This window comes from Natrarchaeobius versutus, assembly GCF_041205745.1.
Taxonomy (GTDB): domain Archaea; phylum Halobacteriota; class Halobacteria; order Halobacteriales; family Natrialbaceae; genus Natrarchaeobius; species Natrarchaeobius versutus.
Map to the genome: position 1 here is coordinate 1 of NZ_JBGFCC010000007.1, position 57,671 is coordinate 57,671.

The 57,671-nt window shown below is 63.1% G+C and carries 45 protein-coding genes (1 of these 45 running past the window's edge); 16 read left to right on the forward strand and 29 right to left on the reverse strand.

The genetic code is table 11. From position 1 onward, the window contains the following. The 3 genes from AB7C87_RS15575 to AB7C87_RS15585 all read right to left on the reverse strand — a co-directional run. Positions 1-1,575, reverse strand: a 1,575-nt coding sequence (locus tag AB7C87_RS15575) for an ABC transporter substrate-binding protein (RefSeq protein WP_369730409.1), incomplete at its 3' end; no start/stop codon positions are given. Between the two features lie 104 nt (positions 1,576-1,679). Next, a complete protein-coding gene (locus tag AB7C87_RS15580) occupies positions 1,680-2,612 on the reverse strand; it encodes a hypothetical protein (protein WP_369730410.1) in 933 nt (310 codons plus the stop codon). A gap of 173 nt (positions 2,613-2,785) precedes the next feature. Beyond that, positions 2,786-3,046 (reverse strand): hypothetical protein, encoded by a 261-nt coding sequence (locus AB7C87_RS15585; protein WP_369730411.1) that lies wholly within the window; start codon positions 3,044-3,046, stop codon positions 2,786-2,788. 146 nt (positions 3,047-3,192) lie between these two features. Here AB7C87_RS15585 and AB7C87_RS15590 point away from each other — a divergent pair, with 146 nt between their 5' ends. Then, entirely contained in the window at positions 3,193-4,293 is a 1,101-nt protein-coding gene (locus tag AB7C87_RS15590) for a Gfo/Idh/MocA family protein (RefSeq protein ID WP_369730412.1), read from the forward strand. A gap of 184 nt (positions 4,294-4,477) precedes the next feature. On the opposite strand, the gene AB7C87_RS15595 is transcribed toward AB7C87_RS15590, so the two are convergent. Together AB7C87_RS15595 and AB7C87_RS15600 are read right to left on the reverse strand one after the other, a co-directional pair. After that, the gene (locus AB7C87_RS15595) at positions 4,478-5,218 is read right to left on the reverse strand and encodes a sugar phosphate isomerase/epimerase family protein (RefSeq protein ID WP_369730413.1); all 741 of its coding nucleotides are present in this window, start codon (positions 5,216-5,218) and stop codon (positions 4,478-4,480) included. Positions 5,219-5,418: 200 nt separating this feature from the next. Further along, entirely contained in the window at positions 5,419-6,300 is an 882-nt protein-coding gene (locus AB7C87_RS15600; RefSeq protein ID WP_369730414.1) for an NAD-dependent epimerase/dehydratase family protein, read from the reverse strand. Between the two features lie 111 nt (positions 6,301-6,411). On the opposite strand from AB7C87_RS15600, the gene AB7C87_RS15605 reads away from it, so the two are divergent. Then, the gene (locus AB7C87_RS15605) at positions 6,412-7,359 is read left to right on the forward strand and encodes a mannonate dehydratase (RefSeq protein ID WP_369730415.1); all 948 of its coding nucleotides are present in this window, start codon (positions 6,412-6,414) and stop codon (positions 7,357-7,359) included. Between the two features lie 524 nt (positions 7,360-7,883). Here AB7C87_RS15605 and AB7C87_RS15610 read toward each other — a convergent pair. From AB7C87_RS15610 to AB7C87_RS15630, 5 genes are all read right to left on the reverse strand, one after another. Continuing rightward, positions 7,884-10,457, reverse strand: coding sequence for a beta-mannosidase (locus tag AB7C87_RS15610; protein WP_369730416.1), 2,574 nt, complete (start codon positions 10,455-10,457; stop codon positions 7,884-7,886). A gap of 523 nt (positions 10,458-10,980) precedes the next feature. Further along, positions 10,981-11,778, reverse strand: a complete 798-nt coding sequence (locus tag AB7C87_RS15615) for an IclR family transcriptional regulator (RefSeq protein ID WP_369730417.1) — start codon at positions 11,776-11,778, stop codon at positions 10,981-10,983. 57 nt (positions 11,779-11,835) lie between these two features. Then, positions 11,836-12,918 carry a Gfo/Idh/MocA family protein gene (locus AB7C87_RS15620; RefSeq protein WP_369730418.1) on the reverse strand — a complete coding sequence of 361 codons (1,083 nt, stop codon included), beginning with the start codon at positions 12,916-12,918 and terminating at the stop codon, positions 11,836-11,838. A gap of 706 nt (positions 12,919-13,624) precedes the next feature. After that, positions 13,625-14,704, reverse strand: coding sequence for a TrmB family transcriptional regulator (locus tag AB7C87_RS15625; protein ID WP_369730419.1), 1,080 nt, complete (start codon positions 14,702-14,704; stop codon positions 13,625-13,627). A gap of 53 nt (positions 14,705-14,757) precedes the next feature. After that, on the reverse strand, positions 14,758-16,980 hold the full coding sequence (locus tag AB7C87_RS15630) for a glycoside hydrolase family 3 N-terminal domain-containing protein (RefSeq protein ID WP_369730420.1): 2,223 nt from the start codon (positions 16,978-16,980) through the stop codon (positions 14,758-14,760). Between the two features lie 279 nt (positions 16,981-17,259). Here AB7C87_RS15630 and AB7C87_RS15635 point away from each other — a divergent pair, with 279 nt between their 5' ends. The 4 genes from AB7C87_RS15635 (at position 17,260) to AB7C87_RS15650 (ending at position 21,730) form a co-directional block, all read left to right on the forward strand. Continuing rightward, positions 17,260-18,588 carry an extracellular solute-binding protein gene (locus AB7C87_RS15635; protein WP_369730421.1) on the forward strand — a complete coding sequence of 443 codons (1,329 nt, stop codon included), beginning with the start codon at positions 17,260-17,262 and terminating at the stop codon, positions 18,586-18,588. 149 nt (positions 18,589-18,737) lie between these two features. Next, positions 18,738-19,595 carry a carbohydrate ABC transporter permease gene (locus AB7C87_RS15640; protein ID WP_369730422.1) on the forward strand — a complete coding sequence of 286 codons (858 nt, stop codon included), beginning with the start codon at positions 18,738-18,740 and terminating at the stop codon, positions 19,593-19,595. Next, positions 19,595-20,434 carry a carbohydrate ABC transporter permease gene (locus AB7C87_RS15645; protein WP_369730423.1) on the forward strand — a complete coding sequence of 280 codons (840 nt, stop codon included), beginning with the start codon at positions 19,595-19,597 and terminating at the stop codon, positions 20,432-20,434. Before AB7C87_RS15640 ends, AB7C87_RS15645 begins: the two co-directional genes overlap by 1 nt. Positions 20,435-20,578: 144 nt before the next feature. Then, positions 20,579-21,730: an ABC transporter ATP-binding protein gene (locus AB7C87_RS15650; protein ID WP_369730424.1), complete on the forward strand. Its 1,152-nt coding sequence runs from the start codon at positions 20,579-20,581 to the stop codon at positions 21,728-21,730. A 39-nt stretch (positions 21,731-21,769) separates the two neighbouring features. On the opposite strand, the gene AB7C87_RS15655 is transcribed toward AB7C87_RS15650, so the two are convergent. Next, positions 21,770-22,426 carry a ThuA domain-containing protein gene (locus AB7C87_RS15655; protein ID WP_369730425.1) on the reverse strand — a complete coding sequence of 219 codons (657 nt, stop codon included), beginning with the start codon at positions 22,424-22,426 and terminating at the stop codon, positions 21,770-21,772. Between the two features lie 405 nt (positions 22,427-22,831). On the opposite strand from AB7C87_RS15655, the gene pdhA reads away from it, so the two are divergent. Both pdhA and AB7C87_RS15665 read left to right on the forward strand, forming a co-directional pair. Then, positions 22,832-23,959 carry a pyruvate dehydrogenase (acetyl-transferring) E1 component subunit alpha gene (pdhA, locus tag AB7C87_RS15660; protein WP_369730426.1) on the forward strand — a complete coding sequence of 376 codons (1,128 nt, stop codon included), beginning with the start codon at positions 22,832-22,834 and terminating at the stop codon, positions 23,957-23,959. Positions 23,960-24,075: 116 nt separating this feature from the next. Then, entirely contained in the window at positions 24,076-24,564 is a 489-nt protein-coding gene (locus AB7C87_RS15665) for a hypothetical protein (protein WP_369730427.1), read from the forward strand. A gap of 6 nt (positions 24,565-24,570) precedes the next feature. On the opposite strand, the gene AB7C87_RS15670 is transcribed toward AB7C87_RS15665, so the two are convergent. The 16 genes from AB7C87_RS15670 to hutU all read right to left on the reverse strand — a co-directional run bounded on the left by AB7C87_RS15670 (position 24,571) and on the right by hutU (position 43,955). After that, complete coding sequence (locus AB7C87_RS15670) at positions 24,571-25,392, reverse strand: fumarylacetoacetate hydrolase family protein (RefSeq protein ID WP_369730428.1); 822 nt, start codon at positions 25,390-25,392, stop codon at positions 24,571-24,573. A gap of 28 nt (positions 25,393-25,420) precedes the next feature. After that, entirely contained in the window at positions 25,421-26,209 is a 789-nt protein-coding gene (locus tag AB7C87_RS15675; protein ID WP_369730429.1) for an SDR family oxidoreductase, read from the reverse strand. Positions 26,210-26,337: 128 nt separating this feature from the next. Next, positions 26,338-26,919, reverse strand: coding sequence for a hypothetical protein (locus tag AB7C87_RS15680; protein WP_369730430.1), 582 nt, complete (start codon positions 26,917-26,919; stop codon positions 26,338-26,340). A 109-nt stretch (positions 26,920-27,028) separates the two neighbouring features. Further along, positions 27,029-28,729 carry an acyl-CoA mutase large subunit family protein gene (locus AB7C87_RS15685; RefSeq protein WP_369730431.1) on the reverse strand — a complete coding sequence of 567 codons (1,701 nt, stop codon included), beginning with the start codon at positions 28,727-28,729 and terminating at the stop codon, positions 27,029-27,031. Between the two features lie 174 nt (positions 28,730-28,903). Further along, positions 28,904-30,028 (reverse strand): acyl-CoA dehydrogenase family protein, encoded by a 1,125-nt coding sequence (locus AB7C87_RS15690; protein ID WP_369730432.1) that lies wholly within the window; start codon positions 30,026-30,028, stop codon positions 28,904-28,906. A gap of 106 nt (positions 30,029-30,134) precedes the next feature. Beyond that, complete coding sequence (locus AB7C87_RS15695; RefSeq protein ID WP_369730433.1) at positions 30,135-30,740, reverse strand: hypothetical protein; 606 nt, start codon at positions 30,738-30,740, stop codon at positions 30,135-30,137. Further along, on the reverse strand, positions 30,737-31,405 hold the full coding sequence (locus AB7C87_RS15700) for a phosphate starvation-inducible protein PhoH (RefSeq protein ID WP_369730434.1): 669 nt from the start codon (positions 31,403-31,405) through the stop codon (positions 30,737-30,739). Before AB7C87_RS15700 ends, AB7C87_RS15695 begins: the two co-directional genes overlap by 4 nt. Beyond that, on the reverse strand, positions 31,402-34,023 hold the full coding sequence (locus AB7C87_RS15705) for an ABC transporter ATP-binding protein/permease (protein ID WP_369730435.1): 2,622 nt from the start codon (positions 34,021-34,023) through the stop codon (positions 31,402-31,404). Before AB7C87_RS15705 ends, AB7C87_RS15700 begins: the two co-directional genes overlap by 4 nt. A 57-nt stretch (positions 34,024-34,080) precedes the next feature. Then, positions 34,081-35,082, reverse strand: a complete 1,002-nt coding sequence (locus tag AB7C87_RS15710; protein WP_369730436.1) for an ABC transporter permease — start codon at positions 35,080-35,082, stop codon at positions 34,081-34,083. A gap of 6 nt (positions 35,083-35,088) precedes the next feature. Continuing rightward, positions 35,089-36,738 (reverse strand): ABC transporter substrate-binding protein, encoded by a 1,650-nt coding sequence (locus tag AB7C87_RS15715; RefSeq protein ID WP_369730437.1) that lies wholly within the window; start codon positions 36,736-36,738, stop codon positions 35,089-35,091. A 103-nt stretch (positions 36,739-36,841) separates the two neighbouring features. After that, positions 36,842-37,393, reverse strand: a complete 552-nt coding sequence (locus AB7C87_RS15720) for a DUF8593 domain-containing protein (protein WP_369730438.1) — start codon at positions 37,391-37,393, stop codon at positions 36,842-36,844. A 113-nt stretch (positions 37,394-37,506) separates the two neighbouring features. Next, positions 37,507-38,550 (reverse strand): sensor histidine kinase, encoded by a 1,044-nt coding sequence (locus AB7C87_RS15725; protein ID WP_369730439.1) that lies wholly within the window; start codon positions 38,548-38,550, stop codon positions 37,507-37,509. Positions 38,551-38,658: 108 nt separating this feature from the next. Then, positions 38,659-39,786 carry a M24 family metallopeptidase gene (locus AB7C87_RS15730; RefSeq protein ID WP_369730440.1) on the reverse strand — a complete coding sequence of 376 codons (1,128 nt, stop codon included), beginning with the start codon at positions 39,784-39,786 and terminating at the stop codon, positions 38,659-38,661. Between the two features lie 47 nt (positions 39,787-39,833). Then, positions 39,834-41,204, reverse strand: a complete 1,371-nt coding sequence (hutI, locus tag AB7C87_RS15735) for an imidazolonepropionase (protein ID WP_369730441.1) — start codon at positions 41,202-41,204, stop codon at positions 39,834-39,836. Then, positions 41,197-42,174: a formimidoylglutamase gene (gene hutG, locus AB7C87_RS15740; protein ID WP_369730442.1), complete on the reverse strand. Its 978-nt coding sequence runs from the start codon at positions 42,172-42,174 to the stop codon at positions 41,197-41,199. Before hutG ends, hutI begins: the two co-directional genes overlap by 8 nt. Then, complete coding sequence (gene hutU / locus AB7C87_RS15745) at positions 42,171-43,955, reverse strand: urocanate hydratase (RefSeq protein WP_369730443.1); 1,785 nt, start codon at positions 43,953-43,955, stop codon at positions 42,171-42,173. Before hutU ends, hutG begins: the two co-directional genes overlap by 4 nt. Positions 43,956-44,040: 85 nt before the next feature. Here hutU and AB7C87_RS15750 point away from each other — a divergent pair, with 85 nt between their 5' ends. The 3 genes from AB7C87_RS15750 (at position 44,041) to rdfA (ending at position 48,472) form a co-directional block, all read left to right on the forward strand. After that, on the forward strand, positions 44,041-44,694 hold the full coding sequence (locus AB7C87_RS15750) for a helix-turn-helix domain-containing protein (RefSeq protein WP_369730444.1): 654 nt from the start codon (positions 44,041-44,043) through the stop codon (positions 44,692-44,694). A gap of 452 nt (positions 44,695-45,146) precedes the next feature. Then, positions 45,147-47,414 (forward strand): NADP-dependent malic enzyme, encoded by a 2,268-nt coding sequence (locus tag AB7C87_RS15755; protein WP_369730445.1) that lies wholly within the window; start codon positions 45,147-45,149, stop codon positions 47,412-47,414. Between the two features lie 437 nt (positions 47,415-47,851). Further along, entirely contained in the window at positions 47,852-48,472 is a 621-nt protein-coding gene (gene rdfA, locus AB7C87_RS15760; RefSeq protein WP_369730717.1) for a rod-determining factor RdfA, read from the forward strand. A 390-nt stretch (positions 48,473-48,862) separates the two neighbouring features. Here rdfA and AB7C87_RS15765 read toward each other — a convergent pair whose 3' ends face one another. Next, complete coding sequence (locus AB7C87_RS15765; protein ID WP_369730446.1) at positions 48,863-50,089, reverse strand: HD domain-containing protein; 1,227 nt, start codon at positions 50,087-50,089, stop codon at positions 48,863-48,865. A gap of 284 nt (positions 50,090-50,373) precedes the next feature. Then, positions 50,374-51,132, reverse strand: a complete 759-nt coding sequence (locus tag AB7C87_RS15770; protein ID WP_369730447.1) for a creatininase family protein — start codon at positions 51,130-51,132, stop codon at positions 50,374-50,376. A gap of 189 nt (positions 51,133-51,321) precedes the next feature. Between AB7C87_RS15770 and AB7C87_RS15775 the strand changes: the two genes are divergently transcribed. The 5 genes from AB7C87_RS15775 to AB7C87_RS15795 all read left to right on the forward strand — a co-directional run. Next, complete coding sequence (locus AB7C87_RS15775; RefSeq protein ID WP_369730448.1) at positions 51,322-51,570, forward strand: hypothetical protein; 249 nt, start codon at positions 51,322-51,324, stop codon at positions 51,568-51,570. Positions 51,571-52,005: 435 nt separating this feature from the next. Next, positions 52,006-52,950, forward strand: coding sequence for a nickel ABC transporter permease (gene nikB / locus AB7C87_RS15780; RefSeq protein WP_369730449.1), 945 nt, complete (start codon positions 52,006-52,008; stop codon positions 52,948-52,950). 80 nt (positions 52,951-53,030) lie between these two features. Continuing rightward, positions 53,031-53,876 (forward strand): nickel transporter permease, encoded by an 846-nt coding sequence (nikC, locus tag AB7C87_RS15785; protein ID WP_369730718.1) that lies wholly within the window; start codon positions 53,031-53,033, stop codon positions 53,874-53,876. Between the two features lie 2 nt (positions 53,877-53,878). After that, entirely contained in the window at positions 53,879-56,134 is a 2,256-nt protein-coding gene (locus AB7C87_RS15790) for a dipeptide ABC transporter ATP-binding protein (RefSeq protein WP_369730450.1), read from the forward strand. After that, positions 56,131-57,671, forward strand: the 5' portion of a protein-coding gene (locus AB7C87_RS15795) for an ABC transporter substrate-binding protein (RefSeq protein ID WP_369730451.1). 49 nt of this gene lie beyond the right edge of the window; 1,541 of the gene's 1,590 nt are visible here — the first part of the coding sequence; its start codon is at positions 56,131-56,133; the stop codon falls past the right edge of the window. The genes AB7C87_RS15790 and AB7C87_RS15795 overlap by 4 nt, the downstream gene beginning before the upstream one ends.

The window sequence follows — 57,671 nt, forward strand, 5'->3', positions numbered from 1 at the left end:
ATCGTCGTTGGTGTTTGCGATCGTCGACAGTTCCTCGCGCGGGTTGACGCTGATCTCGCCGCCGTTGCCGTCCGGAACCGTGGTCGCCTCGTCCTCGGGGAAGCCAAAGAAGTTCGGCGATCCGTGATCTCGGTTCTCGAATTTCCAGTTGAACGAGAAGTATGGGTGGTTCATCGCGGCGTTTCCACCCTCCGTGTGTCCGTACGCGCCGACGGTGAAATCACCCGACGCGAGGTTGTCCTGCCAGACACCCTGGTCCTGGGAGTCGAGTTCGGCCACGAAACCGGCCTGGGAGAGTTGGTCGACGATCGTACTGGTCGGCGTCACCCAGTCGCTCCAGCCCGCGGGGACGATGATATCGACCTCGAGTTCGGATCCGTCGCGCTCCCAGTTGTCGTCGTCGTTTCGCTCGAAGCCAGCCTCCTGGAGCAGTTCCTCGGACCGGGAGACGTCCTGTTCGTAGCTCCTGTAGTCGTCGGTGTCGAGCCACTCCCCGGTCGATGGAACGGTGAGCCCACTCTGGATGGGGAACTCCATCTTCGAGTCCGCACCGATCGCCAAAATCGCCGCCTCCGTGTCGATCGCGTACGCAAACGCCTGCCGGACCTCGCGCTCGCCAAAGTGTTCGTGATCGTAGTTGAACACCATCCCCAGTCCGAAGCCGCCGGGAATCTGAATCTGTTCGAGGGTATCCGGGAACTGGTTGAGCGCGCCGGGGCCAGCGAACAGGCTGTGGATGCCGTCGAGTTCCCCGGCCGCGAACGACTGGTGGAACGCTTCGTTGCCCGAGCGGTACCCCACCTGGTAGCCGTTCCAGTTGACGTTGTCGGCGGTCGGGCTCTCCTCTCTGAAGTCGAACGTCGCCTGTTGTTCGCCTAAATCGGCGAGGTCGACGAACCCGGACGGGGTCGGCTCCTCGACTTCGTGACCGAACAGGTCGTCCGTGACGTCTTCACCGTCCAGGTACGCCTCGTGAATCTCGCCCCAGTCGGCCGGCGGATGGTCGAGGTCGCGATCGAGGACGACGTGCTCGATGATGTCCTGGTTCGTCCCTTCGGGATACGTGATCTCGAGCGTGTAGTCGTCGACCACGTCGACCTCGTCGACGAAGTCGTACAACGCGTCGTCCATCGCTTCACCGAGCTCGAGTTGCATCAGGAAGTCGTCGGCGGTGATGTCGTCACCGTTACCCCACGTGAACTCGTCGCTGATGTGAAGCGTCATCGTGGTGTCGGTCACGTCCCAGTCCTCCACGGCGTATGGGTAGTACTCGCCCTGGTCGATGATGTAGTTCGTCCACTGCGCGAAGAGCGCAAACGAAATATGGGAGAACCCTCCCCACTGATGCGGATTGAACTGGAAGTCGCCGACCTGATGTTCGCCGTCGGCCGTCTGGAAGTACGCATCGGCGTGATCCGGGACTTCGTCGCCAGGATCGGTCGCACCGTTGCCACCGTTCCCGCCGTTCCCACCGTTGCCGGCATCGTCGGAACAACCTGCGAGCGCTGTTGCACCTGCTGCCCCCGTGACAGCGAGAATCTCTCGTCGAGACACTATCGTGTCATAATCTGCCATACAACTTCCTATGAACAGTCGGAGAACATAAATCCCACTGATGTCGCCTCATATTTATCAGGATGTTCCGAGTGATTCCTCGCTGAGAACAGATCCCGGTGTAATTAGCTGTTTTCGTCGAGCCAGTCCGCCGTGTCCGCCGCGAGATCCGCGACGTCGTCGTTTTCGTCCGCCGTTGCGACCTCCCGAAGCGGGTCGATCGCGGCCGTCGCCTCCGCATACCCCAGTGCGCGTATCGCCCGCGCCCGAACGAACGCGACGTCGTCGAGCAAGGCGAGCAGTGGATCGATCGCGTCCTCGACTGCATCGGGATCGTCTTCGCCAACGTGGCGAACCATCTCGACCCCCGCGCCTCGGACGGCCGCCTCGTCAGCCGAGAGCGTCTCGAGAACGCGATCGAGGCGCGACGCAATTTGGTCCGGGTCGACGCGGGCGACCTCGACGAGGACGTTCGCGGCGACCTCACGGGTTGCGTTCGAACGGGTCCGCGCCCGTTTCCACTCGCCCGAGCGACCTGCAAGCGTCGAGAGCGTCCGCTGTTTTTCCTCGGACGAGAGCTCCTCCGACGTCGCGACCGACCGCGGATCTTCCTCGAACGTCGGGCCATCGAGCAGGACCTCGAGGAGATGGTCGGTGTGGTCGACGAACGCGGTGGCGTGATCCGCGGTCAGCGGCGCGAGCGCGCCGGCGGCGCGGAATCGAAACAGCGGCGGTTCCTCCCCGAGAATCCCGACGAGCGCCGGAACGGCAGGAACGACTGCTTCGGGTCGATTTCTCGAGAGTGAGGTTAGTGCCAGCGCCGCCGTGGTTCGGACCGAGAGGACGTCGTCGTCGAGGAGTTCGACGACGCGGTCCGTGTACTCGAGAACGCGATCGGGCTCTTCTTTCGCGATTACGGAGATCGCCTGCAGTGCAGTCGTCCGCCCGCTCGCCCCCTCGGCCTCGAGCAGTTCCTCGGCGACCTCGAGGTCGATGGCGTCCGGATCGTTCTGTACTGCATCCAGAAGTTCCCTCATGTTCCCGCTCTGTTCGGTCATGGTTCGTCGTTTCCGCGTCGGATAAATAAGTATACTGTTCGCTCGAGTGTGCTGTGGCACAACGTGACCGCCGCCGGTCGACCGATGGACTCGTCAATTGCGAGAACGCCGATTCGTCCGGACTCCCGTGGGTCTTTCGTGAGGCAACCACAGACGGGGTGCAATTGTACCGATCAGTCGCTAGGGTCGTCCGTATCGAACTCGTTCGTCATAGTTCCACATCGCCAGACGCAGTAGCCGATCGGAACGATCGTCGAAGCGAGAATCGTCATCGTCACGATCGAAATCACGTAGGCGTCCGTCTGCTGATCACCCATCGCCATCGCCATCATCGTCAACACCAACAACACCGTTGCGAACAGCAAAAGGAGGTGAAGAAGCGATCGGTACTCACAGAGCACGTCCCAGAATCGCTCCTTTGGCGACATACTCATCGGATCGCCGACCCCCGTCGCGTCCTCGTCGTCTCGACCATATTCGTTCTGGGTGGCTATACTCGCATAAAGGTTTGTAGAGAAGGGGTGATCGAAGGCCAACCGAAAGCACTATTTCCGGGGTTGGGAAACGATATCGAAGACGAATGAGTGACTATACGGTAGCTATCATCGGTACGGGACCCGACCCGTCGAATCCAACGGTCGACGGCTTCGCGATGGGGTATCGCCACGCGGAGGCGTACCGAAATCACGATCAGTGTCGCGTCGTCGCGTGTGCGGACATCGTTCCAAAGAACGGCGAGGCGTTCGCCGACACCTTCGACGTCCCCGCGGAGAACGTCTTCGAGGAGTACGAACGAATGCTGGAGGCGGTCGAACCGGAGATCGTCAGCATCGCCGTCCCACCGGCGATCCACGAGGCGGTCGTCGTCGGCTGTGCGAAACACGACGCCGTCGAGGCGATCAACTGCGAGAAACCGATGGCCCACACCTGGGCGAGCGCCCAACGGATGGTCCAGACCTGCTGGCGCTACGATACCCAGCTCACGTTCAACCGACAGCGCCGATTCGCGAAACCGTTCACCGAGGCCAACCGACTGCTAGAAGCGGGCGAGATCGGCGACCTCACCCGGGTCGAGATCGGGTGGGGTGACTTCTACGACACGGGCGCGCACATGGTGGACCTCGCGGGGATGTTCGCCGGCGACCGGCCGGCGGAGTGGGTCATCGCCCAGCTCGATTACCGGGAGGAAGACGTCCGATTCGGTGCCCACCAGGAGAACCAGATGTGGGCACAGTGGGAGTACGAAAACGGCGTCCACGCCGTTTTGAGCACCGGTTCCCGAACCGGGCTGGTCGACGGTGCGCTCGTCCTCCGCGGAACCGAAGGCACCATTCGCATCGACGCCGACGACGGCCCGATGCTCGAACTCGAGCGAGGTGGCCAGCGAGAGGCGATCGACGTCGACGGCGAGAACATCCACAACGCGGGATCGGAACCAGCGGATCGGCTCGGATCGTTCTTCCACGATCGACTCGTCGAGCATCTGATCGACTCGCTCGATTCGGGCGAGGAGCCCGTCCTCAGCGGTCGCCTCGGCCTGAACACGGCAGAGATTCTGTTCGCCGGATACGAGTCGGTCCGGCGGCGCGGCCGGGTCGACCTCCCGCTCGAGATCGAGGATAATCCGTTCGAGGAGATGGTCGAGTCGGGTGCACTCTCGCCTAAACCTTCAGACGATTGATCGATTCCTCGTTCTGAGGCCCCTCGTCGTCCGATCGGTAATCGACGGTCGATTTTCGGCCGTTGGGTCGAAGGGTGATCCGATTTGCTGTACCGATATACCGACCCAAACGCGACCTGGGCGGCGGTTGGGCCGGAACTGACGGATAGCAGACCGTCTCGAGCGTCCCTGTTCGCGAGTCGATTTATCGGAAGGAGTCGAGCGTTTCGGCGCCGTGGGCGAGTGACTCCCGAGGCGCCTCGGGTTCGTCGTGTTCGTAGACGTACCACTCGACGTCGGCGCGTCGAACCGCCTCGAGTGCGGCCTCGACGTCGAGGTCGCCCTCGCCGAGTTCGACGCAGGCCATCGCCTCGGCGTCCGCGTCGGCGAAGTGGGCGTAGGCGATTCGGTCGGCGTACTCGTCGACGATCTCGACGGGGTCGACGCCGGCCGCACGCGCCCAGCCGAGGTCGATCTCGAAGCCGACGGCGGGCGCCCGAGCGAGCAGTTCGTCCATCGCGGTTCCCTCGCCGAGGTCGACGAACTCCTGGTCGTGGTTGTGGTAGTGGAGGTCGAAACCGTCCTCGGCGAGGTCGGCCCCGACGGCTTCGAGCCGCTTGGCCGCGTCCGCGACCGCCTCCTTGGACGCGAAGTGTTCGGGGTCGAGCCACGGAACGACGAGCGTCTCACAACCGAGCGTATCGTACAGTTCCGTCATCGCTTCGTACTCCCCTTCTAGGGCCTCGAGGCCAACGTGGGCCGCGGCCGACTCGAGATCGTTGCGCTCGAGTGCCGCGAGGACAGCGTCGATGTCGACGTCGTCGGACCTGACGCGGTGGGCGAACTCCACGCCGTCGAAGGCGGTCTCGCCGACGAGGTCGAGGACGTCGGGAAGCGAAGCGTCGATGTCTCGAAGCGAGTACAACTGGATCGCGGTCTGAACCATACCTCGAGAACGGACACCGCCCGTGATAAACCTGATGAGTGGCGTCGAATCTTCTGGAACGCACGTCCGGTCGACGTCGCCGACCGCCCGGCCGTCGGACGGAATGCTGTACCGTTCTCCCGGCGCGTCGCTCCGGCCGATCGAACCGACACTCGGTGTGGTCGCGGTCGCGCCGGAACCGACGGACAGTAGACCGTACGTTAGAGCTCTCGCCAACTTCGTTCGGGCGTCCAATCGAGGAACTCTTCGGCTTTCTCGACGCTGATCAGGGTCTCGTGACCTTCGAGTGGGGATTCGACCGCGGCTTCGGGGAAGTACTCCTCGGCCAGCCGTTCGGAGGGGACGTCGGTCGACGTATCGGCGGCGACCGCCCAGAAAGCCTCGTGGCCGTCGAACTCCGCCTCGGCGGCGAGTCGAGCGATCGACGCGGCGTCGTCGATGTGGAGATACGAGAAGACGACGTCGCGGGTGGTGTGGTGCCAGGCGGCTTCGAGCCCCTCGAGCGATCGGTCCGTCTCGGCGAACTCCTCGCGGAGTTCGTCGTCGGTCGCGACCCACGGGTACCGGAGCGACGAGATCGTCGGCGCGCCCGGGAGGCGACCGAAGCCGTCGGCTGTGGCCTCCATCGCGTGCTTGCTCGTCGCGTAGGGATCTCGCGGGGTCAACGGGTGATCCTCGTCGACCGGGAGGTACCGAACGTCGGTCGGCGCTTCCTGGTAGGCCGCGCCCATCGCGTTGATGCTCGAGGGCAGGACGACCGACTCGAGGCCGAGTTCGTGACTCGCCTCGAGAACGTGGTACGCCGACATGACGTTGCTCTCGTACGTCCGGAATCCGGGATGGTTCGTCGGCCCCGGAATCGTCCCCATGTGGACGATCGCGTCTGCATCGCTTCGGGCGATCGAGCCGTAGGTCTCGCCCGCGTCGAGGAGGTCCGTCGAGCGGAACTCGTCGGAGACGTCCTCCCGACGCTTTCCGCGCGCGATGTTTACCGTTTCGTAGCCGTGCTCGGCGAACTCGGCGAGGATAGCCTCGCCGATTTTGCCGTTTCCGCCGGTCACTGCGACGCGTTCGATCGACATGATCGTGGGTTCGGCGGTTCGAAAGGAATAGCTATCGATTCGACCGGCCCAACCGCCGCGAGTCCGAAGAAAAAGCATAAGAGACGACGAGATAATTCTCGAACGACCACGATGGATATCGCGCTCGTACTCCCCCCGGAACCCGACGATCGTTGGCAACTCGCAAAACAGGCCGGCGTCGACCACGCCGTCTTTCACTCCCTCGAAATCGGCGACGGAAGTCGCCCCTCGAGTTACGACGAACTCATGCCGTTGATCACCCGGTATCGCGACCACGGGATCGAACCCGCCGCCTTCGAAGGAAGCGTTCCAGTGACGGACAAGACCCGGCTCGCACTCGAGGGTCGCGACGAGGAGATCGAGGAGTTCTGTACCCTGCTTCGAAACCTCGGAAAACTCGGCGTCGAGGTCGTCTGTTACGACTGGATGGCCGGACTCCGGTGGGCTCGGACGTCGGCGACGACCCCCGCCCGAGGCGGATCGGTGACGACCTCCTACGACGACGACCTGATGCGCCGCGGCCCAGCGCCAGCCGCGGCCGAGACGACGACCGCCGAGGATCTTTGGGAGAACCTCGAGTACTTCCTCGAGCGCGTCGTCCCCGTCGCCGAGGAGGCGGGCGTGAAACTCGGATTGCATCCCGACGATCCACCGCGCGAAGAGGTACGTGGAATGCCCAGGATCATCAACAGCGTGGCGGCTTACGACCGCGTTCTCGAGATCGGCGACTCGCCACACAACGGTCTGACGTTCTGCCAGGGGAACTTCGCGGCGATGGGCGTCGACGTTCCGGAGACGATTCGCCACTTCGGCGACCGGATCAACTTCGTTCACTTTCGCGACGTCGACGGCGACGTCGACGCCTTCGTCGAAACGTGGCACGACGAGGGACCGACCGATATGCAGGCCGCCATCGACGCCTACCGCGAGGTCGGTTTCGACGGCCCGATCCGCCCAGACCACGTGCCGACGATGGAAGGTGAGGACAACTCGATTCCCGGCTATCACATCACCGGCAAGATCTTCGCCGTCGGCTACATGAAGGGCCTACTCGAGTGACGACCGATTCGACCGCCGTCGATGGTCGTCTCGATCCGACAGCCGCTCCACGTTCGGCCGTCCAGAATTATAAATTTAGCACATTATATAACTAGTTTGATAGGGGTTAATATCAGAGATATCTGGGCGAAAGACCAGATGGGAGAGGACAATGGATGTCAAATACAAATCATGTAGTCGGTCAAAAGACATATTTATTATATTTTCTCGAGTCCGTTCGGTTACGGATCGACTCACCCAAGCGGCGTGGGTTCGGAGCCGACGGTTCGATCCCACCTCAGACCGGTTGCCAGACGTACCACTGTTCCCGTCGGGGTCCCACTCGGGGTACGGTCCCAGGTGGTCGTTCCCGTCGCCTTCGACGGTCACCGTAAACTCGGGGCTGGAGTTGCGCCGCACTCGTTCATTACCACTCATGGAGCATGAAAGATATCCTCACAGACACATTTTCATCTCCATAGGAAATGGCTGATACGCAAACCATGCCCGACTCACGGTGGTCGAGACCGACGCCGACCGCTCGATCAGTACGTCGATTCGAGGCTCCGGACTGACAGCGCCTCCTCGAGTTCGGTCCCGGCGGCGTCTCCCTCGAACAAAACCCGAACGCACTCGCCGGGCGCCATGTGGAAGTAGTTGTTCGAGAAGTGTCCCGACAGCGCCGGCGTCTCGAGGGCGACGAACAGCGCCGTGTCGGTCGTTTTCAGGACGACGTCGGTGCCCTCGACGTTGGCGGTGATCTCGGGGACCGGTAGATCGAGGTGTTTGAACGACTCGAAGAAGGCGAAGTCGGGATGGACCTCGACGTCGCCGACCGGATGGAACTCGGTTCTGACGAACACGGACTCGGGGGCAACCTCGCCGAACGCGTCGTCCGAGATTGACGTCACGGCGCGACTCGCCTGCGCGTCGATCGAGACGGATTCTTCGCGAGAGAACACGCGTTCGCCGTCGAACGTGTAAGCGTCGATCGCGAGCGTCCCCGCCGTCGCTTCGAGGCGGTCGCTGGTGAGCCAGATCTCGAGGCCACGGTCGACGGCCCCGTTCTCGTCGTCGGTGTTCAGGTCGAGTTCCTTCGGTCCGTCGTCTGTGGAATCCGTCCCGGGTCGGACGGACGAGACGAGTACGGGTGCGTAGAACCGTTTCGCCATGTACTGGAGGGCTTTCCAGCCGCCTTCGTACTCGACCGACGACCAGGAGGCACACGGCCAGAGGTCGTTGAGTTGCCAGTACAGCGTCCCCATACAGTATGGTTTACACCGTCGCCAGTGTTCGATGGCGGTCTGCATCGCGAGTCCCTGTTGAAGTTGGCTGAGGTAGACGAGATCGTCGAACGCGAACGGGACGCGAAAGTGGTCTGCCATCCGCTGGAGGATGCGCTTGTTCCCCCCTGGGTTTCGCTGGTGGTGTTCCATAACTGGCGCGGTCGGGTTCAACTGATCGTCCGGGACGACCGTCGAGAGCAACTCGGCCGAGGCGAACGACTGGTAGCCGAACTCCGAGACGAACCGTGGTTCGACAGTCAGGTAATCGTCGAACGGTTCGCCGTCGTGCCAGACGTCCCAGTAGTGGAGGTCGCCCCGCGTTTCGTCGTAGGGGACGAGTTCGCCGTCTTCGCCGACTGCACCACCGCTCGAGGGAGATCCTGGCCAGAACGTCCGCGATGGGTCTTCCTCGGCGACGACCGGCGCGATCGTCTCCTCGTTGAGTCGCTCGTAGTCGGCGTAGAACTCGTCGACGTTCTCGTCGTCGGCAAACCAGCTGACCAGCGACATCTCGTTTTCGTTGTTGCCACACCAGAGCGCGATCGACGGGTGCGTCGATAGCCGCCGAACCTGGTAGCGCACCTCGGCTTCGACCGTCTCGAGGAACTCGTCGGTCGCCGGGTACAGCGCACACGAGAACATGAAGTCCTGCCAGACGAGCAATCCGAGCTCGTCACACAGCTCGTAGAACCGATCGAGTTCGTAGTAGCCGCCGCCCCAGACGCGGATCGTATTCATGTTCGCCTCGGCCGCACTCGAGAGCAAGGACTCGTACGTGGCGTCGTCGATCCGCCCGCGAATGTTCTCGACTGGAATCCAGTTGGCACCCTTGGCGTAGATCGCGACCCCGTTGACCTCGAAGAAGAACGTCTCGCCGCCGTCTCCGTCCGGCTCTCTGACGAGCGAGAGTTCGCGAAAGCCGATCCGCTCTTCGACCGTGTGTGCGTCGTCGCCGGTGGCCAGGGTCAGACGAAGCGTCGAAAGCGGCTGGTCACCGTAACCGTTTGGCCACCACAGCGCGGGCTCCGGAACGGTGAGTTCGATTTCGGCATCGTCCGTGCCGGCCTCGAGATCGACGGATCGACTGGCGGTCTCGCCGTCGATCGAGGCGATCAGGTCGTACGTCCCCGCCTCAAGAACGTCGGCAGTGGCTCGCACCGAGAGCGTCACGTCGCCGTCGTCGTGGTGTGTCTGGTCGACCGTCGTCTCGGTGATCCGCGGACTCGAGTGGCCGACGATCCTGACGTCGCGCCAGAGGCCGACACCCGGAAGACACGGCCCCCAGTCCCAGCCGAAGTGACACTGGGCCTTGCGGACGAAGTTTCGTCCCGGCTGATCCACCGGATACCGGATCAACGGGACGTCGTAGGGATGAGCTTCCATTCGCTCGGCGGCGTACTCGACCGGCGAGCGGAATCCAACCGAGACGTGGTTCGTTCCCGACTCGAGGTGGTTCCCGACGTCGAATTCGTATCGTCGGTGCATGTTGTCCGTCTCGCCGACGACCGTTCCGTTGATCGAAATCTCCGCGACCGTATCGACCCCGAGGAACTCGAGGGCGACCCGATCGTGTGAGAGGAGGTCGTCGTCGGCCTCGAACGATCGGCGGTATCGCCAGTCGGTCTTTCCGACCCACTGGACGTCGAGTTCGGTGTCGGCCTCGTAAGGATCGGCAATCACGCCGGCGGCGTGTAGATCGGAGTAGACGTCACCGGGAACTGCCCCTTCGAGCCATTCAGACGGTTGGTCCTCGTCCGTGCGACGAAACTCCCACGTGCCGTTCAGCGACTGGCGATACATCCGTTCGTTCGGTAGCGAATCTGTCCGTCCCATATGTTTCAGTTCACACGAACGAACGCCCGGTATCGGCCGAGCATTCGATCTCCCAACGTGTCTCGGCGAGAACTCCACGCCGATGCGTCACTCAGAACTGGGCTTCCGTGTGTTGTCGAATCGATTTTCACCCTGCCCATAAGTATGTTGTGACTTGACGTGTGGCGTAGCCGCATTCGAGCGAGTCGAACCGGCGTTTCGACCCACGAGACATCGAGCGGTCGGTCTTCGACGTGGGTTCGACGTCCGCTCCCTCATCTCCGTTTGATATCGTCAAACAGAACTCCCGTCGATCGTCGTCGGTTCCCCGTCCGTTCACTGTCCCGGAGGAACTGCTGTGACGAGCTACCACACGCTCTCGAGCGGACTGGGATTTCGCTGACGATCTTCGCAAGCGGATCGTACTCGACGAAGTCACGACAGTGTTCGGTACTCCTACCGAAACGGCCGTCTCGAGACGAGTCGTTTTGGAAGACTGATCGATCGGACACCACCAGGTCGTTTGACGATCGGAAACAACCGTTCAGTTCGGAACGTGTTCTTCCCAGTCGGAGTACGTCGTGTTGATCTCGACGACACCGACGAGATTTTGGAGTTCGTTCGGAATCGTCGTTCGAAACCGCTCTCCCTGCAGACGCTCTTTCGGGCCGGAGACGCTGATCGCACCGAGAAGCTCGTCCGAACGGTTCGTGATCGAGACGGCTACGCATCGCGTTCCGTCGTGGCGTTCCTCATCGTCAAATGCGACGTCTCGCGACCGAATCCGTTCGAGTTCCGCCACGAGTACGTCCCGCTCGGTGATCGTCTGGTCCGTATATCGGGTGAGTTCGATGTCCTCGAGGAGGTCGGCTACCTCGGATTCTGGAAGCGCGGCGAGGAAGGCCTTTCCCGCCGCGGTGCAGTGAAGCTCCTCGACCCGTCCGACGTGGGAATCCGATCGACTTGCCTCGTCACCCGCCGACTGGTAGAGGGTGATCCCGTATCCTCGCTGTTCGACGACCAGGCGGACGAGTTCACCCGTCTCCTGTGCGAGGCGGTCGACGTCCGCTTTGGCGAGTCGATAGATTCGATTTCCCGCACGCGCCTGGCCCCCGTAGGTGAGAAACCTGAGGCCGAGTCGGTACCGTCCGTCGGTCTTCTCGAGACAGTCGTAGAGTTCGAGCGTTTTGACGTAGTGGTGGACCGTACTCTTCGAGAGACCGACGTCGCCGGCGATTTCGGTTACGCCGGCTTCCCCCCGTCGACGGATCGACTCGAGAATCACCAGCATCTGTTCGATCGATTTGATCGTTTTCCCGCTGTCTGGCCGGTGGTCGTCCATACTGATCCGAAGGAACTACAGGATCATATAGGTAGGGAGTCGTCTGCGGACCGCCGATCACCAGCCGGCTTCCCGGTAGATCCGTTCGACCGCTCGCTGGACCGCCAACGCCTGGTGGACGTTGTTCTGTTCCGGTCGGTCGTCGGAGACGACCGCGTCCAGAAATGTGGTGAGTTCATCGCGGTACGGATCGTTTCGCCTGCAGACCACCTCAGAGTCGACGTAGTGGTCGATGGCACCGCCGCGGACCTCGTACAGCGTCAGGTCGTTTCGCTGATCGACGTGCGGGTCGACCTCGTCTAACGTGTTCGTGATGTCTAACACCGCGCCAGCCTCAGTGCCGCGGATCCGATAGGAGTGGAGCGATTCCGCATTCGTCGCCCACGCGACCTCGATATTGGCCGTACACCCGTTTTCGAACTCGAGAAACGCGTTCGCGGAATCTTCGACGTCGTACATCCGCGCGTCGCCGTCTTCACCCCACATCTCGAGGTAGGAGTAGTCTTCCCGCGGACCGAACTCGGAGAACGCCTGAGCGAGAACGTCCTCGATCTCCGGCCAGTCACAGAAGTAGAGCAACAGGTCGAGCGCGTGGCTCCCGACGTCCATTAACGCGCCGCCGCCGGCGATCTCCTTTGACGTATACCACGTCCCTCGTCCGGGAACGCCGCGCCGACGGAGGAACGTCGCCTGGACGTGGGAGATCTCGCCAAGATAGCCCTGTTCGATGTAATCTTTGAGCACGATGCACGGATTTCGAAATCGGTGATGGAACCCGACCATACACACTTGGTCCGTGCGCTCGGCGACGTCAGCGATCCGTTCTGCGCTCTCGATCGTGTGTGCGAGCGGTTTCTCGAGGAGGACGGCGTGTCCGGCCTCCAATGCCTTGGTCGCGACGGGTTCGTGGAACTTCGTCGGCGTGGAGATGATGACGGCGTCGATCGATTCCTCGAAGAGATCCGACGGGTGTTCGAACGTTTCCGCGCCGAACCGATCCGCGAACTCCGCGCGGATGGTCGGATCCGCGTCGGCACCGAGTACGTCGTGTCCTAGCTCCCTGAGTGCCTGTGTGTGATTGGTCCCGTGGGTTCCGAGACCGACGATCCCGATCGTCAGTTGGTGACGATTTGCATTCATGGCTAATCACATGTGGGAACCAGGATAAAAACGTACCCTTTCGACCGATCTGCGTCGGACGGCGACCCGTGAGTCGTGGCGCCGACGATCCATTTTACACTCGTATAAATGTAAAGGTAGAGAGGACGAATTTCGATTCGATGTCGTACTGGCTCCATAGAATTACGATAGTACCTCTGTAAAACATCTCTGACGATACTATTAGAACTTCGATAATATAATTTCAAAACAGTGTTTTTGTGGTACAGTCTAAACGTTTCCAGCATTCGCCCTAAATGCACTCTACCGCAGTAAATTACCTATTTTCACTCTCGTACATCGAACTATAGTTTGGGACCATACATGTCTTCTACAGGTTATTTTGGAGACTACATGATGCATTTGTGAAATCAATGAGTGACTCGAGTATGGTGTTTTCACAAAAATTGTCGGGATATAATTTCCCCACAGTGAAATTATATAATCTCCATTCATCCGGGTTACGGAGCGCTTCGACTACCAGAGTCGAGTGGTATCTGAACCACGGCGAATCACGCGACACCTGATCGCGGTGGCTGCGGCACTCTCACGGTCGTTTCTCTCCGTTCGTATCTCGCGGCCAGATCGTTCCTCTCGGTACGCTCGGGTCACCGAACGAAACCACGCCGAAAATCGATCGAAAACCGCTGAAAGAAGCCGGACGGACGGTGGGAGATAGACTGTGTGGTTAGTCGGTCAATCGGTGTGAGAGGCTGATGTTCTCGAGGGTGATCACCTTCGCCGCGAGGTCCTCGAACACCGCACCCCACCCGCCGATGGTATACGTTCCGTCGGGAGTCGTGATGGCCATCGCGGCCTTGCCGCCGAGACGCTCGTACGTCGGCAACTCGTTGCGGTAGCGCCCTGGATAGACCACCTCGGTGATCGTCCCGGAAATCGTTCGATCCTCCCCCGTCTCCGGAACGATCCCCTCGACGGTGATCTCGAAAGTCGCTCCCTCGAGAAAGAGCGGCCCGATGTCACGGATGAACCCCTGGATACTCACGTACGACGTCGGCGGGTCGTGACGCGGGAGAATCGGTTCCCAGATCGCCCACTGACAGATCTGGAAGAACCAGTGGAAGATAAACGAGAGGAGCGGGTCGTCGAACACGAGCCCGAACGGTTCGCTGGCCCGCGTATTCGGCGTATAACACGTCTTCGTGTGGTCGATGACGGCGACGAATGGCCCCGGAATGTAACACGCCCGAACCTCGGAGGCGTACGCCTCGAGATCTTCGTCGAACAGAACCTCGGGGTCGTCCGGACAGTAGACGACGATCTTGATGACGACTCCTCGCTCTTTCGCCTCCTTCAGGTTGGGCTTTAACCGCTCGAACTGTTCGATCTGACACGCGACTTCGATGCCGATCTCGGCCTCGTCGATCTGCTCTTTGGCGCGTCTTACGACCGTGTCCTCGCTTTTGAAGACGGTCATGTAGTGGTCGCTCATCTCCGGTCGTTGCCAGCGTTCTTCGATCTCGTCGGCGGCCTCGACTAGCAACGATCCGCGCTCGCGTAGATCCTCGAGGACGTGTTCTGGATCGACCGGTCTGGCGTGGAGCGTATCCTGCTCGAGCGTCTCGATGTACCCCTTATCCTCGAGGGCCCGAAGCACGTCGTAGATCTGTGAGGACGGGATCGAAGAGTTGTTCGCGACTTCCGTCACGGAGGCCATACCACGATCCAACAGGGTCAGATAGGCGTCGGTCTGATAGGAGGTCAACCCCCCTTCCTCGAGCGCCGTGCGAAGCCTGCTTCGATCCATGCGCTACCATCTGTGGTGGCAGTTAGATAATGGTTCGCTTCGCCGGCGGAGTCTTATGCGTCCTCGGGCAACTCGACGGTCTCGGAGTGGTCGCCGACGTCGATTCGGTACGGACCCGACTCGAGGACGGTGCCGACGTTCGGGACGTGGTACTCGAAGGCGGCCGTCGGTACCTCGATGGTCGCCCTAACGGTCTCGCCCGGCTCTACGGTCACGCGATCGAAGCCGACGAGCGAGCGGTTCGGTCGAACGCGGGATGCCTGGAGCTGGCGCGCGTAGATCTGGACGGTCTCCGTTCCGGACCGGTCGCCGACGTTCGAGACCTCGACGTCGACGGAGACCGCGTCTGCGTCGGCGTCGTACGAGACGTCGAGATCGCCGGTCTCGAACGTCGTGTAGCTCAGTCCGTGGCCGAACGGGTACAGCGGATCGTACGAGTCGGGGTGTTCGTGGTCCCCGATTGGGGTCGGGTGAACCAGGTGGTCGAACGCCTGCGGAAGCGCGTCGGTCGAACTCGGGATCGTGATCGGGAGCCGACCGCTGGGATCGTTCTCGCCGAACAGCGTCTCGGCGACCGCTACGCCGCCTTCCGTTCCCGGGAAGTACGCCATGAGGATCGCGGGAACGTGTTCGGCCATCCAGTCGACGACGAGCGGGCGGCCGGTGACGAGCACGCCGACGACCGGCGTCCCGGTTTCGTAAACCCGTTCGACGAGTTCGCGCTGTGCCGCCGAGAGGCGGAGTTCGGTTCGGGTCGGCCACTCGCCGGTTTCGACGCCGGCCTGGTCCGAGGGACCGAACTCGTGGAGGTACCACCCTTCGCCGAGTGCGAGGACCGCCACGTCGGCCGCGGCCGCTTTCTCGACTGCGTCCTCGATATCGACCGCCTCGTTGAGCGTCGTCCCCTGTGCGTGCGTGACGGCTCCAGTCGTCGTCGCCGAGATCGCCTCGAGGATCGTCTCGCCGGGGATGCCGTTGTCGTTGTCGACGCTCCAACCGCCGAGTTGGTGGACCATGTCGTCGGCGTTCGGTCCTCCGACGAAAACGTCCTCGTCACCGGACAGCGGGAGGAGATCGTCGTTTTTCAGAAGCGTCATACTGTCACGCGTCGACTGACGGGCGATCTCTCGGTGGTCGTCGGTCCCGAGCGTCTCCGTGACCGCCTCCTCGTCGACGAACGGCTCCTCGAACAGCCCGAGTTCGAACTTCAGACGGAGCACGCGACGGACGCTCGTATCGAGTGCGTTCTCCGTGAGGTCTCCGTCCTCGACCAACTCGATCACGCGATCGGCGTGCTCGACGTGGCCGACGGAGGCGATGTCGAGACCCGCCTGTCGGGCCTGTCTCACGGCGCCTTCGTGGTCGCGGGCCGTGGCGTGGTCCTCGAAGAGGTGGCGAATGCCGTCCCAGTCGGAGACGACGTGTCCATCGAACTCGAGTTCGTCCCGGAGCAACGACTGGAGGAGCGAGGTGGAGCCGTGGGACGGCTCCCCGTTGATCGAGTTGTACGACGGCATGATCGAGCGGACGTCCTCCGAGAGCGCCCGTTCGAAGGGGGCGACGAACGTGTTCCGGAGTTTGTACTCGGAGACGTCGACGGGTGCGGCGTCCTCGCCGCGCTCGGGCTCGCTGTACGCCGGAAAGTGTTTCGCCGTGGCGACGACGCCCTCGGGGTCGCCGACCCCTGATCCCTGATAGCCGCGAACTTTCGCCGCGACGAGTTCGCCGACGAGGTGTGGACTCTCGCCGAACGTTTCGAACGCTCGTCCCCACCGCGGATCGCGTGCCACGTCCGTCGTCGGACCGTAGTTCTGGTGGGCACCCGTCGCCCGAATTTCACGGGCCGTGATCGAGGCGGCCTTTTCGACGGTCTCGGGATCCCAGCTTGCCGCGGCACCGAGTCCGTTCGGAAAGACCGTCGCTCCGGTGATGTAGGCGTGACCGTGGACGGCGTCCACGTTGAACAACACTGGAATGCCAAGCCGCGTCTCCTCTATCGCGTGACGTTGGAGCTCGTTGACGATCGACGCGGCTTCGACCGGATCTCTCGTGAGCCCAGCACCCCAACCGAAGGGGGCCGCCGCCCCGATGTGTGCCTCGGCGATCGCGGTCTTCAGATCGTCGACGTCGTTTTCGTGTCGAAAATCACCACCCCACGTTCCAGTTACCTGGCCGGCCTTCTCGGCGAGCGTCATCCGCTCTATGAGGTCTTCGACGCGAGTCTCGAGGTCGATATCAGCATCTCTAAACGCGGGCGTATCCGATTCTGAACGCATTGTCGTCACTTTCGAGGCGCAATACTTATAATTTCGTACTCGACACGTTCGCTCGGAATGCGCTGGCTGACGGTGAACGCGCGCATGCGACTCTCGAATACAGGCGCCGCCGAATCCCGAACCAATGGTTACATTCGGGGTTTGAGATGTGATATTTACTCGATCTCAGTTAGGATATTGATCGGTTTAGAAATGTTTAAGTAGGTTAAACCACACAATCTTTTTCGTATGTCACGTAATGGTATGGCACCAGTGTCGCGACGACAGCTGCTGGGATCGATGGGAGCAGGAACAGTACTGATTGCCGGTTGTATCAGCACCGACGACAACGGCAACGGTGGAAACGGCGGTAACGGTGGAAACGGCGGCAACGGTGGAAACGGTGGAAACGGTGGGAACGGTGGCAACGGCGATATGGCCGACGAGATCAGCGTCTGGACCCACGGGACGCTTCCGCCAGCGTGGGAAGCGGCGGCCGACGAGTACACGGCCGAGAACGACGGCGTCTCGATCAACATCGAGGAACTGGGCTTCGACGAGAACATCTCCCAGTACAACACCGCCGTGGCGTCCGGCCAGGGCGCGCCCTCGATCGGTATCCAGGAGGGCCGTGACACGCCAGGGATGATCGCCCGCGGTGGCCTCGCGGACGTCTCCGGAATGATGAGCGACGGCGCGGAGGACGTCTTCGTCGACTGGAAGTGGGCTCCGATCGAAGGCTTCGACGGCGACGGTATCTACGGTCTCCCGATGGACACCGCGCCGGTCGTCACCTTCTACAACCGGAGCATGTACGACCAGGCCGGCTTCGCACCCGAGGACATCGAGACCTACTACGACCTCATCGACCTGGGCGAGGAACTCGGCGACGACCAGTTCGTCCTCTCGTGGGCACCGGAGATGCTCGGCATCCGCTGGGAGATTTTCTACCGCCAGAAGGGAGAGCAGATCTACACCGAGGACGGCGCCCTCAACATCGACACTGACGCGACGGCCGAGATCGCGGAGGTCATGCTCGATCTGTACGAGGCCGACGTGATGGACAGAACCGACGAGTTCACCGAAAGCTGGTTCGCGGCGCTCAACGACGATCGGTACGCGACCGTCACCTCCGGCGCCTGGATGGCCGGCGCGCTGGAAGACTCCCTCGAGGGCCAGGACGGCAACTGGGGGATGCACCGCTGTCCCGCACTCCACGACGGCGACGCTCGCGCGTCGAACCACGGCGGTTCGAGCGTCGTCTTCGCGAGTCAGCTCGACGACGCAGAAATTGCCCGCGCGTACGACTTCGCGGAGTTCTTCCTCACCGACACCGAGCGGTGTATGATGCTCGGCACCGAAGCCGGCGTCTTCCCCGCGAACGAGGAAACCTACGGCGACTCCTTCTGGGAGGAGCCCCAGGAGTACTTCGACGGCCAGAGCTACGAACTGATCCTCGAGGTCGCCGAAGAAGTTCCGGAGCTTCGGTACCACGAAGAACACGCCGAGGTCTTAGACGAGATGGAGACGCAACTCGAAGAGGTCCTCCAGGGTAACGTCGCGCCCGACGAGATCGGTGCAGAGGCCCAGGAGGCCGTCGCCGATCGTACCGGCCTCGATACCGCCTGAACAGGTATTCAATGTCAATACGAGAACACAGTAGTATACAGGCGGTTCGAACGGAGGGGCGAATCGCTCGAAATCGCATCCGAGATTCACTTCCCTCCTTCCCGGGAGTGCCGTATCTGTACATCCTCCCATTCTTCATATTTTTTGGAGTGTTTTTAGCGTTCCCTGTCATCTACACGCTCTACCTTTCGTTCTTCGAGTATCACGGGGTCGGAGAGGGATTCCTGTTCGCGATCGACCTGGGAGTGTTCGCGATCGAAGTTCCGCGCATCTCCCACGTCGAGTTCGTCGGCCTCGAGAACTACACTCGAATGGCCGGTGACGGGCTGTTCTGGCTGTCGATGTGGAACACCGTCATCATCACCGTGTTCCAGATGCCACTGATGGTCCTGGTTTCGCTTGGCGTCGCGCTCGCGCTTAACGCGTCGTTCATCAAGCTCTCTGGACTACAGCGCACGCTGATCGCGCTTCCCGTCTCCGCGAACTTCGTCGCGTACTCGACGATCTTCTTGATGATCTTCTCCGAGCAGTTCGGACTCGCGAACTACGTCATCCAACTCGTCGGGTTCGAACCGATCGCGTGGCAGTCCGATCGCTGGTGGGCACGCGTCATGCTGGCGATCACACTCGACTGGCGCTGGATGGGGTACAACATGCTGATCCTCTTCGCAGGCTTACAGAACATCCCCGGTCGGCTCTACGAGGCGGCCGAGATCGACGGCGCGAGCGCCTGGCAGAAGTTCCGGTACGTGACCGTGCCACAGCTCAAACCGATGTTGCTGTTCGTGATCGTCCTCTCGACGGTCGGCTCGATGCAGCTGTTCTCCGAGCCGTTCATCATCACCGAGGGCGGTCCGAGCAACTCGACGATCACGATCCTCTACTACATCTACGATCAGGCGTTCGTCTACTTCAACCTCGGTTACGCCAGCGCGCTCACGTACGTACTCGTCGGCGTCGTCACGGCGCTGTCGATCATCGAGATGAAGATCGGAGGTGAAGACTAATGTCGGTTGCATCCAAAAAGCCGGATCTTCCGGTCCAGTTCGGCGTGTACATCTCGCTTCTGATCGTCATCGTGTTGACGCTCGTCCCGTTCTACTGGATGATCGTCGGCGCGACGTTGCCACAGGATCAGTTCTTCACGTACCCGCCGCGGTTCCTCCCAGGAACTCACTTCTTCGAGAACCTCGCGGATCTCCGCGATCGGTTCCCGTATCTGCTGTCGATCTGGAACAGCATCTTCGTCGCGACGGTCTACACCGTCCTGTCGCTGTTCCTCTGCTCGCTCGCGGGCTTTGCGTTCGCGAAGTACGAGTTCGCCTACAAGGAGTACCTGTTCTACTTCATCCTGGCGACGGTCGTGTTGCCGGTCCAGATCATGATTATTCCGCTGTTCCTCCTGATGGCGAACTTCGGCCTGCTCGATACGCACATTGCGCTCATCCTTCCGTTCGCGGCGAACCCGGTCGGCATCTTCCTCATGCGCCAGAGCATGAAGTCGATTCCCGACTCGTGGCTCGACTCCGCGCGGATCGACGGCGCCTCGGAGTTCCAACTCTACTATCGAATCGCGTTGCCGTCGGTGAAACCGGCGCTGGCCGCACTCTCGGTCATCCTCTTTCTGTTCCAGTGGAACGCGTTCCTCTATCCGCTGGTGATCCTCACCAGCGAAGAACTGTTCACTATTCCGCTGGCGATCGAGCGCCTCGTCGGGCAACACCGGCTCTACTTCGACCAGATCATGGTCGCCACGGCGCTCGCGATCATCCCCATCACGATACTGTTCTTGCTCCTACAGAAGTACTTCGTGCGGGGATTCGCCGGGACCGCGTATCAGCCGTAGCCACACCCGTCACTCCACCCTTTTTTGAGACGCCGAATCCGACTCGTCCAGCGTCGCGATCGGTTCGCTGATGGTGCTGATCACGGCATCCATTCGCCCGGTCTCCGGTATCTTCATTAGCCAGGAGACTGGATGTGTGTATAGATGACGTCGATCGAACTTGACAGTGTGAACAAGATTTACGATTCGGAGGGGGGCGAGATCTGTGCCGTCAACGACATGGACCTCGAGATCCAGGAGGGTGAGTTTCTCGTGTTCGTCGGACCGAGTGGCTGTGGGAAGACGACGACGTTGCGAATGATCGCCGGCCTCGAGGATGTCTCCACCGGTACGATCGAGTTTGGAGACGAGGACGTCACGGATCTGCGCGCCCGCGACCGGGACATCGCGATGGTGTTTCAGGACTACGCGCTGTATCCCCACATGAGTGTTCGGGACAACATCGGCTTCGGACTGCGTCTCTCGACCGATATTCCCGAAAGCGAGATCGCATCGATGGTCGAAGAGTCCGCGGAAATGCTCGGCATCGAGGATCTCCTCCAGAAGAAACCGAGTGACCTCTCCGGCGGGCAACAACAGCGGGTGGCACTCGGTCGTGCGATCATCCGGGAGCCATCGGTGTTCTTACTCGACGAACCGCTCTCGAATCTCGACGCCAAACTCCGAGACAGCATGCGAAAGGAGATCATGGAGCTCCAGCAACAACTCGGGATCACCTCTGTCTACGTCACCCACGACCAGACCGAGGCGATGGCGATGAGTGACCGGGTCGCCGTCCTGAACGACGGCGAACTCCAGCAGTGTGGTCCGCCGGAGGACGTCTACCGCAATCCGACCAATCAGTTCGTCGCCGGATTCCTCGGTAGTCCGAGCATGAACTTCCTCGAGGCGACGGTCTCGAGCGACGGCGACACAGTGACGTTCAACGGCGACGCGGATTTCGTCTATCACTCCGAGGCGTCGTCGATCGCGGAGGCACTCGGCGATCGGAGCCGGTGTACCGTCGGAATTCGACCGGAAGATCTGGTGGTCGGTGCCGACAGCGGGTTCAACGTGACGGTGACCGTGGTCGAGGCGATGGGTGACGAAAACGTCGTCTACGCCCAGGTCGGCGACGCAGAGATCAGGGCTCGAGTCGACAGCCAGCACCGACTCTCGGCCGGAGACGACGTCCTGCTCGGTTTCGACGACGACAACGTGTATCTCTTCGATGCTGAGACGGGTGATTCGCTTCGGACGAAAGATCTGGATTCGGCCGAGGAAACAGAAAAACGAATCACGAGCCCTGAACGGTGAGTGGTTTCGGGCGGCGCGGACAGTGTCGGAAAGCCGTCGTTAGCTGTCGGTTGTCCACGTAATCGCGTTGCGCAGAAGCTGTCGAAAGCCGGAACTGCGAAGCGCTTCGTCCGTGTGCCCGAGCGAGATATAACAGACGCGTCCGTCTCCATCGGTGCGGACCCAGGCGATGGGATAGTCCTTCAACTCTGCGTGTTCCATACGCGCGAGCACGTCGGCGGTCGCGTCGACGTCGACCTGGTACGGCTCGTCGTAGACGCGAAACGAGTCGACCCCGTCCGTGACGGGATGATCGGAGACGACGTCGACGCGAAACTCGCTCTGGGCCGGATGGTCGAGAAACTCCCCGCCGAGTAACGAGCGGTGGCGCGGATCGGGTTCCGCTCGCGTGTCCACGACGTCGTCCGGATCCGAGGGGACCGTACTCGTGAGATCGGCCGCACAGTGGACGCCGACGTATCCGCCGCCGTTTCGAACGAACGACACCAGTCCGTCGATCTGCTCGGCAGTCAACTCGCTGTCGGTCATATAATCTATCAGGACGTCGTAGTCGGTAAGCGACTCGAGTGCGTCCCGATCCGTCGTGATCTCTACGTCTGCGACGTCGCCGACCGCATCGACCAGTTCGTCTCCCTTCTCGTCGATGGTGTGAAATGGAAACGTGGATTCCCCGATCAACAGCGCGTTCGTGGCCATATCGGTACGAATTCGTAATATACACTAAATCTTTGGATCACGATCTCCTCCGTGGTGAAGAGTTCGAACGTAACCCGTTCGCCCCTCAGAAATATTGTCTGCATAATATACATAGATTCATTTTTTCATTTAAATTCTATTTATTGCGCCGGACTGGGGGCGACAGGCCATAATTGTAAAACATCGCATTCAATTTCTTGCATATAAAAATTTTCACAAAGTGATCTAGATAGTGTGAAGATCATCCACAATTTCTGGTGGTCTCCGATCCTCGACCCGATCATACATTTGCCAGACTAGTCAGAATAGTTGTTTTTGTGGCGTTATATTCGAACTATTACTTATACGATGGTCGATAGTACGTGCACAGCTACTGTTATGTGGAACGAGTTCGAGGAGGATGATATGACACCAGACGTACTCGAGTACGATCTTCTCGATCGAGCATCGGACGACCGGGTTCGGGTGCTCGACGCCGACGGAAACGTCGTCGCACCGGAACTCGAGCCCGATATCGAGCCGGAGATGTTGCGCTCGATGTACCGGGATATGCGTTTTGCACGCCGGTTCGACGAGCGGGTCATCAGCCTCCAACGCCAGGGTCGGATGGGGACGTACGCTTCGCTCGCCGGTCAGGAAGGCTCTCAGATCGGCTCGACGTACGCGCTCGCCGACGCGGATACGATCTCCTACCAGTACCGAGAACACGGCGCCGTCGTCGCCCGCGAACTCCCGTGGGAGTACCTGCTGTACTGGATGGGCCACGAGGACGGAAACGCCGCACTCGCCGACGTGAACGTCTTCCCGCTCAACATCTCGATCGGGAGCCATCTCCCCCACGCCGTTGGTTGGTCGTGGGCCGAAAAGCTCGACGATCAGGCATCCGCCACCGTCGTCCACTTCGGCGACGGCGCGACGTCGGAGGGGGATTTCCACGAGGCGATGAATTTCGCCGGCGTCATCGATACGCCGACGATCTTCTTTTGTAACAACAATCAGTGGGCGATTTCCATCCCGCAGGAACGCCAGACCGCGAGCGCGACGTTCGCCCAGAAGGCCGACGCGTACGGATTTGACGGCGTTCAGGTCGACGGAATGGACCCGCTCGCGACGTACGTCGTTACGGAGGCGGCCCGGACGAAAGCGGTCGATCCGGACACCGATCGGCTCCGACCGACGCTGATCGAGGCGGTTCAGTACCGGTTTGGCGCACATACGACCGCGGACGATCCGTCGGTCTACCGCAACGAAGCCGAAGTCGAGGTGTGGCGCGAACGTGACCCGATCACCAGGTTCGAGTCGTATTTGCGGGGTCGATGGATCCTCGACGACGAACTGATCGAGGAGATCGAAGCCGAGATCGAAGCGACGCTGACGACGATGATCGATCGAGCCGAGGCCGTCGAAGCCGATCCACGAGAGATGTTCGAGTACACCTACGAGCAACCGACCCCGAGACTCGAGGAGCAACGAGCATACCTCGAGGAGCTTCGTTCGACACACGGCGACGACGAACTACTCGAGTACGAGTGATTCTACCGGATAAAACATTGTGAAGACACTCTCCGACAGTGTAACGCGGCGGGCATAAAGCAAACACCAGGACAGGCGAACGACTACCAGCGTCGCGTTCCGACCATCGTTGCATAATGCAACTCGAGCAGCCGGCCAGGGAGGCGGACTGGAACGGCACGGTCCCGAACGCGTTCGACCTTCGAATTCTCGGTTTCGTCGGTGTCACCGCCGCGCTCGCGGCGTCGTTGAACGTCCCCTACGGTGGCGTCACGTTTGCCGTCGCCGCGTTCGCCATACTCGCGGCGGCCGGCGTCGTCGTCCACGTTCTCGGCGAACGAAAACTCCGCCGGATCACCGATGGGCTCGTCGAACGGTGGGCCAGCTCGGGTGCAGAGATCGAGGACGTAACGCGGTCTTCCGAGGGGATGCGAACCGAGTGGACGGTCCGAACACCGAACGGAACCGTCACGGTCGGCGGGGTCGCTCTCGTTCCGATCGCTCGCCTCTCAGTCGAGTGGCAGGGGGTCGGCGATTCCATGGACGCAAGCGAAGCCGAGGAGGACCTCGACCACCTCGCCGCGAGTCTGTACGAGGAGATATTCGAGATCCAGGCGGCGGCGTGATCTTCGTCACCGAACGACCGGCGCCTCGACCGATCCGATTACGTCCACCGTCGCCCGGACGTGGTCGCCGGGTTCGATCGGCTCGGCACCCGGCGTCCCCGTACTGAACACGTCTCCGGGCTCGAGCGTGGCGACGTCGGAGTGAAACGCGACGAGTTCTCGCGGCGGGAACAGCATGTTCTCGATTCGGTTTTCCGCCACGACCCGTTCGTTGACGATCGTCTTAACCGACAGCTCCTCGAGCGAGAGCGGTGTTTCGGGGACGGCGATCGCAGACCCGACGACGAGAAACGAATCGAAGCTCTTCGCGCGCGTCAGAAAGCGCGGATTTCGCTGGAGGACGTCCTCGGCGGTCATATCGAGGACGGGAAGGTAGCCGGCGACCACGTCGTCGACCGCCTCCTCTTCGAGGGTTCGACACGTTCGACCGATCACGACGGCGAGTTCGGCCTCCGCGGTGACGCGGTCGGTTCGTTCCGCCGGCGGGAGACGAATCGGGCCGCCCGGGCCGGTGACGGCGCTCGTCGGCTTGAAGAAACTCGCCGGCGCTTCCGGCCGTTGCTCGTCGAGATCCCCGGCGTGTTCGGCGTAGTTGAGGCCGATTCCCCAGAGTTTGCCGAACTCGGCCAGCGGCGGCCCGAACTGGATGGACTCACGGTCGATCGATTCCGCCGGGGCGTCGACGACGTCGGGGAGTTGACCGGCGGCCGCCCGCGGAAGCGCCGCCGTGACCGTCGTGAGATCCGGATCTGCGGCCGAAAGCGGGACGAACCCCTCCTCACCACCGAGCATCGGACGCCCCTCGAGGGTGCGCGCGAGGTACTTCATCGTTCCCTGTCGGGTGAGACGAACGCCGTCATAGGTTCGCCCCCGTCGTGCCGCCGTCGATCACGAGACTCTGGCCGTTGATGAATCCCGACTGGGGCGACGAGAGGAAGGCAACGGTGTTGCCGAGTTCCATCGGATCTCCGACCCGCTCGAGTGGGTTGTCGGCCCAGTTTTCGACTCCCTCCTCGTAGGAGTCGTACTCGCCGCGGTCGACGGCCTGCTCGACGAGTTCCTCGATCCGTGCGGTCTCGTGGGGCCCGGGGAGGACGGCGTTCGCCCGAACGTCCGGTGCAAACTCCTGGGAGAGCGTCTTCTCGAGGCCGATGACGCTCATGCGAACCGAGTTCGAGAGTACGAGACTGTCGATCGCCTCCTTGACGCTTCGGGACGTGATGGTGACGATCGTGCCGCCCTCGCCCTCCCGCAAGTGGGGCTCGGCTTCGCGTGCGAGACGAACGACGCTCATCACGAGCAGATCGTAGGCCGCATACCAGTCCTCGTCGTCGGTCTCGAGGAACGGCCCGGACGGCGGTCCGCCGGCGCTCGTCACGAGGTGATCGAGCCCGCCGAACTCGTCGACGGTCGTCTCGACCAGCGCCGCGACGTCGTCTTCGTCGGTGAGATCGCCCTGCTGTGCGATCACTTCGCCGGTCGCAACCTCCGCGATCTCGTCTTTCGCCGCCGCGAGCCGATTCTCGTCTCGGCCGTTGATCACGACATCTACGCCCTCGCGTGCGAGCGCCGTCGCCGACGCCTTTCCGAGTCCGCTCGAGGATGCCGTTACAAGCGCCGCGTTGCCGTCGATCTGAAGGTCCATCTCGTCTTCGATCTCTCCAGCGCAACCGAAAAAGTTGCCGTTGCGGTAAGTCAGTGATTACGTGTTCCTACTCCTACAATTGTTTCGTCGGCATTCGAGAGCGACCTCCCGTCAAATGCGGAGAACGCTTACGGCGGCGCGGTGGCGAGTGGTACCTCCCCCTCGACGACTTCTCGATTCAGGCCGGGGGAGGCGATCAGGAGGTCGTGTGCGGTTTCTCCGTCCGGTCCCAGTATCGCGAAAGTGAAGACGCCGAATCCAAACGACATCTGATAGTTCCCGTACGTCGAGTTCGCAGTTTCGACCGCCTCGAATGGCTCGTCGTGCTGGAGGATATGAAAGGAGTACTCGTCGTCGCCGTCCCGGTATCGGCCCTCGGTTCCCTCGTTCGCTTCGAGGTATGCGACCGACGTGTCGTTCGTTTCCTCGAGTGGCCACTCCTCGGTATCCGGCAAGAGATCGATGGACTCGGTCTCCGGATCCGGCGGTTCGAGGTCGTAGTTGTTCGCCGACTGGTCGGTAGTTTCTGCGCTCTCGGCCGTTTCGGCGTCGGTCGGCTCGTCGTCGGCTTCGTCTGCGGTCGCCCCATCCGTACCGAGTCCATCGTCGCCGGTTTCGTCGCCGGAGTCGTCGTCGCCGAGACAACCGGCTACCGCACCGACGGCGGGGAGTACGAGGGCCGTCTCCAGAAGGAGTGAACGTCTATCCATGACACGTATCTAACCAGTACTCCTATATACATTTGGGGTGTCGGATCGACCCACGAGCGCACTATCTTTCTGCAAGGAGAGAATCCCGCCGTTCGCGGCGAGAAGGGAGTCACACGGGGCTAATTTCCTCCTGGTACGATCCGTGATAGCTCTCGAGTACCTGCATGATCTCTCCCATCGTCGCGTACGCCTTGACTGCGTCGACGATCGGCGCCATGACGTTCTCCCCCGCCTCGACGGCTTCCGATAGGGCCTCGAGACGGTCCTCGACGGCGCCGTCGTCGCGTTCGGCTTTGACACGTTCTAAGCGATCGAGCTGGCGGTCGCGAGTCGTCTCGTCGACCCGGTGGATCTCGGGGGCGGTATCCTCCTCGATCGTGTACTCGTTGACGCCGACGACGACTTCCTCGCCGCGTTCGACCCGCCGCTGGTACTCGTAACTCGCGTCCTGAATTTCGCGCTGGAAGTACCCCCGTTCGATCCCCGAGAGAACGCCGTCGCGGATCGAGCCGTCACCCATCTCCGCGATCTCGTCGACGTACGTCATAATTTCGTCTTCCATCTCGTTCGTCAACGTTTCGACCGCGAAACTGCCGCCCATCGGGTCGACGACGTCGGCCGCGCCGGACTCCTCTGCGATGATCTGCTGGGTGCGAAGCGCGACCCGGACCGCCTTCTCGGTCGGGAGCGCCAGCGCCTCGTCGAAACTGTTCGTATGAAGCGACTGCGTACCGCCGAAGACGCCGGCAAGCGCCTGAATGGTAGTTCGAACGACGTTGGAAAGCGGTTGCTGGGCGGTCAGCGACTGGCCGGCGGTCTGGGTGTGAAACTTCATCCGCTTCGATTCCGGCCTCGAGGCGCCGTATCGATCGGCCATCACGCGGGCGTACACTCGTCGAGAGGCGCGAAACTTCGCGATCTCCTCGAAGATGGAGTTGTGGGAGTTGAAGAAAAACGAGAGCAACGGCGCAAAGTCGTCGACGTCCAGCCCGCGCTCGAGACAGTCTTCGACGTACGCGAAGCCGTCGGCGAGCGTGAACGCGGCCTCCTGGGCGGCGGTCGACCCCGCCTCCCGGATGTGATACCCCGAGATCGAGATCGGGTGGAACTTCGGCGTCTCCGTGACGGCGAACTCGATCGTGTCGGTGACGACCTCGAGTGAGGGCCCTGGTGGGATCACCCACTCCTTCTGGGCGATGAACTCCTTTAGCATGTCGTTCTGGAGGGTTCCCCGGATTTCCTCGCGGGGAACGCCTTGCTGGTCGGCGAGTGCGACGTACATCGCGTAGACGACCGGCGCGGAGGGGTTGATCGTAAACGACGTCGACACCTCGCCGAGGTCGATGCCGTCGAAGAGGATCTCCATGTCGCGTAAGGTGTCGACCGCGACGCCCTCCGTGCCGACCTCGCCTTCGCTCATCCGGTGGTCCGAGTCGAGTCCCATCAGCGACGGCATGTCGAACGCCGTCGAGAGCCCCGTCTGGCCCTGCTCGATGAGGTAGTGAAACCGTTCGTTCGTCTCCTCTGCGGTGCCGAAGCCGGCGAACTGGCGCATCGTCCACGTCCGGCCGCGGTACATCGTCGGGTAGGGACCGCGCGTATAGGGTGGTTCTCCGGGAAATCCCAGATCCGCTTCGTACTCGAGGTCGGCGACGTCTTCGGGCGTGTAGAGACGATCGACCTCGTGATTCGAAACGGTCGCGAACCGCTCCTGGCGCTCGCCGTGGCGTTCGAGAAACGGCTCGAGGGTGTCTTCCTCCCAGCGCTCGCGCCGGTCGCGGATCCCCTCGAGGTCGTCCTGGTCGAACATACCGTATCAGTGGACGGGACGAGCCTAAAGTGTTGGTACCACATCGCACGCCGTGACAGTACACGAGTGTACACGTCCGGAGTACACCGTCCAGCGCGGGCGATCACTCCCGCAAGCGTGCGGACGGTCGCTCCCGCAAACGAGTGAGGATTCCTCCCGCAAGCGTGCGGACGGTCACTTTCGCAAGTGACGCGCGATGATCTCCTTTTGAATCTCGCTGGTGCCTTCATAGATCGTCGTGATCTTGGCGTCGCGGTAGTAGCGTTCGACGTCGAAGTCGGTCGTGTAGCCGTAGCCGCCGTGGATCTGGACCGCCTCGTTGGCCACCTCGACGGCAGTCTCACTCGCGAAGTACTTCGCCATGCTCGCGGCCATCGGATCGACGCCGTCCTCGTTTCGCCTGGCGGCGTCGCGGGTGAGTAATCTGGCGGCTCGGACGTTCGTCCCCATCTCCGCGAGTTTGTGCCCGATCGTCTGGTGGTCGGCGATCGGGCGTCCGAACTGCTCGCGCTCTTCCGCGTAGTCGAGGGCGTCCTCGAGGGCCGCCCGTGCGACGCCGACCGCCTGGCTCGCGATGGCAATCCGGCCGCCGGTCAGCGTCGAGAACGCCGCGCGCAATCCCTCGCCGACCTCGGTTAGCCGGTTCTCCTCGGGAATTCGGACGTCCTCGAAGATCAGCGACGTCGTATCGCTCGCCCGCAGACCGAGTTTGTCCTCTTTCTTCCCGACGGAGAGACCGTCGACGTCCTTCGGGACGAGAAACTGCGTGATCGCGTCGGAGTCGTCGCCGTCGACTTTCGCAAAGAGGATCACCACGCCCGAGCGCTCGCCGTTCGTGATCCACTGTTTCTGACCGTCGACGACGTACTCGTCGCCCTCGAGGCGGGCCTCGGTGGTCATCTCCGCAGGATTCGAACCCGCTTCGGCCTCTGAGAGTGCGAACGCACCGACCGGGCGTCCTTCGGCCATCTTCGGCAGCCACGTCTCCCTGTGACTCTCCGAGCCGAACTCCCGGATACACGACGCGGCGAGGCAGTGAACCGACAGCGCCGTCGCGAGCGAGAGGTGGCCCGCGGCGAGTTCCTCGTTGACGATACTCTCGGTCACACCGTCGGCGTCGAACCCGCCGTACGCCTCGGGGATGGTGAGCCCGGTGACGCCGATATCGGCGAGGCCATCCCAGACGTCCTCGGGGAACGTCTGGGTCGCGTCGGCCTCCGCGACGGCAGGTTCGACTTCGCGCTCGACGAACTCCGCGACGGTTTCTCGAACGAGCTCACGCTCACCTGAACGGTCCATGCCGGTGGTACTCCGAGCGGGGTCCTAAAGCTGGTGACGAGTGTCATCGCTGGCCCAAAATGTGCGGTTCGAGAGGATCGACTACTGTGTCGGGTAGCGCCACTGCTTACAGGTGCGTTTCGCGAAGCCACGGAAGGAATCCCGAGAGAAATCGATCCGTCGCGGGCATGAAGTACGATCCGAAGTGATAGGTCGGATCGAGCGCCGCAACGATCGCGGTTCCATCCCAGTTCCGATCATCGACGTAGAGGACCGCACCACCGGTGTCGTCTCGGATTAGCACTCTCGCCTCGCGAGGCGGATCGAACGATCCGTGGAAGTGCCACTCACAATCCGCCGGCGGAACGTAATCGAAGAACTCGTCGGTCGGACGGGGAAACCGGAGGCCGCTGTCGCCGTCCGGCTCGAGCCACCACCAGAAGTTCGTCGGGCGGTACGTCCACTCGAGGTCGGGCAGCCACGGCTCCGGTTGCTGGCCGAAGGTGGCGATCGTTCCGCCATCGTCGAGAAACGATCGAAGCTGCGGGGCGCGTGCGGTGAGTTCACCGATGTGGAGTCGAGAGGGGACGAACAGCCCGTCGAACGCCGACAGGTCGGTCTCGGCTAGCTTTCGGAGAGGGAGTACCTCGTCGAAGAATCGCGCGTACTCCGACTCGACGAACGTTCGACGTTGTGGCGCGGAACCGCTGTAAAGGGTCGCAAGCGTCCTCACGCGCGATCACCACCCGTTCCAGTCGACTCCGACTCGAGTGTCGAAACGGATCGCATCCACGAGAGAAGCTGCCCGGGGATGCGACTCGCGGTCGACGACCGGCGTCCGAGCGTGACGAGATCGTTCCCGCTGTGGACGAAGACGGTTCCGGCGGTGGTCGCCTCGTCGACGTAGACGATCGGCTCCCCATCGCGGAGTCGAAGCACGACCGTCGCGCCCTCCGGTGGCGGATTGTGACCGCGAGCGAAGAAGCCGGAAACGCCGCGATGGGCTGTGAGGTCGCCCATCTCGACGCCGTCGAACACCGGGTGCGAAACCGCTTCGACGACGGTGTACTGGTCGTGGGAGTCGATCGACTTCGGCACGAACCGGCCGGCGCCGGGAAGCCACTCCGTCGAGAGATGGCCGCTGAACGCGACGACTCCCCCTTTGTCGAGGTAGGATCGAATCTGACGGCGGTGTCGAAAGAGGTGCTCTTGGTCGATCTGGCTCGAGACGACGAGCCCCGAATACGAGCGAAGGTCGACGTCTGGCACGTCGTAGACGTCGATCCGCTCGAGGGACGTCCGGAAGAACGGTCGGTCGACGAACCGTCTGGTGAAGGCGTCGTCGGGGTCGAGAAAGCCGATCGGTGCGACAGCTCGAGTTGCTTCGTTTGAATTCATGATCGGTGTGGTGTACTCTGTGTCGAAGATTGCGGTGGGTCGGATCGGTCGTCCGTCACAGTGGCCGACAACGCGACAGCGGCTTCGACGAGCGAGCGGGTCTGGTCGTGTGTCGGTTCGCCGACGAGCGATCGAGGCGGTCCCCGCTCGACGATCGTTCCGTCGTGGAGGACGGCGATTCTGTCTGCGAACTGGCTGGCTCGAGCGAGATCGTGCGTGACGTGTAACAGCGTAATCCCGCGCTCGGCGACGAGATCGTACAACAGCGCCAGTAGCTCGCGTTGGCGCGGTGCGTCTAGCATCGACGTCGGTTCGTCCGCGACGAGGAGTGTTGGTTCGAGAACGAGCGCTCTGGCGATCGCGACCCGCTGTCGCTCCCCGCCGGAAAGTTCGGTCGGATACCGTTCGAGGGACGACCTCGGAAGACCGACGTCCTCGAGCGTGCGCTCGATCGCCCGCTGTCGTTCGGCCGCGTCGCCGACGTCGTGTACCTCGAGTGCTTCGCCGACTATCTGGCGGACGCGTCGGTTGGGCGCAAGCGACTCGTAGGGATCCTGAAACAGGTACCGGGCCGTAAGCTTCCGAGGCCGGTCGTCGGGTGGGCTGGGTGAGGCGTGGTTCCCGCCGGTTATCGTGACGTCTCCGCTGTCGGGAGAGTCGAGGCCCGCGGCCACTCGTGCGAGCGTACTCTTGCCCGCTCCGCTCTCGCCGACCAGCGCGAGCGACTCGCCACGATGGAGACGAACGTCGACGCCGGAGAGCACCGGCTCGTCGTCGAATCGCTTCGTAACGCCCTCGAGTTCGAGAACCGGTGTCTTCTCGCCCGCCTTCGAGGAGTGGCTGGCCGATCCGATACGCGCTCGTTCGGCGTCGGAGGACGGTATCCGACGGTTTCGTTCCTGCTCGTCCTCGTCGTCGATTTCGGTTTCGATCCCCGGCCTCGATTCGAGGAGGGACTCCGTGTGTGGGTTCGACGCACCGGTGTCGAGGCGGTTCCTGTCGACTACCTCGAGGAGCGCCCCGTCTCGGACGACCGCGATGCGATCGGCGAGGGTGTGGATCGCCGAGAGGTCGTGGGAGACGAGGACGAGCGAGAACGTCCGCGACGACTGCAACTCGGCTAACAACTCGAGCAGGGAACGGGTGGTCAGGACGTCGAGCCCGGTCGTCGGTTCGTCGACGACGAGGATCGACGGCTCGTTTACGAGGGCAGTCGCGATGACTGCGCGCTGTCGCATCCCGCCGCTGAGTTCGTGTGGATACCGCCGGTGACATTCGGGATCGAGGCCGACCGCCTCGAGGGCGTCGGTCGCTCGCTCGACGGCTTCGCCACGACCGCACGATCGGTGGATCTGGACCGCTTCGACGACCTGGGATCGAAGCCGAACGCGCGGGTCGAGGGCGTTCATCGCCTCCTGTGGAACGTAGGCGATCGAGTCCCCGCGAACGTCCGTTATTGCCGACCCGTTTTTTCGTCCGACGAACAGCTCGATCCGCCCATCGGTGACCCGGGCGGGTGGGCGAAGCAGACCGAGCAACGCGAGCGCGAACGTACTTTTGCCGCTTCCCGACTCGCCGACGACGCCAAGTACTTCCCCCCGACGAAGTTCGAGGGAGACGTCGTCGAGAGCGACCCCCGACGCCCCGTCGTAGGTCACAGTCAGGTTCGACACCTCGAGTATCGGGTCCGACGGCGCGTCCGATTCTTCACGGAGGACGACGGCGGACTCGCTGTCGGCTCCGGGCCGTGAGGGACGGCTCGCTCGCAGTTTGCGTTCGACCCCGAGTGCGAGAAACGTACACGAGAGGACGCTGGTCGTGATCGCGATTCCGGGCGGGAGGACCCACCACAACCACGCGTCCGTCAGAAACGCGCTCTGATTCTGGGCGAAAAAGAGGATGGATCCCCAGCTCGGAACCGTCGGATCGCCGAGGCCGAGAAAGCTCAGCGACGACTCGAGTAAGATCGCCGCGGCGACCGCCCGCGCGAGTTGGGCGATCGCGATCGGCACGAGCGCGGGAACGACGTACCAGCGGGCGATCTGTGGGAGTGAGGCGCCGATCGATCGAGACGCTCGGACGTACGTTCGTTCCCGTACCGAGAGGACCTGTGACCGAAGCTCTCGGGCCGGGCGAGCCCACATGACGCTCGCGAGCACGGCGATGGTCGTCACCAGACTCGGACCGAGAACGGCCGCGACGACGATCACCAACGGGAGAAACGGTATCGTCAACACGACGTCGACCGCCCGCATGATCATCGTCTCGGAGCGCCCGCCGATCAGCCCCGCACCGACGCCGACGACGACGCCGACGAGTATTGCGAGCGAACCGGCCGCAATGCCGACGAACAACGAAATTCGTGCGCCGACCAGCATCGTCGAGAGGAGGTCGTGTCCCATATCGTCGGTTCCCAGAGGGTGAGCGACCGACGGCGCCTGTAACGGGTCGCCCACCCGCGCCGTGGGGGGATACGGGGCGAGTACGGGTGCCGCGATCGCGACAACGGCGAACACGAGGACGCCGATCGCACCGACGACGACGAACGGATCACCGAGTCGATCACTGGGATCGAACGAGAAGCGCCGACCGAAGACGGAACGATCGAGCTGTTTCACGTTATCTCACCTCGCGAGCGGGCTCGAGCCGTCTTTCCGTGAAACCACCGGTAGCCATTATTCGGTGGACCCTCCGGTCTTCGCGATTGCAGTCCGGGGATCCAGGATGGGATAGGTGAGATCCGCGAGGACGTTCGCCCCGATTACCGTGACGGTCAGGACGAGAAACGCACCCTGTAAGAGCGGGTAATCGCGTGCGAGCGCGGCCTCGTAAATGAGGAGACCGAGCCCCGGATAGGAAAACACCGTTTCGACGACGACGGCACCGCCGACGAGTGTCCCCAGTCCGAGCGTAAACCGCGTGTAGATCGGCAACGACGCGTTCGGGAGTGCGTGGCGTGCCAGGACGTTCCGTTCGGAAAGGCCCTTCGCCCTGCTAAACTGGAGATAATCGGACCCGGCGGTGGTGAGCACCGACCCACGGGCGACGAGGAACATTCCGCCGACGCGGGCGAGCGTGAGCGTCACGACTGGCAACGTCAGATGGTGGACGCTGTCGACGGTCGACCCGAACGCTGATTCGGACGACTGTATCGAGGAGACACCGTACGCCGGAAACCACCCCAGCGAGGAGACGAACACCGCTATCAACAACATCCCGACCCAGAACGCGGGCGCGGAGTCCGCGGCGACGAGGACGCCCACGAAGCCGGCGTCCGTCCGTGTTCCTTCCTGCCACGCACTCCAGGCACCCAGGATCGTCCCGATCGCCGTCGAGAGAAAGAGTGCCGAGCCGACGAGGAGTACGGTCCAGGGAAGCCGATGGACGAGGACGTCGACGACTGGATCACCGTACATGACCGACGTTCCGAGGTCGCCCGAGAGGATGCCGAGGAGATAGTCGACGTACTGGACGTGTATCGGCTGATCTAGCCCGTACGTCGCGAGCAGTTCCTGGCGTTGTTCCTCACTCAAGGCTTCGACCTCGTCTCCGACGAGATATCGAAGCGGATCGCCGGGAGCGAGATGCGGCAGTGTGAAGTTGATCGTAATCGCCGCGAGCACCGTCAGCCCGTACTCGGCTCCCCGCTGTGCGTACCACCGAATCGATTCGATCATGGACGATCAGAACGATTCGGTGATCGCGGATTCGCGTGCGTCTTCTGGCAGGAACGACCACTTGTGATGAATCCCGAAACCGGGCGACTCTGCCCAGGAATCGAACGCGTCCGGATCGAACGCGAAACGCGGTTTCTCGTACCAGAGCGGAATCGAGGTCGGTTGCTCGTTGAACAGCCGTTGCATCTCGAACAACACCGGCCGGACGCCGTCGACGCCCTCGGCCTGTTTGAACTCCTCGACGAGTTCGTCCCACTCCGGATAGGGAATCTCGGAGTTCCACAGATACCCCGATCGGTGGGACATGACGAACTGGTCAGGGTCTGCGACGCCGTGGGGCGTTATCCTGCTGACGTACATATCGAAATTCCGTGACCCGTGAAGATCACCGATCGCTCCCGGATCGAGCGTCCTCGACTCCGTCTCGAGTCCAACGTCGGTGAGGTTCTCCGTGACTAGTTCCGCGGCCCGAATGTACGCTGGCTCGTTCGACGGCACCTCGAGTCTGAACGAAAGCGGCTCTCCGTCGGGCGTCTCCCGAACTCCGTCCCCGTCTCGGTCGCGAATCTCGAGTTCCTCGAGCAACGCTCGCGACTGGTCGGGGTCGTACGGTTGTTCGATGTCGGGGGCGGTCCACGGCGAGTCCGGATGTGGGTATCCTTCGGTTCCCGGAATGCCGTTGCCGAGCATGACCACGTCGACGATAGATTGTTTGTCGATCGCGCGTGAGACCGCTCGACGAACGGCCGGTCGATCGAACGGTGGCCGTTCGTAGTTGACCCGGATCTCGACTAACCACAACGTCGTCGCACTGACGACGTCGAAGGCCTCGTCCTGGCGAAAGTCTTCGATCGAGGATGGCGGAATTCCGACGCTCGTAGTATCGATCTCACCGCTTCGCAACGCGGTAAACATCGTCGAGTGATCTCGAATGAACGGAACGACGATTTCCTCGACGGTCGGTTCGCCCATGAAGTAGTTCTCGTTTGCGCGCAACCGAAGCCGTTCGCCGGGTTCGTAGCTGACGAGTTCGTACGGCCCGGTTCCGACGGGGAGTTCGGTGTGTTCGTAGGGATCGTCGACGTCCTCCCAGACGTGTTTCGAGAGGATCGGTAGATCGGCGAACGTGATGTCGGCGAGCGTCGGCGTCGGATACGAACACTCGAACCGAACCGTCTCCTCGTCGATCGATTCGATTCGTTCGATGTCGGGGATCTCGTTTACGTGGTGACTGTGTCGGTTCTGTGGGCCGTCACGGTAGTATCGGTACGTGAACACGACGTCCTCTGCGGTGAACGGCTCGCCGTCGTGCCACTCGGCGTCGGAACGGACGGTTGCCGTCCACGTTCGCCCATCGATCCGTTCCGTTTCGGTCGCCAACCCCGCCATCGGCTCTTCGACGTAGGGTGACGGCGCGAGCAGTCGGTCGAAGACGAGATCCTTCAGCCAATCGAACTCGCTGTGACTGCTGATGTAGATGTTCAACGGCGAATCGGGATCCGAGTCGGTTGCTATTCGAAGTGGATCATCGACGTCGGACTCCGTCTCTATCGTCCCGTCCGTTGTATCTGTACATCCCGCCAGTACCGCTCCAGTCGCGACCGAGCCAACTCCGGCCGCAAGCAGGTTTCGCCTCGTGTATCGAGTCTGCCCCATACACTTTAGGCCAACCTAAAACATAAAGTCGTTACGATTTAGGTTTGCCTAAAGGGACCAAATCCGGGCGAATAAAGGGCACAGACGAGGATCGATGACGGAGCTATCGATCGTGATCGCGCGTCTCACCGCTCTCGGAATCGTTCGTCTCTTCGGACCCCGTCTCCGCGTCGTCGGGGTGGACCTCGAGTCCGGAATCGTCCTCGGTCAGGTCGGTCGGATCGACCTCGAGGCCGCGATCTTGTGGGTCCTCGGTCTCCATATCGACGCGACTCGACTCCGTGTCGTCGGCCCGTTCCTCAGGGAACTCGGTTTCGTCTCCCTCCCTCGGTGTGCCCGTCGGCTCCGTCGGATCGGTACTCGGTTCGTCGGCCATCCCGGAGCGCTCGTCGTCGTCCGATTCACGTTCCGCCAGCAGTTCTCCCTCGAGTCGAACCGCCTCGTCGGTGATCTCGCCGACCGCGTCGTGGTGGACGGAAATCGTCTCCGCTGCTCTGCGATCCCATCCGAGCGATGATTTGATCGAATCGAGGAGGCCTCGCTTCGGCCTAACGTGTACGTAAGAGTCGTCGACACTCGCGATCGTTCCGACGGTTTCACCACGCTCGTTCTCGACGGTCTTTCCGCGGTCGTCTTCCGAAACGGTCCCGGACATACGAGACGATACCGTCACTCGAGACAAGGGAGTAGCGCCTGCGACAGCCTGGGTGTCGGTCACCCGCTTGCCGACTTTGCCGTGTGTCTCCCTCGTATTACGCCCGAGATCGATCACTCCGCCGTCTCGACGCCCGTAATCTCGAGTCGAACGCCACCCTCCTCCGAGTCGGTGATTCGGACGTCCCACCCGTGGGCCTCGGCGATTTCGTGGACGATCAACAGCCCGAGTCCGGTTCCGCCCTGTGACGTCGAGTAGCCGGCCTCGAACACGCGATCGCGGTCGTCCTCGGGGATACCCACTCCGTCGTCGTCGACGGAGAAGCCGTCGGGTAATGCTCGGACGCTGACCGTGACGTCCCGACCGCCGTGTTTCGCCGCGTTCCCAAACACGTTCTCGAGCAGTTGACGGACGAGACTCCCGTCGGCGACGATCGTTCCGAGGTCGTTCGATAGCCGGAGCGTTGCGCTCCCCGTCTCCGTCATCGTCCACGCCCGCTGGGCCTCCGCCCCGAGATCGACGCGTTCGGTCGTCTCGCTCGCGTTCTCGGCGCGCGTAAGTGTCAACACGTCCTCGACGATCTCCTCGATCCGGATCAGCCCCTCGTCGATGTACTCGAGATACCGGTGATTTACTTCCGCTTTCAGGAGTTCCAGATACCCCTTCGCGGTGGTCAACGGATTGCGGAGGTCGTGGGAGACGACCCGTGCAAACTGGTCGAGACGCTCGTTCTGGTGCTCGAGTTCGAGTTCCGCCCGCTTGCGGTCCGTGATGTCGATCGTGACGCCGACGACCTCCGTCGGTTCGCCCGAGGAATCGCGAACGGGAAAGATTCGGACCTCCACCCACCGAACCGTCCCGTCGGGGTGAACCACGCGGTGTTCGGCCCGAATCGTCTCTCCGCGCTGGAGGCGTTCGTCGCGATCCTCCATCACCGCCGCGACTCGATCGCGGTCCTCAGGGTGGACGGCATCCAACACGACGCTCATGTCCTCGAGCAGTTCGTCGACGGTACGGCCGTACACCTCCTCGAAGGCGGGGCTCACGTAGTCGAATCCGCTCTCGGTACCCGACCAGACGACGACGTTATCGAGATTGGTGACGAAATCACGGAAATCCGACCGCTCGGTCAGCGGCGTTTCGGAGGCTTCGGTCATGGTGTACGTTATCGTCCAGCGGTGATAGAACTGGTGGGAGAGAGTACTCCCGACAGAACCGTGCGGTGATTGGATCGGAACGACCGTCGATCGGTCGACGGCGGCCGATCAACACTCCTCCGGCAACGGCCGCCAGGTTCGCGGCGAGTGATTCAATCGCTCGCAGCCGTCCTCGGTGACAACCACCAGGTCCTCGATCCGCACGCCGTACTCGCCCTCGAGGTAGACGCCCGGCTCGACGCTGAAGACCATCCCCGGCTCGAGCCGACAGTCGGTGTCGGCCGCGATGTACGGCGGCTCGTGGAGGTCGAGCCCGACGCCGTGGCCGGTTCGGTGGACGAACCGGTCGCCGTAGCCCCGCTCCTCGAGGACGGTACGAGCGGCCCGGTCGACCTCGCTCGCTTCGACGCCCGGCTCGACCGCCTCGACGGCCGTCGACTGGGCTTCGAGCACCGCCTCGTGGACGTCCTCGTAGTCGTCGGGCGGATCGCCAGCGAACACCACAGTCCGGGTCTGGTCTCCGGGATAGCCGTCGACGACCGTTCCGAAGTCGAGGACGACCGGGTCGCCCGGCCGGATTTCTCGCTCGCCGTGGCGGTGGTGGGGCCGGGCGCCGTTTGGACCCGATCCGACCACGGATTCGAAGGAGATGGCCGACCCACCTTCGGCCGCGAGCCGATCTTCGATCTCCGCCGCGAGTTCGGTCTCGGTCATCCCGACGGCGTTTGGACCGAGCCGGCGGATCGACTCGCTCACCGCATCCGAGACGGCGGCCGCCTCCCGGAGCGCCTCGAGTTCGGCGTCGTCCTTGCAGATTCGGAGGTCGTCGAGCACCTCGCTCGCCAGCCCGAACGTCGCGTCGTGAAACGTCGCGCGGAGGTCCTGCGTGAATAGTGCCCACATCCGGTCGTCGACGAGGAGTCTGCCTTCGGAGAGGCCGAGATCAGTCCCGATCGCCTCGAGGGCCGCGGTCGGCTCCTCGCCGTCACTCCAGGTTCGAACGTCCTCGACGACGGATTCAGCCCGGATCTGCTCGTCGTACATCTCGGGGGCGAGAAACGCCGCGCGGTCGCGAGTGACGAACAGGAAGAGATGGCGTTCCATCGGCTCCTCGTCGAACCCCGAGAGGTAGTGCGTGTTCGAACTCGGGAAACAGACGAGCGCGTCCGCGCCCGCACGCTCGAGCCCCGCCCGGGCCCGCTCGAGTCGATCCTCGACGATGCTGTCTCGATCCATGAGGGAGACTGACGCGATCCGGGCGGGAGAAGCTACCGGTGTCGCGTTCAGGCGACGACCTCGCCGCCTTTGAGCACCGTCTCGACGATGTTCACGTCGTAGACGTACGGCAGGTGGCGGTACGACGGGGCGTCGATGACGACGAGATCGGCGGGGGAACCGGGCTCGAGCGTTCCGCGCCGGTCCGTACGCTTCCGTCCGTCCGCTTGCTCGCGCCCGCCCGCCCGTCCGGACCCGCCAGTCCCCTCGAACCCGTCCGGCGACTTCAGTGCGTCCGCGCCGCGGGCGGTGATTCCGAGGATCGCCTCCGCGGGCGTCATCCCGACGCCGACGCAGGCGAGCGTCGCGGCGAATCCCATACTCGGCGCGTAACAGTTGGGGTTGAAGTCGGAGCCGATCGCCGGAATCGCGCCCCGTTCGCGGTAGGGCTCGAGAGATGGGTACTCGCCGCCGAGGCCGAAGGCGGTCCCGGGGAGGAACACCGGGGTCACGCCGGCCGAGAACAACGCGTCGACGTCCTCGTCGGTCGATCGAAGCAAGTGATCCGCGCTCGCGGCCGGGAGGTCGGCGGCGAGGCGCACCCCGCCGAGGCGTTCGAACTCGTCGGCGTGGATCTTCGGAACTAAGCCGTGCTTGCGGCCGGCCTCGAGGATTCGACGGGACTGCTCGAGCGAGAAGGCGCCATCCTCACAGAAGACGTCACAACAGTCGGCGATCCCCTGGTCGGCGACCGCCGGGAGCTGATCCTCGATCACGCGGTCGGTGTACGTCTCGGCGTCGGATCCGTCGGGAACCGCGTGGGCGCCCATGAACGTCGGGACGACGTCGACGGGGTGGCCCTCTCCCGCGCGGTCGATCGCCGAGAGCAGTTTCAACTCGGCGTCGACCGCGAGACCGTACCCCGACTTCACCTCGATCGTCGTCGTCCCGTGGGCGAGTACGGTGTCGAGTCGATCCCGCAAGTCCGCCACGAGTTCGTCCTCGGAGGTCTCGCGGACCGCCCGGACAGTCCGGAGTATTCCCCCGCCTTCGGCGAGGATCTCCTGATAGCTCTTTCCCCGGAGTTTGGCCTCGAACTCGTCGGAGCGGTCGCCGGCGAAAATCGCGTGGGTGTGGGGATCGACGAACCCGGGCAGGACGCACCGACCGTTCGCGTCGATCGCCGTTTCGGCGTTCTCCGGCGGATACTCCCGTCCGAGATCGTCGCTCGAGCCGACGGCGACGACGGCTCCGTCGGCGACGACCACCGCCGCGTCCGAGACGGTTCGAATCGGGCTCGAGTCGGCGCCGCCTCTCTCGTTCGATTCGTCGTCCTCGCCGTCGTTCCCGTCGTCCTCGTCGTTTCCGTCCACCGAGTCCGCGGGCCCCACGACCACCTCGCTCGCGCCGTGGACGATCGTGTAGCGAGAGTCACTCACGGTGGTCACCCCAGTAGCCGGCCAACCCGTGGGCGATCGTCCGCGCCGCCGCCTCGGCGGTCAGCCGTCCCGACTCGAGAGGCGGGGCGCACTCGACGATCTCGAGGCCGGCCAGCCGATCGTCCCCAGCGAGCGCCGAGACGGCCGCGAACAGTTCCCGCGTCGAGAGGCCGCCGGGCGTCGGCGCGCTGACTCCCGGTGCGGCCGACGCATCGAGGGCGTCGCAGTCGACGCTCAGGTACAGGGTATCGGCCGATTCGATCGCTTCCTCGACGGCGGCCACGACGGCGTCGACCCCCGACTCGAACGCGTCCGCGGGGACGATCGTCCCGCCCCGGTCGCGGACGTACTCGACGTAGGGCCCCGAGGTCTCGAAGTGACGCGCGCCGACGGGGACGTACGTCTCGAGACCCGACTCGAGCAGTTGCCGGTACGGCGTTCCACTCGTCGGCTCCCCGCGAACCGCCCGACAGTCGAGGTGGGCGTCGACGTTGACGACGGCGACGGCACGCTCGGCGAGCAACGGCGCGACGTTCGGGTACGAAAGCGAGTTGTCGCCGCCGACGAACACCGGGAGCGCGTCGATCGCGTGGATCTCCGCTGCGACCGCCTCGACGTACTCCTGGACGTCGGAGACGTCTCCGTCGGGAAACTCGAGGTCGCCGAGATCGCCGATTCGAACCGAGACACCCCCCGTCCTCAGGTGAGCGGTCTTCACCCCCGCCAGGGATCGGCGGATCTCACCGGGTCCCTCGCGGGCGCCGCGTCGGCCGATCACGGCGCCGTCGTAGGGCTCGCCGACGAGGACCGCGTCGTAGTCGTTCGCGTCCTCGAGATCGATCGCCTCGACGACGTCGCCGAACTGTCGATCGTTCGGATCGCTCGAGGGGCCGCCCCATCCGTCCCACTCCGGGCGAGCGAACGGGGACTCGTCGTTGTTCTTCCCCGGACGGTTGGGCCGGTGGCTCACGTTCGATCATCCTCCGCGCGGCGCATCGGGATGTGAACGCCCGACCGTTCGGCCGTCTCGATGGCGAGGTCGTACCCGGCGTCGGCGTGACGAATCACGCCAGTACCGGGGTCGGTGGTGAACACCGCTCGCGCCTTCTCGGCCGCGAGGTCGCTTCCGTCGAGGACGACGTGGTTGTTCGCGTGGATCGCGTTCCCGATACCGACCCCACCGCCGTCGTGAACGCTCACGATGTCGGCGCCGGCGGCGCAGTTGAGCAAGGCGTTCAAGATCGGCCAGTCGGCGACGGCGTCGGTTCCGTCTTTCATGGCTTCGGTCTCGCGATTCGGACTGGCGACGCTCCCCGCGTCGAGATGGTCTCGCGTGACGACGATCGGGGCGGTGATCTCACCCGTCGCCACGAGATCGTTGATCCGGAGCGCAAAGCGGGCGCGCTCGGTGAGCGACTCGCCGCCCTCGCCGTCCGGCTTTCCGTCTTCGATCGGTTCGCCGTCGCCCGTCTCGTAGCCGAGCCAGCAGACCCGGCTGGGAAGACCCTGGAACTCGACGTGCTCGCGTGCAAGTTCGATCCACCGCCGAAGCTGATCGTTCTCGGGGAACAACTCGAGGACGGCCTCGTCGGTCCGGCGGATGTCCTCGGGATCGCCCGACAGCGCGACCCACCGAAACGGTCCCTTGCCGCGACAGAACTGCGGGCGGATGTAGGCGGGGACGAACCCGGGGAAGTCGAACGCTTCGCTCATCCCGCGTTCCTCGCGCACCTGCCCGCGGATGTTGTTGCCGTACTCGAATGCGATCGCGCCCCGTTCCTGTAACGCGAGGATCGCGTCGACGTGGCGTTCCATCGTCTCGAGGCTCTGCTCGAGGTACCGATCTGGTTCTTGCTCGCGTAGGCGGTCCGCCTCCTCGACGGTATACCCCGACGGGTAGTAGCCCTCGAGCGCGTCGTGGGCGCTCGTCTGGTCGGTGACGACGTTGGGGACGAAATCGCGCTCGAGCATCCCCTCCAGCAGGTCTGCGGCGTTGATCTGTACGCCGACGCTGTACGGATCGCCCACGGCGGCCGCCTCGCGACACCGCTCGAGGGCCGCCTCGAGGTCGTCGATCCTCTCCATACAGTAGCCGGTCTCGACGCGCCGGTCGATCCGATCGCCGTCGACCTCGGCCGCGAGACAGACGCCCCGGTTCATCGTGACCGCAAGCGGCTGTGCGCCACCCATTCCGCCCAGACCGCCGGTGGCCACAATCTTCCCCCTGAGATCGGCGTCGAACTCTCGGCGGGCGAGTTCGGCGAGGGTCTCGTAGGTCCCCTGAATGATTCCCTGGGTGCCGATGTACGCCCACGAGCCGGCGGTCATCTGCCCGTACATGATTAGCCCCTCGGCCTCGAGTTCGTGGAAGTGGTCCCAGCTGTCCCACCGGCCGACGAGATTCGAGTTGGCGATCAATACTCGCGGCGCACGCTCGTGCGTCCGAAACCGGCCGACGGGTTTGCCAGACTGGACCAGAAGCGTCTCGTCGTCCGCCAGCTCCCGAAGCTCCGCGAGGATGGCGTCGTAGGCGTCCCACGAGCGGGCGGCCCGTCCCGTCCCGCCGTAGACGATCAGTTCCTCGGGCGCTTCCGCCACCTCCGGATCGAGGTTGTTGTTGAGCAGTCGAAACGCGGCCTCCTGGGACCAGCCGCGACACTCGAGATCCATCCCGGTCGGCGAGCCCCGGTACTCCTCCCACTGATCGCTCGGCCTGGCGGACTCGACGCCGACGTTTGGCTCGTGTTCCATGCCCACATTGACCACCCACGCGTGCAAGACGAGTATCACTCCGTACGGAGTGTGGTTTATTACCGGTCGCGTCCATCGCTCCCACGTGTACGAGGCGATCTTCAGCATCGACGACGCAGGGCCGTACGCGGGGCCGACGGCGCGTTCGGACTGTCGAATCGAACTCTGGTGTTCCGATCACGCCGACTTGCTGTCTCTTCGTGGATCCGACATCCGTTCGGCGCTCGAGCGCATCGATGCGACGGTCGGCCTCGAGCGACGCCTCGATGGGGAACGGGAAACGCTCGCGGTCACCGACAGCTGTCTGCGGGCCCACGAGACGACGATCGACACGTACCTCGAGCGCCACGGCTGTTTGCTCTTGCCCCCGATTCGGTACGCCAACGGGCGGAAACGATGCCGGGTCCTCGCACCCGAGTCGGAGGCGCTCGCGGGAATCTACGAGGCCCTCGTTTCGGACGGGGTCGACGTCGACGTTCGCTCGAAACGGACGGTACAGCTTCCGATCACGCCGTCCCCGTTGTCGGATCTCGAGAACGTCGTTCCAGCGCTGACCGATCGCCAGCGGGAAACGATCGTCACGGCGGTCGAAAACGGCTACTACGAGATCCCACGGGAGACGACGACGGACGACCTGGCGGGCGAACTCGGCGTTGCCCGCCGGACGGCAGAAGATCACTTGCGGCGTGCCGAGCGAAAACTCCTCACCTCTGTGGTTTTGCGTCTCTTCTGCCGGTAACGCCGAAGAACCGCGTCGAGCCGAACTCCGAGACGATCGCCGAATGTGCCGGCCGAAGACGGCGACTCGAGTCCCGCTCCGTGTACGGGTCGGTGTACCACGTGACGACAGTGTTCGAGGGAGCTTGGCGTCGGCCGGCGTACTCCTCGAGCGCCGAGTGATACTCGCTCCCCGTCGGATAGTATTTTATCGGTATATAGTAAATATATTGGCCGATTACCGATACGAGTACTCGCAGAGGCCGGTAACGAACATACGAGTAGTGGGAACGAACGGCTGGAATCGGCGCGCAGTTTCACCGACGGTTTTGATTCTAGTGTTAGGAATATATGATAGTCGGCTGTTTTATATTATTGTCGTCGACGGCCGGAAACCGAACCCCGAAACGGGAGTCGTCACGCGGTCGTGAGCCGTCCCCACAGATTTTTGCCTGCATACTGGAAACGTGGGGTATGTCTCTAGAAGACGAATCCCTCGAGTATCACGCCACGGATCCTCCCGGTAAGGTCGAGATTACGACGACGAAACCGACCAACACGCAACGGGAGTTGAGCCTCGCGTACTCGCCGGGCGTCGCGGGTCCCTGTCGCGAGATCGCGGACGATCCAGACGCCGCCTACCGGTACACGGTGAAAGGAAATCTCGTTGGCGTCGTCTCAGACGGGAGCGCGGTGCTCGGTCTCGGCGACATCGGACCGCAGGCGTCGAAACCAGTCATGGAAGGGAAAGGAGTACTATTCAAACGGTTTGCTGACATAGACGTCTTCGACGTCGAACTCGACCACGACGATGTGGACGCGTTCGTGGAATCGGTCGCAGGTATGGAGCCGACGTTCGGCGGCATCAATCTCGAGGACATCTCCGCACCGGATTGCTTCGTCATCGAGGAGCGCTTGCGGGAGCGAATGGACATCCCCGTCTTTCACGACGACCAGCATGGAACCGCAATCATCAGCGGTGCGGCGCTGTTGAACGCCGCCTCCCTCGCCGACAAGGATCTCGCTGATCTCGAAGTGACGTTCGCCGGTGCGGGTGCCGCGGCGCTCGCGACGGCGCGGTTTTACGTTTCACTCGGAGTCCAACGGGAGAACGTGACGATGGTCGATATCGACGGCATTCTCACCACGGACCGAGCGGAGGCGGGCGAGCTCGATCCGTACAGCCGCGAATTCGCGAGGGACGTTCCCGAGGGAGACCTCGCTGACGCGATCGCCGGCGCGGACGTCTTCGTCGGCCTCTCGGTCGGCGGGATCGTCTCCCCGGAGATGATCCGGTCGATGGCCGACGATCCGATCGTCTTCGCGATGGCGAATCCCGACCCCGAGATCGATTACGAGGCGGCGAAGGCGGCGCGCGAGGACACCGTAATCATGGCGACGGGACGATCCGATTACCCCAACCAGGTCAACAACGTCCTCGGCTTTCCCTTCATCTTCCGCGGCGCACTCGACGTCCGCGCGACGGAAATTAACGAGGCGATGAAAGTCGCCTGTGCGGAGGCGCTCGCCGACCTCGCGAAAGAGGACGTTCCCGACGCGGTCCGGAAAGCCTACGGCGATCAGCCCCTCCAGTTCGGCTCCGAGTACATCATCCCGAAACCGATGGATCCGCGGGTACTGTTCGAACTCGCACCCGCAGTCGCGCAGGCGGCGATCGAAAGCGGTGCCGCGCGAACCGGGATCGATCACGAGTCCTACGAGGAGGAACTCGAGGCGCGGCTGGGCAAATCCCGCGAGATGATGCGGATCGTGCTCAACAAGGCGAAAAGCGACCCGAAGCGGATCGCGCTCGCGGAGGGCGGTGACGAGAAGATCATCAGAGCGGCCTACCAGCTCGCCGACCGTGGTATCGCCCAGCCGGTCCTGATCGGCAACGAATCCCGAATCGGGCGCCTCGCCGACGACCTCGGCCTCGAGTTCGATCCGGAGGTGGTCGATCCCGGAGCCGGCGAGTACGACGCGTACGTCGAGGACCTCTATCAGCGCCGCCAGCGCAAGGGGATCACGCGGACGGAGGCGGCCGATCTGCTCGGGGACACCAGTTACTTCGCCTCGGTGATGGTCGACCGTGGGGACGCCGACGCGATGTTGACGGGGCTGACCCACAACTATCCGTCGGCGTTGCGCCCGATTCTTCAGGTGATCGGGACGGCAGAGGACGTCGACCACGCCGCGGGGGTCTACATGTTGACGTTCAAAAACCGGGTCGTCTTCCTCGCGGACACCACGGTCAATCAGGATCCCGACGAGGAGACGCTCGCGGAGGTGACTCGTCACGCCGCCGAGATCGCACGCCGGTTCGACGTGGACCCGAGAGCCGCCTTACTGTCGTACTCCGACTTCGGGAGCGTCGACAACGAGGGGACCCGAAAACCGCGACGGGCGGCGCGACGGCTCCGGGCGGATCCGACCGTCGACTTCCCAGTCGACGGCGAAATGCAAGCCGACACGGCGGTCGTCGAATCGATGCTCGAGGGAACCTACGAGTTCGCCGACCTCGAGGAACCGGCGAACGTCCTCGTCTTGCCGAATCTCGAGGCGGGGAACATCGCGTACAAGTTGCTCCAGCGACTCGGCGGGGCGGAGGCCGTCGGTCCGATGCTCGCCGGCATGGCCGAGCCGGTTCACGTTCTTCAGCGTGACGACGAGGTCAAAGACATCGTAAACCTCGCGGCGGTCGCAGTCGTCGAGGCCCAGCGAAACGACGAAGGGTCCGACTGAACCGGAATCCGATCTAATCGGCCGGCACGACGGAGTAACCGCGGCTGGGACCGGACCCACCGGAAGCGGCCCCATCGAAGTGTCATACCGACGAGAAGATCGACGTGTGGCCGAATCGAACCACACCGATCTGTGGCTCCCGCGGACAGCGGAGAATCGCCAGAGAGAGGTAGGAAGGTCGGATGGAATTCGTATCCGTCTCGTAATTACGTTCATATGGATGTAAACAACTACGTCGGTTGACGTTCGATCTGCGGTGGTTTCGGACGGTTGGGCTCGAGATTGTCCGCCGGACCTGACTGGGTCGAAACTGACGGTCAGCGATCACCACGCTGGCATGTCGTCTCGTGTTCGACCCGCGTCGGTCGTCCGGTCGGCGGAGCCCGGTGGGGGGTTCGCCGTTCGGAACGTTTTTCAAGGCAAGCCGATAAGGGAAAATAGTGAGTAAATCGAGCACCACAGAGTCGAGTACGCCGTGTTGTAAAGTCGGACGAGTTACCGAACGGTACGACCTCACTGGTCTCGACGACGAGCTCGTCAGGTACTGGACCGACAGAACCGACCAGCGCTACAGCACTCGGGACCTCGCCGAACACGTCAACCAGCGCATTCTCGAGGCGGCACTCGACGAAGCCGGCTTGCAGTACAAAGACGGCGAAGTCGAGAACACGTACCGACTGCTCACCGGCGACGACGTCAGCAGCGGGACGCAAGTCCAGACCCGAAAGGAACTCGAGCGCGATGCCGTTCCGGTCGACGAGGTCGAAAGCGACTTCGTCTCCCATCAGACCGTCTACAATCACCTGACGGACTGTCTCGAGGCATCGCTCGAATCGCCGAGCGACGAGGAACGCCTCGAACGAAGCCAGGACAAACTCGGCGCACTTCGCAACCGGACCGCCGCCGTCACCGAGGATACGGTCGCACAGCTCGCCAGAAACGACGTTCTCGACGTCGGAGACTTCGACGTCTTGGTCAACGTGACGGTTTCCTGTAAGGACTGTCGACAGCAGTATACGATTCGGGACCTCCTCGAGCAAGGCGGGTGTGATTGCTGAGCCGATTCGAGTCGAGACTCGTCGCTCGATGATGGCCAGACAGTGTTGACGATTGCATTGAAACGACAACATATGGCAGAAATAGATAATACCTCACCACCCATCATTTGTCACCTCCCTTCGAGATTAGATTCCGATTCGATTTCGAGTTTGGGTCTGGAAGAGAAGCGCTGAACGTGTTGATTTCAGACGTTACTCAGTACGGTGGTGCGTCCACTCGGTTTGTCGATCCAACACTCACTCGAGTCGGAAAACGCCCGCAAATTCTCTTACGTGTCGAAAAACACCATAATTCGCATATCGGTCTCGAATCGATTCGATCCCGAACGAGGACCGTGTGAAAATGTGTATCTATCGACTGGTATCCATAATAGTATTCTATCTGTCTAATCACTCGGCGAACTGATCCAACGTGGTGTCCAGCCCATTTCGAACTTCCGTCACTAGCGCGCCGTCGATATCCAACTCGAGGACGTCGACGGCGGCTCGACCGACCCGTTCGAGCAGTTCGGGCGGGGAGTAGACGCCGAGACGCCACTGTGAGTACTGGGCCGACCGGAGCGCTTCGACGAGCGGTGACTGCTGTTCGAGGCCTCTGATCTCGCCGTTGACGACGACTCGAGAACTCGATTCCGTCATCGTCGGTCGACTCGGGACGTCGAGGATGACGGCCTCGGAGTCGACGGTCGCCTCCTCGGCAATCTCACGTTCGAACTCCCGAATCGCTCCGTGGTCGGCCTCGATAACGCCGCCGGGGACGTCGTCGATCTCGGCCCAGACCGCCCGTTTGAACAGGTTGCGGTGGTCCAGCCGTCGGGAGAACGCCGCCGTCTCGTCGGCCGAGCGCAACGCGACGAGCAGATCGGCGTCGTCCATCCGCTGGAGCATCTCGGCGTCGGTGTCGGTCGACTCGAGGAGCGTTTCCGCCCCTCGACGAAGCATCGCTTTGCTGATTCGGGCGACGCTGTGGCTGTAGACGGTCGGGTTCATCAGTGCCCGGGCGACCAGCAAACTCTCGGCAGACTGGACGTTTCCCTCGGCGAGGACGAGTTCGCCGTCGACGAACGTGAGTTCGCGAACGAGTCGGCCGTGGTCGATGGTTCCGTACGGGACGCCGGTGTGGTGGGCGTCACGGACGAGATAATCCATCCGGTCGACGTCGAGTTCACCCGAGACGAGCTGTCCGAACCGGCCCTCCCCGGCGATCAGGTCGGCGATTGGCTCCGGCTCTAAGTCGTGCTCTCGGAGCACGTCTCCGACGTTCCCGTCGACGAGCAGGTCGCGGACGTCGTCGTGATAGCGACCGGTTCGTCGATAGGTCAGCGCCTCGAGATTGTGGCTGAACGGGCCGTGACCGACGTCGTGGAGCAAGGCGGCGGCCTGGACTCGTTTCGCTCGTCGACCGTCGACGCCGAGTTGCTCGAGTGCCTCACACGCCAGGTGGTAGACCCCGAGACTGTGTTCGAATCGGGTGTGGTTAGCGGAGGGATAGACGAACGAGACGGTTCCGAGCTGGCTGATTCGGCGGAGGCGCTGAAGTTCGGGCGTATCGATGAGGTCGCGCGCCACGCCGTCGACCTGAATGTGGTCGTGGACGCTATCTTTGATGACTTTCATTGCCCTCGTTTGGTCGGGTTCGTACAAAAACGGTTGGCCGACGAAGGTGTTCGCGACTTTCGGTGTGCGGTTCGCTGGAATCGAAACGGGCGTCCCAACCGGTACGAACTTTATCGACGCGTACGAAGTTCAAGTATGACCGTCCCGCAACTTATGACGGTTGCGCTGTTCGCGATCGTCATCCTCTGTTTGATCGCCCTGCTGTACATCTCGACGCAGTGGGAGGACTGATAGGGATCGTTGGGTCTCGTTTAGACTTGTGAGAAACCAGACTTCGTGTGCGATCAGACTGCATCGCGTTCGGTTTTGATGTGCTCGACGTACGTCTCCACGACGTTCTGGATGATCACTTCTCCTGCTTCGGTGGTTGCCTCTGTGGGATCGCCAAGGACGCCGTTTTCGGTAATCGATTTGAAACCCTCACTCAGCAGACGCGCTGGAGAGATATCGCCTTCGGGGCCAGCTTCGATGTTCTTGGTCCTGACGAGACCCTCGTCGATGGCCAGCATCATCGCCGTCTCGGCGGCCCCAGCGTGAATTACGTCCTGATCGTACTCGATGCCAGCCTCGTCAAGCCCCTCGTTCAGTAACTCCATGTGTTCGTCGAGATCGGCGAGTGGAATCACTGTGGCTTCGAGTTCCCGGGCGATATCGGGGGCCACAGTTTTCACCGGTCCGAAGTTTCCACCGTGGGTTGGGACGAGGACGATGTACTCGAAGCCATGTTCGTCGAGGGACCGGCAGTACGATCGAATCACGTCCATCAACGTCTCGGGTGGAACGGTGATCGTGCCGGAAAACTCCATGTGATGGCCCGAACAGCCGGGGCGAATCGTTGGAGCGGCGAGGGCATCCCCCAGTTTTGCCGCAATGCGGCGAGAAAGCACGTCCCCGTCCAGGGTATCCATATTCAACGGCAGGTGTGGGCCGTGTTGTTCGATCGAACCGACAGCCACGATCGCCGTCCGCGTTCCGTTTTCGAGCGCCGATTCGACGTCTGGCCATACCATCTCCTCGAGGCATACTGATTCGCGAGAAGACATACATTACCACACCTCTTATCGGAACGAAAACCTTTCGATGTGTTGTGCCGACTCGCACGGAACGCCGTCCCACAGCAGTTCCGACGAAACTCTCTTCGGGAACGCGGATCCCGCCCGAGGACACGGTACAAAAGCGGCCGTCACCTGACGCGTCGCCGTTTACTCGAGTGGCCGCCCTATTTTCGACTCATGACCGAACTCACGATCCCACCCGATGCCGACGAGCAGGAGACCTCGAAACTCGTCCAGGAACACGTCGAGGTCGGCGACGAGGTCGAGGTTCGCGAAGCGGAACGAACCGGTGGCGGCGATCACGAGGTGACGGGGACGGTGACCGGAATCGAACCCGGTTACCTCGAACTCGACGGTAAGCCGCTCGCGGAAGGAAGCGTTCGGTACGACGAGATCCATACGATAACGCGACTCGAATCCGCTTAACTCTCCAGCGGACCGTGATTCGCCCACCGTTAGGGACCCCTCTTCGCGAGTACCGCCGCTCCGGCGGTATCGGCGATACCGACCGTTCCCCGATTGCGAGCACACGTTGGTTCTCGAGAATTAATTAAATTTAGAGCGCCATTAGCAATCTTTATTATATTGTTGTGGAAAGTGCCATTCGAGAGTAGTGCAATCCAACGAGAGGATGTCGGCGACCGGTGTGACGGTTGTCAAGATTCAGACGGTCCGTGGTAGCAATCTGCCAAGGAACCCTGGAGTGCTCACGGCCGACCCGGAACTGACTGCCGGCGGTCCGCATCAAAACCTTTACAACCAATATTTCATTAGATAAACTCTGCTTGATGTCCGATTCGATCCACGCCGTCGTTGGCCGAACCGCTGGCCAGGAAACCGACGCCACGGGGAGTATGTAGGATGATACGGGCTCTCGTAGAGCGGTTGGGATCGCTCACCGCCGTACTGTTCGGCGTTTCGCTGGTGAGTTACGGGTTCGTCTCGCTCACACCTGGCGACCCAGCCTACACCATCCTTCGGGCCCAGCGCCAGAGCCCCCCGTCGGACGCCGAAGTCGCCGCGTTCCGAGCCGAACACGGACTCGACGAGCCGTTCGTGGTGCAGTACGTCTCGTGGCTCTCGGAGGCACTTCGAGGCGATCTCGGGACCTCCTACTACACGTCGGAGCCGGTCACGACCCTGTTGCTCGAGTCGCTCCCGAACACGCTCGGACTCGCGGTCGCGGCGATGGCGGTCTCGCTCCTGTTGGCCGTTCCGACGGGGGTTGCGAGCGCGGTTCACCGAGACACCTGGATCGACCGGACGAGCCAGCTCGTCGCCCTCCTCGGCGTCTCGATGCCGAACTTCTGGCTGGGATATCTGCTGATCCTGGTCTGTTCGCTCTGGCTCGGGCTGACGCCCGCGGCCGGATCGGGTACGCTCGCACACCTGATTCTGCCCGCGATCACGCTCGGCACGGGGCTCGCCGCGATCGTCACTCGCCTCGTCCGAACGTCGATGCTCGAAGTTCTCGAGGAAGAGTACGTCCGGACCGCGCGTTCGAAGGGCGTTCGCGAGCGCCTCGTCGTCTACAAACACGCACTCAGGAACGCGCTCATTCCGGTCGTGACGATCGTCGGCCTCCAGTTCGGATTCGTCCTCAACGGGGCGGTCATCGTCGAGGTCGTCTTCCAGCGACCGGGGCTCGGAACGCTCCTGGTCGACGCCGTGTTCGCACGGGACTATCCGATCGTTCAGGGCGTCGTCCTGCTGACCGCGTGCGTCTTCGTCGTGACGAACCAGCTCGTCGATCTCGCGTACGTCGCACTCGATCCGCGCGTCGATCGCGGGGGTGATCGTGCGTGAGCGGCGACGAACCCGGGCGATGGCACAGGGGATTCGGTCCGACGAGCGTTCTCGAGACGAGCCGTCGTCGCGTCCGAACGATCCTCCCGCCTCGAGTCCGATCCAACGGGCTGATTCGTCTGGGTGGCGGGATCTGTGGCGTCCTCGTCCTCGCGGCGATCGTCGGGCCGATCGTCTCCCCCTACGATCCGACGGCGCAGGCGCTCGAGACCCGTCTTCAGTCACCATCGCTCGCCCACCCGCTCGGGACGGACGCGCTCGGCCGTGACGTGGCGACTCGGCTCGTCTACGGGGCCCGCGTCTCCCTCGTGCTCGCGGTCGTTGCGACCGGACTCCGTCTCGTCATCGGAACGACGATCGGACTGGTCGCGGCGACCGGCGGCCGCCTGGTCGACGCCGCGTTGATGCGCCTCGTCGACGTCCAACTCGCGTTTCCGGGGCTCGTCCTCGCGTTGGTCATCGCCGGCGTGCTCGGGCCGAGCCTTCGGAACGTCGTCGTCGCCCTCTCGCTGGTGGGCTGGGCGTCCTACGCCCGCGTCGTTCGCGGGAGCGTCCTCTCGGTGAAGCGACGTCCATACGTCCAGTCGTCGAAACTCTACGGAACTCCCTGGCGGCGTCTCGTCCGTCGACACCTCCTCCCGACGGTCGTGAGCCCGGTCGCCGTCCTCGCGACGTTGAACCTGGGGACGGTCGTGCTCGCGGCCGCCGGCCTCTCGTTTCTGGGCCTCGGCGCACAGCCGCCGACGGCCGAGTGGGGGACGATGATCGACGGCGGGCGGGATTACCTCCGGTCGGCCCCTTGGCTCATCACGGCTCCCGGAGTCGCCATCGCGCTCACGGTCATCGGCTTCAACCTGCTCGGGGACGGCCTGCGCGACGTCCTGGACCCCGATTACCTCGAGGATACCCAACGGAGGCGAACCTGACGATGGGACCGGAACTCGTCGTCGACGATCTTCGCGTTCGGTTTCGAACCCGCTCCGAGACGATCGAGGCGGTCGACGGCGCGTCGTTCACCGTCGAGCCCGGCGAGATCGTCGGCCTCGTCGGTGAGAGCGGGAGCGGGAAGTCCGTCACCGCCCAGTCGATCGTCCGCCTGGAGTCGCCCGGCGAGATCGTCGGCGGGTCGATCAGATTCGACGGTAGGGAGCTGACGAGCGCCGACGACCGGACGCTTCGCCGGCTCCGGGGTCGGGAACTCGCAGTGGTCTTTCAGGATCCGTCGACGACGCTCAACCCGGTGTACACCGTCGGCGAGCAGATCGCCGAGGCGATCCGCATCCGCGAGAGCCCCGACCGACAGCCGTTTCTCGAGGAACTCGCCGCCGGCGTCAGCTCCCGGCTCGGTTCCGCTCGGCGGCGATCCGAGGTGCTCGAGTTGATGGAGACGGTCGGCATCCCACAGGCTGACGAACGAATCGACGCCTATCCCCACCAGTTCAGCGGCGGGATGTGCCAACGCGTCGCGCTCGCGATGGCACTCGCGCGCCGTCCCTCGCTGTTGATCGCCGACGAGCCGACCACCGCCCTCGATACGACGACTCAGGCCGCGATCCTCGACCGACTCAACGCCGAGCGCGGGATGGGGATCTGCCTGATCAGCCACGATCTCGGCGTCGTCTCGGAGTTGTGCGATCGCGTCGTCGTTATGTACGACGGTGCGGTCGTCGAGCGCGGCCCCGTCGAGGCGGTCCGCTCCGCTCCCGAACATCCGTACACGGCCGCGTTGCTCGACTGTCTCCCCCAGCGGTCGGAGCCGGGCTCGCGGCTCCCGACGGCGGAGTGGTCCACGGCTGAGGAGGGTCTCGACACACCCGACGAGCGTCCAGCCACATCCAACGGCAGGCACAGCCCACCCGACGAGCGACCGGCCACACCCGATGAGCGACCGACAACACCCGACGGCAGGCACAGCCCACCCGACGAGCGACCGGCCCGGCCCGATACGTCCGCCACACCGGAGGACGCCATCGAGACGGACCGGGCCGCTGTCGACGGCGGAACGACGGTCGAGGGAACGAACGGACGCTCGAGGCAAAACGCCGAAACCGCCGCTCCCGGATCCGATCGGGGCCACGACCGGCCGATCGTCACCCTCGAGGACGTCGCGACGTCTTTCCGACAGTCCGACGCGCTCGTCGATCGGGTGCTCGGACGCGACGAGCGCGTTCCGGCGGTCGACGGCGTCTCCCTCGAGCTTCGAGCCGGCAAAACGGTCGGGCTGGTCGGCGAGAGCGGCTGTGGAAAGTCGACGCTCGTCCGGCTGATCGCGGGCCTCGAGGGGGCGACCACCGGCGAAATCCGGCTTCGCGGTGAGCCTGTCGAAGACGCCGACTCGCGGACGGACGACCAGCTCGCCGATATCGGGGTCGTCTTCCAGAACCCGACGACGAGTCTGAATCCGAAGCGAACCGTCGGCCAGACGATCGCCGAACCGCTGTTCGAAGCCGGGTGGGACGAATCTCGCCGCGAGGATCGCATCGAAGAGGTGCTCTCGCTGGTCGACCTTCCGGCGGCGTACGCAGGGCGCTATCCCCGCCAGCTTTCGGGCGGTCAGTGCCAGCGGGTCGCGATCGCTCGCGCACTCGCCCTCGAGCCCTCGGTGGTGCTCCTCGACGAGCCGACCGCCGCACTCGACGTCTCGACGCAGGCGAGGATCCTGAACCTCCTCGCCGACCTCCAGGCCGACCTCGATCTCGCCTTCCTGTTCGTCTCCCACGACCTCGCGGTGGTCCGCCACGTCGCCGATCGGGTTGCGGTCATGTACCTCGGACAGTTCGTCGAGGTCGGACCGACAAACCGGGTGCTGTCGGCCCCAACCCACCCGTACACGCAGACGCTTCTGGATGCGATTCCCGGGAACGAGGCCGAGGAGTGTCGCCAGTGGGACCGCGAGGCACTCGCGGGCGAGCCGCCGAGTCCGACCTCGCCGCCCGACGGCTGTGCGTTTCACCCGCGCTGTCCGGTCGCCTCCGAGGACTGCACGCGAGTGGAGCCGCCACTCGAGGCGGTCGACGGCGGCCGATCGCGGTGTCTCTACGCCGACGAGTGGCGATCCGACGAGGGGGCGGCCGACGACGCGATGGACGACGAGACGACGCCCTCGAACGACAGACGTATCGAGCCCGTAGATTCCGCCCAGGGCGGGACGACCGGCGAGTCGAATGCGACCGAATACCGATGACATACGACGAAATCACCGACCACGACGATACCGACGCCAGAATCACGAACGATCGACCTGCGATACTCGACAGGCGGACGGTCCTCGGGACGCTCGCGGGGGCGACCACCCTCTCACTCGCCGGCTGTCTCTCGAGTGCCGACGACGGCACCGACTTCCGGATCGGCGCCCCGTGGAAACCGAACCGGGATCCGCTCGACGGCGGAAGCTTGCTCCGACGGCTCGGCATCACGGAAGGGCTGGTCGGCGTCGATTACGACGCCGACCCGGAGCCGAGTCTCGCACTCGAGTGGGAGCGGATCGACGACCACCAATGGCAATTCGACCTCCGCGAAGACGTCACGTTTCACGATGGCGACCCCTTCGACGCGGCCGCCGCCGTCGACTCCCTCCGTCGGACGGCCGACTCCGCGGCGTTCGCCGACGTCCCGATCGACCGTCTCGAGGCCGACGACGAGTCGACGGTGATCGTCGAAACCGAGACGCCGTTCGCACCGCTTCTGGCACATCTCTCGCGTAACGAGGCCGTGATCCTCTCGCCCACGACGCTTGAGAACGACGGGGCGATCGACGTGCCGGCCTCGACCGGGCCGTTCGCCTTCGACGCTCTCGAGACGGGGGCGGAGCTTCGAGCGAGCCGAAACGACGATTACTACGGGCAGTCGCCCTCGATCGAGTCCGTCCGCTACGAGGTCGTCGAGGACGACCAGACCCGTCGCGTCAAACTCGAGAACGGCGAACTCGAGATGGCTCGCATCCTGCCGATCGAGATGGTCGAACCCCTCGACTCCGAACCAGATCTCGAGGTGTACACCCCCAAAATTCCTCGGATCCGATTTCTCACGTTCGACACCGAGTCGTCGCCGTTCGACGACGAACGCGTCCGTCGGGCGGTCTCTCAGGCCGTCGATCGCGAGGCGATCACGGAGTCCATCCTCGGCGGTATCGACGACCCCGCGATCGGGCCGTTCTCGCCCGAGATCACGGCGTGGGCAAACCCGGATCTCGAGGACCACCGGTACGATCCCGACCAAACGCGCGAACTGCTTTCCGAGGCCGGCTGGGCGCTCGAGTCGGGGGACGTTCGAACGCGTGACGGCGAGGAACTCACCATCGAGATCGTTACCTTCGACGCCCGAAGCCTGCCGCTGGTCGCCGAAGTGCTCCAGGACCAACTCGCCACGGTCGGCGTCGACGTCGATCTGACGACGACCGAGTACAGTTCGATGGTCGATCAGGTCGGACAGGGCCCGTTCGACTGCTATCTCACCTCCTGGGGGACGCTCTGGTATCCCGATCCCGATCGCCTCTCGGATATGTTCCACTCGAGTGGCGCCACGTTACACCACGGCTACGCGAACGATCGGGTCGACGAACTGCTCGAGGAGGCCCGGGAACTCGACGACCGCGAGGAACGAATGGCACGCTACCACGAAGTCCAGTCGATCGCCGTTCGCGAGGCGCCGATCTCGGTTCTCACGAGCTACACCAACGTCGTCGCCACGTCCGCGGAGGTCAGCAACTACCGACCGCACCC

Excerpts from the sequence above, each read along its gene's own strand:
- AB7C87_RS15765 (WP_369730446.1), bottom strand. The coding sequence starts at position 50,089 with ATGAAAGTCATCAAAGATAGCGTCCACGACCACATTCAGGTCGACGGC.
- AB7C87_RS15715 (WP_369730437.1), bottom strand. The coding sequence starts at position 36,738 with ATGGGGCAGACTCGATACACGAGGCGAAACCTGCTTGCGGCCGGAGTT.
- AB7C87_RS15605 (WP_369730415.1), top strand. The coding sequence starts at position 6,412 with ATGGATATCGCGCTCGTACTCCCCCCGGAACCCGACGATCGTTGGCAA.
- AB7C87_RS15625 (WP_369730419.1), bottom strand. The coding sequence starts at position 14,704 with ATGGATCGAAGCAGGCTTCGCACGGCGCTCGAGGAAGGGGGGTTGACC.
- AB7C87_RS15685 (WP_369730431.1), bottom strand. The coding sequence starts at position 28,729 with ATGTTCGACCAGGACGACCTCGAGGGGATCCGCGACCGGCGCGAGCGC.
- AB7C87_RS15690 (WP_369730432.1), bottom strand. The coding sequence starts at position 30,028 with ATGGACCGTTCAGGTGAGCGTGAGCTCGTTCGAGAAACCGTCGCGGAG.
- AB7C87_RS15680 (WP_369730430.1), bottom strand. The coding sequence starts at position 26,919 with ATGGATAGACGTTCACTCCTTCTGGAGACGGCCCTCGTACTCCCCGCC.
- AB7C87_RS15620 (WP_369730418.1), bottom strand. The coding sequence starts at position 12,918 with ATGAATGCAAATCGTCACCAACTGACGATCGGGATCGTCGGTCTCGGA.
- AB7C87_RS15655 (WP_369730425.1), bottom strand. The coding sequence starts at position 22,426 with ATGGCCACGAACGCGCTGTTGATCGGGGAATCCACGTTTCCATTTCAC.
- pdhA (WP_369730426.1), top strand. The coding sequence starts at position 22,832 with ATGACACCAGACGTACTCGAGTACGATCTTCTCGATCGAGCATCGGAC.
- AB7C87_RS15610 (WP_369730416.1), bottom strand. The coding sequence starts at position 10,457 with ATGGGACGGACAGATTCGCTACCGAACGAACGGATGTATCGCCAGTCG.
- AB7C87_RS15670 (WP_369730428.1), bottom strand. The coding sequence starts at position 25,392 with ATGAAGTACCTCGCGCGCACCCTCGAGGGGCGTCCGATGCTCGGTGGT.
- AB7C87_RS15790 (WP_369730450.1), top strand. The coding sequence starts at position 53,879 with ATGGGACCGGAACTCGTCGTCGACGATCTTCGCGTTCGGTTTCGAACC.
- AB7C87_RS15635 (WP_369730421.1), top strand. The coding sequence starts at position 17,260 with ATGGGAGCAGGAACAGTACTGATTGCCGGTTGTATCAGCACCGACGAC.
- hutU (WP_369730443.1), bottom strand. The coding sequence starts at position 43,955 with ATGGAACACGAGCCAAACGTCGGCGTCGAGTCCGCCAGGCCGAGCGAT.
- AB7C87_RS15630 (WP_369730420.1), bottom strand. The coding sequence starts at position 16,980 with ATGCGTTCAGAATCGGATACGCCCGCGTTTAGAGATGCTGATATCGAC.
- AB7C87_RS15775 (WP_369730448.1), top strand. The coding sequence starts at position 51,322 with ATGACCGAACTCACGATCCCACCCGATGCCGACGAGCAGGAGACCTCG.
- AB7C87_RS15580 (WP_369730410.1), bottom strand. The coding sequence starts at position 2,612 with ATGACCGAACAGAGCGGGAACATGAGGGAACTTCTGGATGCAGTACAG.
- AB7C87_RS15725 (WP_369730439.1), bottom strand. The coding sequence starts at position 38,550 with ATGACCGAAGCCTCCGAAACGCCGCTGACCGAGCGGTCGGATTTCCGT.
- AB7C87_RS15755 (WP_369730445.1), top strand. The coding sequence starts at position 45,147 with ATGTCTCTAGAAGACGAATCCCTCGAGTATCACGCCACGGATCCTCCC.
- AB7C87_RS15710 (WP_369730436.1), bottom strand. The coding sequence starts at position 35,082 with ATGATCGAATCGATTCGGTGGTACGCACAGCGGGGAGCCGAGTACGGG.
- AB7C87_RS15770 (WP_369730447.1), bottom strand. The coding sequence starts at position 51,132 with ATGTCTTCTCGCGAATCAGTATGCCTCGAGGAGATGGTATGGCCAGAC.
- AB7C87_RS15590 (WP_369730412.1), top strand. The coding sequence starts at position 3,193 with ATGAGTGACTATACGGTAGCTATCATCGGTACGGGACCCGACCCGTCG.
- AB7C87_RS15650 (WP_369730424.1), top strand. The coding sequence starts at position 20,579 with ATGACGTCGATCGAACTTGACAGTGTGAACAAGATTTACGATTCGGAG.
- AB7C87_RS15615 (WP_369730417.1), bottom strand. The coding sequence starts at position 11,778 with ATGGACGACCACCGGCCAGACAGCGGGAAAACGATCAAATCGATCGAA.
- AB7C87_RS15730 (WP_369730440.1), bottom strand. The coding sequence starts at position 39,786 with ATGGATCGAGACAGCATCGTCGAGGATCGACTCGAGCGGGCCCGGGCG.
- AB7C87_RS15675 (WP_369730429.1), bottom strand. The coding sequence starts at position 26,209 with ATGGACCTTCAGATCGACGGCAACGCGGCGCTTGTAACGGCATCCTCG.
- AB7C87_RS15595 (WP_369730413.1), bottom strand. The coding sequence starts at position 5,218 with ATGGTTCAGACCGCGATCCAGTTGTACTCGCTTCGAGACATCGACGCT.
- AB7C87_RS15600 (WP_369730414.1), bottom strand. The coding sequence starts at position 6,300 with ATGTCGATCGAACGCGTCGCAGTGACCGGCGGAAACGGCAAAATCGGC.
- AB7C87_RS15585 (WP_369730411.1), bottom strand. The coding sequence starts at position 3,046 with ATGAGTATGTCGCCAAAGGAGCGATTCTGGGACGTGCTCTGTGAGTAC.
- AB7C87_RS15645 (WP_369730423.1), top strand. The coding sequence starts at position 19,595 with ATGTCGGTTGCATCCAAAAAGCCGGATCTTCCGGTCCAGTTCGGCGTG.
- nikB (WP_369730449.1), top strand. The coding sequence starts at position 52,006 with ATGATACGGGCTCTCGTAGAGCGGTTGGGATCGCTCACCGCCGTACTG.
- AB7C87_RS15665 (WP_369730427.1), top strand. The coding sequence starts at position 24,076 with ATGCAACTCGAGCAGCCGGCCAGGGAGGCGGACTGGAACGGCACGGTC.
- AB7C87_RS15720 (WP_369730438.1), bottom strand. The coding sequence starts at position 37,393 with ATGTCCGGGACCGTTTCGGAAGACGACCGCGGAAAGACCGTCGAGAAC.
- AB7C87_RS15700 (WP_369730434.1), bottom strand. The coding sequence starts at position 31,405 with ATGAATTCAAACGAAGCAACTCGAGCTGTCGCACCGATCGGCTTTCTC.